At 37.8% G+C, this 57,671-nt stretch carries 54 protein-coding genes (1 of these 54 running past the window's edge); 22 read left to right on the forward strand and 32 right to left on the reverse strand.

The annotated features are described in order from the left end of the window. Window positions 1-303: 303 nt before the first annotated feature. Together BI291_RS10360 and BI291_RS10365 are read right to left on the reverse strand one after the other, a co-directional pair. Window positions 304-2,001 carry a M20/M25/M40 family metallo-hydrolase gene (locus BI291_RS10360; RefSeq protein WP_074498693.1) on the reverse strand — a complete coding sequence of 566 codons (1,698 nt, stop codon included), beginning with the start codon at window positions 1,999-2,001 and terminating at the stop codon, window positions 304-306. A gap of 570 nt (window positions 2,002-2,571) precedes the next feature. Beyond that, complete coding sequence (locus BI291_RS10365) at window positions 2,572-3,225, reverse strand: hypothetical protein (protein ID WP_074498694.1); 654 nt, start codon at window positions 3,223-3,225, stop codon at window positions 2,572-2,574. A 77-nt stretch (window positions 3,226-3,302) separates the two neighbouring features. Here BI291_RS10365 and BI291_RS10370 point away from each other — a divergent pair, with 77 nt between their 5' ends. Together BI291_RS10370 and BI291_RS10375 are read left to right on the forward strand one after the other, a co-directional pair. After that, window positions 3,303-3,617, forward strand: a complete 315-nt coding sequence (locus BI291_RS10370; RefSeq protein WP_368482968.1) for a helix-turn-helix domain-containing protein — start codon at window positions 3,303-3,305, stop codon at window positions 3,615-3,617. 359 nt (window positions 3,618-3,976) lie between these two features. Beyond that, window positions 3,977-4,513, forward strand: a complete 537-nt coding sequence (locus tag BI291_RS10375; protein ID WP_074498696.1) for a manganese efflux pump MntP family protein — start codon at window positions 3,977-3,979, stop codon at window positions 4,511-4,513. A 48-nt stretch (window positions 4,514-4,561) separates the two neighbouring features. On the opposite strand, the gene BI291_RS18565 is transcribed toward BI291_RS10375, so the two are convergent. The 4 genes from BI291_RS18565 to cadR form a co-directional block, all read right to left on the reverse strand. Then, window positions 4,562-4,777 (reverse strand): GDCCVxC domain-containing (seleno)protein, encoded by a 216-nt coding sequence (locus BI291_RS18565; protein WP_074498697.1) that lies wholly within the window; start codon window positions 4,775-4,777, stop codon window positions 4,562-4,564. Then, window positions 4,765-5,154: an organomercurial transporter MerC gene (gene merC / locus BI291_RS10385; RefSeq protein WP_074498698.1), complete on the reverse strand. Its 390-nt coding sequence runs from the start codon at window positions 5,152-5,154 to the stop codon at window positions 4,765-4,767. The genes BI291_RS18565 and merC overlap by 13 nt, the downstream gene beginning before the upstream one ends. 61 nt (window positions 5,155-5,215) lie before the next feature. After that, entirely contained in the window at window positions 5,216-5,593 is a 378-nt protein-coding gene (locus tag BI291_RS10390) for a MerR family transcriptional regulator (protein WP_074498699.1), read from the reverse strand. A gap of 42 nt (window positions 5,594-5,635) precedes the next feature. Further along, on the reverse strand, window positions 5,636-6,025 hold the full coding sequence (gene cadR, locus BI291_RS10395; protein ID WP_074498700.1) for a Cd(II)/Pb(II)-responsive transcriptional regulator: 390 nt from the start codon (window positions 6,023-6,025) through the stop codon (window positions 5,636-5,638). A gap of 77 nt (window positions 6,026-6,102) precedes the next feature. Here cadR and BI291_RS10400 point away from each other — a divergent pair, with 77 nt between their 5' ends. Next, a complete protein-coding gene (locus BI291_RS10400; RefSeq protein ID WP_074498701.1) occupies window positions 6,103-6,834 on the forward strand; it encodes a transglutaminase family protein in 732 nt (243 codons plus the stop codon). After that, on the forward strand, window positions 6,821-7,708 hold the full coding sequence (locus tag BI291_RS10405; RefSeq protein WP_074498702.1) for a cation diffusion facilitator family transporter: 888 nt from the start codon (window positions 6,821-6,823) through the stop codon (window positions 7,706-7,708). The genes BI291_RS10400 and BI291_RS10405 overlap by 14 nt, the downstream gene beginning before the upstream one ends. 71 nt (window positions 7,709-7,779) lie before the next feature. Here the strand turns inward: BI291_RS10405 and BI291_RS10410 are convergent, their stop codons facing one another. The 4 genes from BI291_RS10410 to BI291_RS10430 all read right to left on the reverse strand — a co-directional run bounded on the left by BI291_RS10410 (window position 7,780) and on the right by BI291_RS10430 (window position 14,529). Further along, window positions 7,780-10,908: an efflux RND transporter permease subunit gene (locus BI291_RS10410; RefSeq protein WP_074498703.1), complete on the reverse strand. Its 3,129-nt coding sequence runs from the start codon at window positions 10,906-10,908 to the stop codon at window positions 7,780-7,782. A 10-nt stretch (window positions 10,909-10,918) separates the two neighbouring features. After that, the gene (locus tag BI291_RS10415; protein ID WP_074498704.1) at window positions 10,919-11,815 is read right to left on the reverse strand and encodes an efflux RND transporter periplasmic adaptor subunit; all 897 of its coding nucleotides are present in this window, start codon (window positions 11,813-11,815) and stop codon (window positions 10,919-10,921) included. Between the two features lie 71 nt (window positions 11,816-11,886). Further along, entirely contained in the window at window positions 11,887-13,179 is a 1,293-nt protein-coding gene (locus tag BI291_RS10420) for a TolC family protein (protein ID WP_074498705.1), read from the reverse strand. 450 nt (window positions 13,180-13,629) lie between these two features. Continuing rightward, a complete protein-coding gene (locus tag BI291_RS10430) occupies window positions 13,630-14,529 on the reverse strand; it encodes a cation transporter (protein WP_074498707.1) in 900 nt (299 codons plus the stop codon). Between the two features lie 157 nt (window positions 14,530-14,686). Here BI291_RS10430 and BI291_RS10435 point away from each other — a divergent pair, with 157 nt between their 5' ends. The 9 genes from BI291_RS10435 to BI291_RS10475 all read left to right on the forward strand — a co-directional run bounded on the left by BI291_RS10435 (window position 14,687) and on the right by BI291_RS10475 (window position 26,308). After that, window positions 14,687-15,046, forward strand: a complete 360-nt coding sequence (locus BI291_RS10435; RefSeq protein WP_254849561.1) for a hypothetical protein — start codon at window positions 14,687-14,689, stop codon at window positions 15,044-15,046. Window positions 15,047-15,129: 83 nt separating this feature from the next. After that, the gene (locus tag BI291_RS10440) at window positions 15,130-16,347 is read left to right on the forward strand and encodes a TolC family protein (protein ID WP_074498708.1); all 1,218 of its coding nucleotides are present in this window, start codon (window positions 15,130-15,132) and stop codon (window positions 16,345-16,347) included. A 63-nt stretch (window positions 16,348-16,410) separates the two neighbouring features. Next, window positions 16,411-17,727, forward strand: a complete 1,317-nt coding sequence (locus BI291_RS10445; protein WP_074498709.1) for an efflux RND transporter periplasmic adaptor subunit — start codon at window positions 16,411-16,413, stop codon at window positions 17,725-17,727. Window positions 17,728-17,738: 11 nt separating this feature from the next. Then, window positions 17,739-20,939, forward strand: coding sequence for an efflux RND transporter permease subunit (locus BI291_RS10450; protein ID WP_074498710.1), 3,201 nt, complete (start codon window positions 17,739-17,741; stop codon window positions 20,937-20,939). 589 nt (window positions 20,940-21,528) lie between these two features. After that, window positions 21,529-21,855, forward strand: coding sequence for a peptide chain release factor-like protein (locus BI291_RS10455; protein WP_074498711.1), 327 nt, complete (start codon window positions 21,529-21,531; stop codon window positions 21,853-21,855). An 81-nt stretch (window positions 21,856-21,936) separates the two neighbouring features. Next, window positions 21,937-22,248: a hypothetical protein gene (locus BI291_RS10460; RefSeq protein WP_074498712.1), complete on the forward strand. Its 312-nt coding sequence runs from the start codon at window positions 21,937-21,939 to the stop codon at window positions 22,246-22,248. A 310-nt stretch (window positions 22,249-22,558) separates the two neighbouring features. Next, window positions 22,559-22,813 carry an antitoxin Xre/MbcA/ParS toxin-binding domain-containing protein gene (locus BI291_RS18500; protein ID WP_074498713.1) on the forward strand — a complete coding sequence of 85 codons (255 nt, stop codon included), beginning with the start codon at window positions 22,559-22,561 and terminating at the stop codon, window positions 22,811-22,813. Window positions 22,814-23,294: 481 nt separating this feature from the next. Further along, entirely contained in the window at window positions 23,295-24,467 is a 1,173-nt protein-coding gene (locus BI291_RS10470) for an SIR2 family protein (RefSeq protein ID WP_074498714.1), read from the forward strand. A gap of 2 nt (window positions 24,468-24,469) precedes the next feature. Further along, the gene (locus BI291_RS10475) at window positions 24,470-26,308 is read left to right on the forward strand and encodes an ATP-binding protein (RefSeq protein ID WP_074498715.1); all 1,839 of its coding nucleotides are present in this window, start codon (window positions 24,470-24,472) and stop codon (window positions 26,306-26,308) included. 97 nt (window positions 26,309-26,405) lie between these two features. Here the strand turns inward: BI291_RS10475 and BI291_RS10480 are convergent, their stop codons facing one another. The 7 genes from BI291_RS10480 to rplU all read right to left on the reverse strand — a co-directional run bounded on the left by BI291_RS10480 (window position 26,406) and on the right by rplU (window position 34,153). Beyond that, window positions 26,406-26,843, reverse strand: a complete 438-nt coding sequence (locus BI291_RS10480; RefSeq protein WP_074498716.1) for a hypothetical protein — start codon at window positions 26,841-26,843, stop codon at window positions 26,406-26,408. Next, the gene (locus tag BI291_RS10485; protein ID WP_074498717.1) at window positions 26,844-28,826 is read right to left on the reverse strand and encodes a hypothetical protein; all 1,983 of its coding nucleotides are present in this window, start codon (window positions 28,824-28,826) and stop codon (window positions 26,844-26,846) included. Beyond that, entirely contained in the window at window positions 28,823-30,658 is a 1,836-nt protein-coding gene (locus BI291_RS10490; protein WP_233143917.1) for a hypothetical protein, read from the reverse strand. Before BI291_RS10490 ends, BI291_RS10485 begins: the two co-directional genes overlap by 4 nt. A gap of 4 nt (window positions 30,659-30,662) precedes the next feature. Continuing rightward, complete coding sequence (locus BI291_RS10495; protein WP_233143921.1) at window positions 30,663-32,150, reverse strand: site-specific integrase; 1,488 nt, start codon at window positions 32,148-32,150, stop codon at window positions 30,663-30,665. Between the two features lie 138 nt (window positions 32,151-32,288). Next, on the reverse strand, window positions 32,289-33,443 hold the full coding sequence (gene cgtA / locus BI291_RS10500) for an Obg family GTPase CgtA (RefSeq protein WP_074498720.1): 1,155 nt from the start codon (window positions 33,441-33,443) through the stop codon (window positions 32,289-32,291). 123 nt (window positions 33,444-33,566) lie between these two features. Continuing rightward, window positions 33,567-33,824, reverse strand: a complete 258-nt coding sequence (rpmA, locus tag BI291_RS10505) for a 50S ribosomal protein L27 (RefSeq protein WP_074498721.1) — start codon at window positions 33,822-33,824, stop codon at window positions 33,567-33,569. 17 nt (window positions 33,825-33,841) lie between these two features. Beyond that, window positions 33,842-34,153 (reverse strand): 50S ribosomal protein L21, encoded by a 312-nt coding sequence (gene rplU, locus BI291_RS10510; RefSeq protein ID WP_074498722.1) that lies wholly within the window; start codon window positions 34,151-34,153, stop codon window positions 33,842-33,844. A 233-nt stretch (window positions 34,154-34,386) separates the two neighbouring features. On the opposite strand from rplU, the gene ispB reads away from it, so the two are divergent. Together ispB and BI291_RS10520 are read left to right on the forward strand one after the other, a co-directional pair. Beyond that, a complete protein-coding gene (gene ispB, locus BI291_RS10515; protein WP_074498723.1) occupies window positions 34,387-35,358 on the forward strand; it encodes an octaprenyl diphosphate synthase in 972 nt (323 codons plus the stop codon). 116 nt (window positions 35,359-35,474) lie between these two features. Next, a complete protein-coding gene (locus BI291_RS10520) occupies window positions 35,475-36,278 on the forward strand; it encodes a UDP-2,3-diacylglucosamine diphosphatase (RefSeq protein WP_074498724.1) in 804 nt (267 codons plus the stop codon). Window positions 36,279-36,323: 45 nt separating this feature from the next. Here the strand turns inward: BI291_RS10520 and mdh are convergent, their stop codons facing one another. Then, the gene (gene mdh, locus BI291_RS10525) at window positions 36,324-37,259 is read right to left on the reverse strand and encodes a malate dehydrogenase (protein WP_074498725.1); all 936 of its coding nucleotides are present in this window, start codon (window positions 37,257-37,259) and stop codon (window positions 36,324-36,326) included. Window positions 37,260-37,562: 303 nt separating this feature from the next. On the opposite strand from mdh, the gene argR reads away from it, so the two are divergent. Then, the gene (gene argR, locus BI291_RS10530; protein WP_074498726.1) at window positions 37,563-38,048 is read left to right on the forward strand and encodes a transcriptional regulator ArgR; all 486 of its coding nucleotides are present in this window, start codon (window positions 37,563-37,565) and stop codon (window positions 38,046-38,048) included. A 184-nt stretch (window positions 38,049-38,232) separates the two neighbouring features. Next, window positions 38,233-38,829: a PEP-CTERM sorting domain-containing protein gene (locus BI291_RS10535; RefSeq protein ID WP_139302600.1), complete on the forward strand. Its 597-nt coding sequence runs from the start codon at window positions 38,233-38,235 to the stop codon at window positions 38,827-38,829. 51 nt (window positions 38,830-38,880) lie between these two features. On the opposite strand, the gene BI291_RS10540 is transcribed toward BI291_RS10535, so the two are convergent. The 5 genes from BI291_RS10540 to BI291_RS10560 all read right to left on the reverse strand — a co-directional run bounded on the left by BI291_RS10540 (window position 38,881) and on the right by BI291_RS10560 (window position 43,702). Beyond that, the gene (locus BI291_RS10540; RefSeq protein WP_074498728.1) at window positions 38,881-39,804 is read right to left on the reverse strand and encodes a Dyp-type peroxidase; all 924 of its coding nucleotides are present in this window, start codon (window positions 39,802-39,804) and stop codon (window positions 38,881-38,883) included. Window positions 39,805-39,925: 121 nt separating this feature from the next. Next, window positions 39,926-41,191: an ammonium transporter gene (locus BI291_RS10545; RefSeq protein WP_074498729.1), complete on the reverse strand. Its 1,266-nt coding sequence runs from the start codon at window positions 41,189-41,191 to the stop codon at window positions 39,926-39,928. Between the two features lie 9 nt (window positions 41,192-41,200). Beyond that, complete coding sequence (gene glnK / locus BI291_RS10550) at window positions 41,201-41,539, reverse strand: P-II family nitrogen regulator (RefSeq protein ID WP_074498730.1); 339 nt, start codon at window positions 41,537-41,539, stop codon at window positions 41,201-41,203. A 360-nt stretch (window positions 41,540-41,899) separates the two neighbouring features. Continuing rightward, entirely contained in the window at window positions 41,900-42,745 is an 846-nt protein-coding gene (locus BI291_RS10555; protein WP_074498731.1) for an HDOD domain-containing protein, read from the reverse strand. Between the two features lie 126 nt (window positions 42,746-42,871). Next, on the reverse strand, window positions 42,872-43,702 hold the full coding sequence (locus tag BI291_RS10560; RefSeq protein WP_074498732.1) for a DUF2797 domain-containing protein: 831 nt from the start codon (window positions 43,700-43,702) through the stop codon (window positions 42,872-42,874). A 78-nt stretch (window positions 43,703-43,780) separates the two neighbouring features. Here BI291_RS10560 and BI291_RS10565 point away from each other — a divergent pair, with 78 nt between their 5' ends. Both BI291_RS10565 and BI291_RS10570 read left to right on the forward strand, forming a co-directional pair. Continuing rightward, window positions 43,781-44,062, forward strand: coding sequence for a GIY-YIG nuclease family protein (locus tag BI291_RS10565; RefSeq protein ID WP_074498733.1), 282 nt, complete (start codon window positions 43,781-43,783; stop codon window positions 44,060-44,062). A 119-nt stretch (window positions 44,063-44,181) separates the two neighbouring features. Further along, window positions 44,182-44,892 carry a DUF3581 family protein gene (locus BI291_RS10570; protein WP_074498734.1) on the forward strand — a complete coding sequence of 237 codons (711 nt, stop codon included), beginning with the start codon at window positions 44,182-44,184 and terminating at the stop codon, window positions 44,890-44,892. A gap of 35 nt (window positions 44,893-44,927) precedes the next feature. Here BI291_RS10570 and BI291_RS10575 read toward each other — a convergent pair whose 3' ends face one another. After that, window positions 44,928-45,161, reverse strand: a complete 234-nt coding sequence (locus tag BI291_RS10575) for a PGPGW domain-containing protein (RefSeq protein WP_139302601.1) — start codon at window positions 45,159-45,161, stop codon at window positions 44,928-44,930. Between the two features lie 159 nt (window positions 45,162-45,320). Then, a complete protein-coding gene (locus BI291_RS10580) occupies window positions 45,321-45,791 on the reverse strand; it encodes a hypothetical protein (RefSeq protein WP_074498735.1) in 471 nt (156 codons plus the stop codon). A gap of 135 nt (window positions 45,792-45,926) precedes the next feature. Here BI291_RS10580 and BI291_RS10585 point away from each other — a divergent pair, with 135 nt between their 5' ends. After that, complete coding sequence (locus BI291_RS10585; RefSeq protein WP_074498736.1) at window positions 45,927-46,775, forward strand: DNA ligase; 849 nt, start codon at window positions 45,927-45,929, stop codon at window positions 46,773-46,775. Window positions 46,776-46,784: 9 nt separating this feature from the next. After that, window positions 46,785-47,402: a LysE family translocator gene (locus BI291_RS10590; protein WP_074498737.1), complete on the forward strand. Its 618-nt coding sequence runs from the start codon at window positions 46,785-46,787 to the stop codon at window positions 47,400-47,402. On the opposite strand, the gene BI291_RS10595 is transcribed toward BI291_RS10590, so the two are convergent. From BI291_RS10595 to modA, 7 genes are all read right to left on the reverse strand, one after another. Beyond that, a complete protein-coding gene (locus tag BI291_RS10595; RefSeq protein WP_139302602.1) occupies window positions 47,399-48,304 on the reverse strand; it encodes a class I SAM-dependent methyltransferase in 906 nt (301 codons plus the stop codon). The genes BI291_RS10590 and BI291_RS10595 overlap by 4 nt on opposite strands. Before the next feature lie 70 nt (window positions 48,305-48,374). Then, entirely contained in the window at window positions 48,375-49,799 is a 1,425-nt protein-coding gene (locus BI291_RS10600; RefSeq protein WP_074498738.1) for a sodium-dependent transporter, read from the reverse strand. A 227-nt stretch (window positions 49,800-50,026) separates the two neighbouring features. Further along, a complete protein-coding gene (locus BI291_RS10605) occupies window positions 50,027-50,869 on the reverse strand; it encodes an HDOD domain-containing protein (protein ID WP_074498739.1) in 843 nt (280 codons plus the stop codon). Between the two features lie 111 nt (window positions 50,870-50,980). Then, window positions 50,981-52,657 carry a M28 family peptidase gene (locus BI291_RS10610; protein ID WP_074498740.1) on the reverse strand — a complete coding sequence of 559 codons (1,677 nt, stop codon included), beginning with the start codon at window positions 52,655-52,657 and terminating at the stop codon, window positions 50,981-50,983. Between the two features lie 244 nt (window positions 52,658-52,901). Then, a complete protein-coding gene (gene modC / locus BI291_RS10615; RefSeq protein WP_083602005.1) occupies window positions 52,902-53,996 on the reverse strand; it encodes a molybdenum ABC transporter ATP-binding protein in 1,095 nt (364 codons plus the stop codon). Next, entirely contained in the window at window positions 53,989-54,696 is a 708-nt protein-coding gene (gene modB / locus BI291_RS10620; protein WP_074498802.1) for a molybdate ABC transporter permease subunit, read from the reverse strand. Before modB ends, modC begins: the two co-directional genes overlap by 8 nt. Window positions 54,697-54,710: 14 nt before the next feature. After that, window positions 54,711-55,451: a molybdate ABC transporter substrate-binding protein gene (modA, locus tag BI291_RS10625; RefSeq protein WP_074498741.1), complete on the reverse strand. Its 741-nt coding sequence runs from the start codon at window positions 55,449-55,451 to the stop codon at window positions 54,711-54,713. A gap of 214 nt (window positions 55,452-55,665) precedes the next feature. Here modA and BI291_RS10630 point away from each other — a divergent pair, with 214 nt between their 5' ends. Continuing rightward, window positions 55,666-57,671: the 5' portion of a CHASE domain-containing protein gene (locus BI291_RS10630; RefSeq protein WP_083602006.1), read on the forward strand. The gene runs 679 nt beyond the window's last position; the window shows 2,006 of its 2,685 coding nt (coding positions 1-2,006); it begins with the start codon at window positions 55,666-55,668; the stop codon falls past the right edge of the window.

The following is a 57,671-nucleotide window of genomic DNA, read 5'->3' on the forward strand; positions in this document are numbered from 1 at the left end:
CTCTAATAAGCTACATCCTTGTAGCGTCCTTGTTAAAATCAACAACACAGGCTATGAAGCGTTTAAACTCGCCCTTTGGGAGCGTGTTAGAGGCACGATAATTGCGCAAAACCTGTTTGATGTAGAACAACTATACCTGCACACGTTTCGCTTATTCTCCCACCTCTGACATCGCTCTGAACTGAATTAATCTTTATGCGAATTGGTATTAAATATCCCCTTCTCTGTTCAGAACAACTTAACTTGGATAAACAGCACCTAAAACGGAGTTACCATCTTAGGTGCTGTATCATTCGACGATATCTATTTTTCAATCAATTTATGTGTCTCTATATCCCTTAATGCGTTTCGTTCTCTTTTTCTACGCTCTTTTTCGCTTTTCTGTTTCATTTTTTGCAACTTAAGCATAGATGGTTTAACAGGTATTGGTTTACGTGGTAGTACTTCATCACGCATTGCAGCCTTATAAATAAATGCTGCCATTATCACCGATGCTTGTTTCATATCATCTTCAATTACATGATCAAAAGAATCAATATGAGTATGATGTAGTCGCGATGAATAATCTAACGGATCTTGAATAAATTGAAAACCTGGCAACCCAACATCATCAAAAGATTCGTGATCTGTGCCACCAGTGGAGCGATTTGTTATGGTTCCTGTACTTAAATCAGAATACGGCGAAAACCAACGACTAAAAATTGGTTTTACAGCAACATTACCCTCAGTATAAATACCACGAAACCTACCACTGCCGTTATCCATGTTAAAATACACGGAAAAGTCATCATAGGCTTCTTTAGGTTGAATAGGCCAGCCTGGAGTTTTCCACAAATATGGCGGTAACTCAGCTTCAACTTTATCTTTCGGCTTAGGACGTGTTGCAAAATGTTCTTGAACATAAGCTCTTGAGCCATACAATCCTTGCTCTTCACCTGACCATAAAGCTATTCTAATCGTATGCTTTGGTTTAATATCAAGCGCTTTTAATATACGAACAGCTTCCATTGCTACAGCAACACCAGCACCATTATCAACAGCGCCATCGCTTGCATGCCATGAATCTAAATGACCACCTAACATGATAATTTTTGGATCATCAGAAGTGCCCGGAATTTCAGCAATAGTATTGTAGGCATTCGTATCATTATCATAGAATTTAGCATCTACATTTAGTGTAATTTTAGGGGTATCACCGTCATCCATTAAGCGAGTAATCAAATTATATTGCTCTGCTTCGATAACCATCGCAGGAATAGGAAACGTATTGCCAACTTTATGAGATTTCCCCCAAATACCAACTAATCCACCTTGTCGCCAGCTTCGATAAACTGCACCTACGGCACCTTCTTCTTTTAGAAAGGTATTCAACTCCTTATTGAATAAATAACGCTGTTTATAACGCTCTTGATTATGTGGTGCTCGATCAGAACGATGACTTGCAGGCCGATCTACAGGAAAGTCTTTTAGTTTACCTAAATCTGAAGACTTATGTCGCTTGAAAACCGTGTTTTTAGGTTCACCTATAGTACGACCTTCTCCCATCATCAGTATTTTACCGCGAAGTTTACCTTTAAACTTTTTAAGATCAGCAATCGAAGTGGCGTCAAACATGATAACTTCTGCGATAACTTCACCTTTTGTTCCCGGCGTCCACGCTACCGGAATACCATGAAATGAAACTTTCCGTGGAGATACTAAATCTATTGAAGCTGATGTATGCGTCCAACCTCTTCCAAATTCAAACGGGTCAAGATAAGCATTTTTTAATCCCCAACGCTCTAGCTGTTCTAACGTCCAATCGTTAGCAGCTTTCATCTGAGGAGAGCCCGACAAACGAGGGCCTATATTATCGGTCAAATACTGTAATGTATGCATTACTTCTGAGTTATAAAAACCTTCTGCACGAATTTGGTTCGCAATATCTAAGTCATCATTAGCAACAGTAGACAAGCTAAACATATTAACAGCACAAAAAGCTGACAACGCTATTTTCTTCATGTTAATCCTTTGATTATTTAATTTTTATTATCAAAGATCACATTACTCTGAATCCCTAGGTGATACAGCAGATATGCGTTTAGTTAACAATTATCTGAGATGTTCAACGTTTTCCTTTATTTTGAATACAAGGTAAACCTATCAAAAAAGTAAATAACCCGAGCTCAGGTTAGATAGGTATGCAGTGCTTGTTCAATGTCCACAAAAAATCCGTAATCAGTTACCTGATTACGGATTTTGCATGTTCGATCGATCAAGCAAACATATGTTTAACTGATCGGCATTAAGCATAAGTCCGCTTTATATTAACGCCAATAGATATATCTAACGTCGATATTCTACTTCTACATCGTAATCGTCATATAACACCGTTACACTTCCTGAACTGTGAAAATTGTGAATAACCATAAATAACGGTACATGTAGCTAATCTATCATATTCTCATTATTTTTAATTAAAAACATGAGAATTTTGAGAGGTTAGGCATGATTATTCTCACATTTAGCAAAAATACCTATCTAGATGTTCTACTAAAGTTGATAAAGAACGCTAGTTACTAATTTTAATAATTATACTCTACTTATTATTTCAGGTAACGTTAAAATTTTAGGGCGTGTGTTCTGCCCTTTTGTCCACTGAAGATAAGGTTGAACATAATTTCGTTCTAGGTGATCCGTTGCATATTCACTAAAGCCCAACATTCTCTCCTTATATAGAACGAATTTAATTCCAGATGGGGCAACCCATTCAAACTTATCTTGGCTTTGAGCAATATGATGCAAACTCATTATTGTTTCAGATAATTTGACTGAATCTACGTCCTTATGTGTGCAATTCATAAATATTCTATATCTAATGATTCTTTGATCTTCTGTATTAGGCAAACGTAATATTGCCCATGCTTCAGGGATTAAAAAATTTACTTCACTGTCCTCAACTTTAAAGTCAAATTTAAACCTGAAAAGGCGTGTTAAGTCTATTTCATCTTTATCTATTTGTTGAATGCCTGCTAAGCCAAATTTATTTAATTGATACTTTAAAAATTTATAGCACTTAGCAATATTAATATCGTTGTTATGAAACCGCGCATTATCACGGTGAAGTTGCTCTGCTAAGCCGTTCAAGGCCGGTTCTCCAATTTTAATATTAAGTAAAATACGAAGAGCCCCTGAACCTAGCATATGCTTGAACTCTTTGAACATCTCTTTTTTTTCTTGATTCATGTATACCTCAGCCGTCTGATACCTAATGACATTAGCTATTAATTTTTAATATAGTATGGCAACAAAATAGCACCAAAGTGTCATCATACCTTGGTGCTATTTTGTTGCCAAGAGGGTTCTACAATAGAGTTGATGCCATGATTAAGCATATAAACGATTCTCGTTATAAAGCCTTGATAGATTGGCTAAAAGCTGCTCGTAAAGAGCAGGGATTAACTGTACGTGATCTTGGTGAATTATTAGGTGAGCCTCACCAGTTTGTGGTAAGAATAGAAACCTGTGAAAGAAAACTAAATGTATTTGAGTACGTACAATATTGCGAAGCTCTAAAACTTGATACTTCTGTTGGGCTAAGCAAATTAAAAGAATTAAGTTTTATTTCTAGAGCTTAATCAAAACCTTAAAGTTACTCCTATTGCCAACTACGAGCATTGACACTATTCTATAAAATTGTTCGAATTAGTCAGCTAGCAACTCTTAGGGCATAGAAAAACAATATGTAAATGTCATTTCTTAGCCAATAGCAGACATTAGCTTTTGAGTTATAAACAATCACTCATAGCCAATTTATGAGATTAACATTATTCAACGAAAAGTTTATTCTAATGTACCTAAACAATTCTCAATGAAAATTGTTTAGGTACAATACTAGACAAAGAGTAACCAGAGCATTTCATTATTGGTTTGATATCGTTGTATTTAGTGGGTTAGACTTTCTGAATTTTTTTGATAAAACCTTGAGGAAAGTTGATTGTTTGAAGTGTTAATTCTTGCTATTGCCTTAAGTATGGATGCCTTTGCTGTGTCGATCGGCTTAGGCTCTAAACAGGCAACTAGTTTAAATAAACTAGCTTTTAAGGCTGCTTTCTACTTTGGCTTTTTTCAAGGAGTAATGCCGCTATTCGGTTATTTTAGTGGCAAAGGGATATCATCATGGGTAAACGATTATGCGCCTTGGATAGCATTTGCTTTGTTGATCTTCATCGGGGGAAAAATGATTTATGAATCATTTGCTGAAGGTATTGAAGAAGACATATCTCAAGTCACTCACCGCGTTTTACTGACTTTAGCTATTGCAACGAGCATTGATGCTATGGCCGCAGGTTATGCAATCACTTTAATGGACGTAAATGTACTAATAGCTTGTTTGACTATCGGTGTGACCACAGCTGCTTTTAGTTGGCTGGGTGTGAAAATAGGTGCTAAAAGCGGAACTTTACTTGAAAGTAAGGCTGAGCTATTAGGTGGCATTGTGCTAATTCTTATTGGTTTTAAAGTGTTGCTGTAATCTTAACGGTTGTAATTTAGCACTAAACATTAAGATTTTAATGATTTATTAGCCAGAGCAGCAATTTTGCCCTTCCTGAATAGGAGGACACTTAACTGTTCCGAACGAACAATAAACACAGCAGTCACCCTTTAAAGGCTTTAACAAAACTTTGCACGATTCACATTCATAATACCACTGACAAGCGTTTGTCGGCATTTCTTCTATTTTACTATGCCCACATTCAGGACATGTAATAGTCGATTTAAGCTCTATATTTTGCATGTTTGTTCCCTTACAGGTTTGACGATATCTAACACAGACATAACGACCATTAAACAAATACCAAAGTAAAAGAGGTATGTGCTCCAATCATATTGCCAAAGAGGATAAAGCGTTAATAGCACTACTACAGACCCTAAAATGCTGAAGACAGCTCTAGTATGGCTTTTATTTTTGTGCCAGTTGTATAAGTTTACCAATAGTGCCAACGATGCAAAAATAGGTAAAAGCGTATTTACAGCTAATCCCTCAAAGTGAGAAAGAAAACCTAACCCCAACGCTGATGCTAATGAACCGAGTGCAGGGAAACACCCTGTACAACTAAGTGCTGCAAGCCAAACCCCGCCTGAGCCAACTTTATCTAAAATTTTATTTATCATTTGAAAGTCTATTGGTTGATATTACCAGCACTTTAAACTCCGTATATAAGTACGGAGTCAATCATTTTAATGAATCAATTATGGGGCAATGTGTTGGATCTTCGTTTTGCATACAGGTATTTGTCATATCCACAATTACTTTCTCTAAACGTTGAAGGTCATTAATTTTGTCTCGAATGATTGCTAACTTTTGTCGGCTTAATAGCTCAACTTGAGCGCAGTTGCTGTCCATAGACATTAGCGATTTTATTTCTCTTAACGTAAAGCCGAGCGCTTTGGCTTTTGTGATAAACCTAAGTTGTCCTGCTATTGTTTCGTCATATTGTCTATAACCAGATATTGGTTTTTCAGGTTGTGTAATCAGCCCTTCTCGTTCATAAAAACGAATGGTTTCTACATTTAAATTTAATGATTGTGCTAATTTGCCAATGGTTTTCATTATTGCCTTTGTGAATACTAATAATCTAAAGTTATATTTAGTTTAACTATCCAATGTTTTAATGATCCCGCAGGCTTCAATTGTATTATCTGACCCACAAGCACTTGCCATCTGTTGTAATTCAGCTTTAAGCGCCCTTAATTCTTTCATGCGTTTATTCACTAGTGCAAGTTGCTGATCAATTAATGCGTTAACGCTAGAGCAGCTTTCTTCGGGGGTATTTTTTAGTTCGATAAGACGTTTAATATCATTGAGTGATATATCTAGGCTGCGACAATGTTTTACGAATTCCAATTGTTTTAGTGCTTTACTATCATACAGCCTGAAATTACCTTCTGAACGGTTTGGATTTAATAGCAATCCTTCTCTTTCATAATATCTAATTGTCTGTATTGAACAGCCTGATTTTTTTGAGAACTCACCTATTTTCATAAAATTCCTTAACGCTATTGACTCTATAGTTACTATAGATTCTATAGTGTTAGTATACAAGTTGAATGGAGAATAAAATGACAAAAAAATATTTAAATAATACGACAATTGTTAATTTTGAACATAAGAATATCCAATCTCTCATTAATCAACGAGGGTGGAAAAACTTGGATAACTTCAACAAAATTGGTGCAGCCTACCAATTCGTTAAAGATGAAATATTATTTGGTTACAATGAGAGTGATGATATTTCAGCAAGCAGTGTTTTATCCGATGGTTACGGACAATGTAATACCAAAGGCAACTTGCTGATGGCATTGTTGCGAGGGTTAGGCATTCAATGTCGTTTTCACGGTTTTACTATTGATCAGCAATTACAAAAAGGTGCTATTCCAACCTATGTGTTTTGGTTAGCGCCTAAATACATCATCCATAGTTGGGTGGAAGTTTATTTCGATGGACGCTGGATAAACTTAGAGGGCTTTATATTGGATGAGCAATACTTAAGCTCACTACAGCAAAAATTTGACCAAGCAAAAGGTGAGTTTTGTGGTTATGGTGTTGCAACAAAGTGCTTATCTTCACCCGGTACGGATTGGCGTGGAGAGGATACCTATATTCAAAAAGAAGGTATTCATGACGACTTTGGGCTTTATGATTCCCCTGATGAGTTTTATCTTGAAAAGGGTACTAATTTGTCGGGAGTAAAACGTTGGATATATCAACGCGTGATACGTCACTTGATTAATATGAATGTATCAAGACTAAGAAATAAAAAAGTACTAGAGGTACAAAATGCACAACCATAGTCACAGTCATCAGCATGGTAAAGGCGATCGTATTGGTTGGGCATTTTTTCTGAATGTGACATTTACTATTATCGAGTTTATTGGTGGATGGCTTACCAACAGTACCGCGATAATGGCAGATGCTGTACATGATTTAGGTGATAGCCTGTCTATCGGCTTTGCATGGATTTTAAGTCGTTTTTCAGATAAAGAAGCATCAGACAAATTCAGCTATGGTTATCGCCGTCTTACACTTTTTGGTGCATTGGTAAATAGTATTGTTTTGATTATTGGTTCTATTTGGGTTTTATTTGAAGCCATTCCAAGGTTGTCCAATCCTGAAATGCCTGTAGTTGAGGGGATGCTGGGACTTGCCATACTCGGTGTTGCCGTGAATGGATATGCAGTTTTCAAATTAAAAGCGGGTGAAACATTAAATGAAAAAGTACTGACATGGCATCTACTTGAAGATGTACTTGGCTGGGTTGCTGTTCTTATTGTTTCTGTCGTACTTCTTTTTGTTGAACTGCCAATTTTAGACCCTTTATTATCAATTGGCTTCACGCTATTTATCTTATTTAACGTTTTTAGAAACTTGAAATCAACGTTGGTGCTTTTTCTTCAAGCGGCACCAGATAGAGAGACCCAAGAACGAATTAAACAATCATTACTGGAATTTCCAGAAGTTAATGGTATCCACCACATGCACTTTTGGTCACTAGATGGTGAAAGTCACGTTTTAACAGCGCATCTTGAGCTTAGAGACAACTTTGAAGTTGAAGACCTAATTAGACTTAAACAAGAAGTTGCAACTAAATTAGCTTCCTATCATTTATCGCATACGACGATAGAGTTTGAGTTTCTAAATGAAAGTTGCCGAGATGATACGAATTAAACTTTAAAAATTAAAATAAAAAGATTAAATATAAAAGCAGCTTAAACATAAATTAAGCTGCTTTATTGTTTTTAAATTTCGTCGGACTGCTGTTTGCTACTCTCAGAGCCATGCGCCCATTGATATAAAATAGGCAATACAAACAAAGTTAAAATTGTAGAAGATACAATACCGCCAATAACAACTGTTGCTAGTGGTCTTTGTACTTCTGCACCAATTCCAGTGTTTAACGCCATTGGAATAAAACCTAAACTAGCAACCAGTGCCGTCATTAAAATAGGTCTTAAACGAATGATGGCACCTTCAATGATTGCTACGTAAAGGTCGCCTTTTTCATGCCAAAGATCTCGAATAAAAGCCAACATAACCAAGCCATTTAATACGGCGACACCTGACAATGCTATGAAGCCGACACCTGCCGAAATTGATAAGGGCATGTCTCTTAAATAAAGTGAAAATACGCCCCCAGTTAATGCTAACGGTACGCCACTGAAAATGATTAATGCATCTTTTAATGAACCAAATGCTATAATCAAAATACCTAAGATAACAACCAATGTTATCGGTACAACTAGGCTTAATCGCTTACTTGCTGACTCTAGTTGTTCAAACGTTCCACCATAATCAAGCCAGTATCCTGCTGGGACTTCTCCTTCCTGATTAATTTTAGCTTTCACTTCTTTTACAAAGCCGCCTAAATCTCTGCCACGAACATTGACGGTAACCACAACTCTTCTTTTTCCGTTCTCACGGCTAATTTGAGCAGGTAAAGACTCTGATTTAAGCTCTGCAACTTCTTCAAGTGGCACATAGTTACCGCCCTCAAGTGGAAGCGGCAGGTGCTTCAAGCCATCGATATCTGTTCTTGTTTGCTCTGGTAGGCGAACAACTAACTCAAATCGTCTGTCACCTTCATAAATGATCCCCGCTGATTCACCGCCAATCGCAGTAGCAACCCAGTCTTGCAATTCGGTAACGTTCAATCCATACCTACCAAGCGCTTCTCGTTTAGGAATTACTGATAAAGATGGAACACCTGTGACCTGTTCCATTCGGGCATCAGCAGCACCGTCCACGGTTTTCACAATATTTAGAATATCTTTTGCGGTAAGTAATAACCGATCCAAATCATCACCAAATACTTTGATACCCACGTCAGCTCTAACACCAGAAATCAATTCGTTGAAACGCATTTGAATAGGCTGAGTGAATTCATAGTTGTTGCCCGGAATGTTTTTCAGTACCTCTTCCATTTCTTCAACTAATTCACTCTTTGGCTTTGAAGGTTCGGCCCAATCTTTACGTGGTTTTAAAATAACAAAGATATCAGCAATACTCGGTGGCATTGGATCAGTTGCTACTTCTGGTGTGCCGATGCGCGAGAATACTTTATCAACTTCAGGAAACGCTTTAATACGTTGCTCAAGTACTTCTTGCATTTCTACTGATTGCTCTAGGCCAGTCGATGGAATTCTTAATGCCTGTAGTGCAATATCACCTTCATTTAATTGTGGAACAAATTCTGTCCCAAGCGTAGTTGCTAACCAAAGGCTATACCCCATTAACAGCGTTGAAAATGAAACAATAATCCAACGAAATTTCATCGCCATTTTTAACAATGGTTCATAAATAGACTTGGTTGAACGAATAACTACACTTTCTTTTTCGCTGATTTTACCTTTCATAAATATCGCAACAGCAGCAGGAACCAGTGTAACTGAAAGGATCATGGCCGATATTAACGCCATAACGACTGTTGCCGCCATAGGGTGGAACATTTTCCCTTCAACACCAGTTAAAGTAAAAATAGGTATGTAAACAACTGTGATAATAGCTACACCAAACAGGCTTGGGCGTATGACTTCTGAAGTGGCTTCAAAAACAGTATTTAGTCGCTCCCTTAAGTCTTGCCTATGGCCGTTGTGTTGCGCCTCTGCTAACCGACGAACAGAGTTTTCAACGATGATGACAGCCCCGTCCACTATCAAACCAAAGTCCAATGCGCCGAGACTCATTAAGTTGGCAGATACTCCCGCTTGTACCATACCTGTGATTGTCATTAACATTGATAGTGGTATTACAGCGGCGGTTATTAATGCAGCGCGTAAATTTCCAAGCAATAAGAAAAGTACAACGATAACTAATAGCGCACCTTCAACGAGGTTTTTGGTAACGGTTGTAATCGCTTTATCTACTAACGTTGTTCTGTCGTAAACAGGCTCTGCGGTAATGCCCTTTGGCAGAGATTTTTGTATTTCGCTGAGCTTCTGTTCCACTGCTAAGGCAACAGTACGAGAATTCTCACCAATCAGCATCATGGTTGTACCAAGCACTGTCTCAATGCCATTACGAGTAGCAGCCCCTGTTCTAAGTTCTTTGCCAATAGCAACATTGGCAACATCACTTATTTTTACAGGAATACCATCGTTCTTTTTGATGATGACATTGAGGATCTCATCTATTGTCGCAAGTTGCCCAATGGAGCGCACTAACACTTGCTGTCCGTTTTGTTCGATATAACCTGCGCCACGGTTGTCATTGTTTTTACGTAATGCATCAGATATTTCTTCAAAGCTTACCTGATGAAAAAGTAATTTTTCAGGTTTCGGTGTTATATGATATTGCTTGTTGTAGCCGCCGATACTGTTGACCTCAATGACGCCTTTAACTTGAGCCAATTGCGGTTTAATGATCCAGTCTTGAATTTCCCTCAGGGCAATAGCGGTGTAAGGCTCTCCATTAGGCATTTTAGCGTCAGGAGAAGCTTGTACGGTATACATAAATATTTCGCCAAGCCCTGTGGAAATAGGACCCATTTCTGGCTCTAAGCCAGAGGGAATAACGCCTTTTATCGCAGCTAATCTTGCATTGATTAAGTTGCGAGCAAAATAAATATCGGTTCCCTCTTCAAAGATAACGGTTACTTGAGATAATCCATATCTTGACAGGGAGCGGGTGTGAGACAGCCTTGGCAATCCAGCTAAGGCGGTTTCTACAGGAAAGGTTACCCTTTGCTCTGCTTCTAAAGGTGAATAACCGGGGGCAGAGGTATTTATTTGTACCTGCACGTTTGTTATATCTGGAACAGCATCAATAGGAAGTTTTTGATAACTCCACATGCCAATGCCGATGATTACCATCAGCAGACTTAGTATTAAATAGCGTCTATTTATTGCTAGACGCAAAATTGATTCAATCATATTGCGTCTCCTAATCGTCGTCTTCTACTTCAGATTTCAAAATATCTGCTTTGATCAGATAACTGTTTTTGCTCACATATTCAGCGCCTTTACTGAGGCCATCAATGACCTCTATATAGTTCTTATCTGAACGCCCTAATACAAGCGGCGCAAATTCGTACTCTTCACCTTCTTTAACAAATACACCTAATTGTCCACCTAGTTCTTGTATAGCAACTTTCTCAACGGCTAAATCCACCTCAAATTGATTTATTTTAACGTTGCCTTTTAATAATTGACCTGACGTTAGGCTTAACTCAGCATTGTTTAAACGTACCCGCGCTAATACATAAGGTTGATCTTTAGCTGGAATAATATTAGTGATAACGGAGTTGAATGCGTGTTCACCATGCTCAATATCAACATGCTGACCGACTTTGATTTGATTATATTGGCTGGTAAACACCTTAAATTCAGCCCACAAGGTGTCAAAATTTACGATTTCAAACAAGCTGGTGTTTTGCGTGATACCGCCAATATTTCCATTTCGCTGTAAAACAGTCCCAGAAACAGGCGATGTTATTTTATAAGTATTTAAGCTCTCATTAGATTCAATAACGGCTAATAGATCGCCTTTTTTTACCTTATCACCAACAGTGGAGTTTATTGTCTTTATAACGCCGTTATATCTAGCGCCAACTTGAAATAATTGTTCAGCGCCTATCGTCGTAGCGCCGTATACAGGGATAGTTTGGTTCAACGTTTTTGAAGCTAAATAGGCTGTTTCAACACCAACCTTTTTTGCCATGTTATTGTCGATTTTGCTTATGCCTTCTTCGCCTTCATGTTCATCTTCACTAGCGAAACCACTTTGAATGGGTGACAAATACCCAATAAAAATCAATAGTGCGAGTAAATAGTTTTTCATTTTGAATTCCTAAACGATTCAGTTAATAACTGAATCAATAAATTGTTATTAAGCTTAAAGTGATGCTTTTTTTAGAGTGACAGCGCTTCGTTTGTTAGTTTTTCTATCTCTGCGCCATAAATTAGGGCAGCAGATGCCGCATCAATGAGGGTTCGCCGAGCATTTAACAGCTCTTGTCTAGCCGATACATAATCAAGATATCCATATCGACCTTTTTGATAGGCGTCTTGAGTATCTTCCAGTGCATCTTCAAGCATTGGGATAACCGACTGCTTTAATGAATTAACTGTTAATATGGCTTGTTTTCTATTGGAGTATGCTCGTAGTAAGTGATTTCTAAACCTCAACTTAGTCGCCTCTTTCTCTATGGCAACTTGGTCACGCTCTGCTAGCGCACTAGCGATTGCACCAGAATTTCGCTTTTCAGCAAACAAAGGTAAGCTAAAGCCAGCGACCAGTGCAGTATCATTGGCTTCTTGAGAACGCCTAACACCAACAGACCATTTTATATTGGCATTGACCTCTGTTTTCGCTAAACGTATTTCAGCCTCTTTTAGTCGCTGTTCGCTTGCATAGATTTGAATTGCTGGATTTTTTTCTAACTTCGCAAAGAGAGTGTTAAAGTCACTATCATTGCCAAACTGAAAAAGATCACCTTGTACTTCAGAGAAAGTTACAGAGTTTTCTCCCCAGAAAGCTGCTAAAGAAAGTTTTAAATATTCCAAACGCTTTCGTTCAGATTGAACGGTTAAATTTGCCTGAGCAATAACTGCTTTTGAACGTTTCACTTCAGCCTCAGGGGTAGCACCTGCGCGGTTACGCTGAGATACAATCTCTAACGTTTCTTGTGCTAACTTCAATGCATTATCTGCCAATATCACTCTTTGTTGGGCAGCAAGTACTTCTACGTACTTCTCAGTGACTTGAGCCATCAAGTTTAGCGCTATTACCTCTTTTTCAGCAGTGAGTAGTGCTCTTGAATTTGAAACAAGCCCAATTCGCGCTGAGCGTTTATCCCCCATTTCAATAACCGAAGATAGAGCGATGGTTAATTCTGCGCTGTCGAATGCAGAGAATTCACCTGAGCCTGCAAAGTTCTCGGCTTCAAGTTCTAGTTCATAAGAGGGATTTAAACTTGCTGTTTGTTCTCGTCCTGTTAATGCGGTTTGTTTGAAATTAAATATTTTGAGTTCAGGGTTGTGTTTAAGCGTCTGCTGAATTGCCTCTTGAAGATTTAACTGCTTTTCAAAGGCATAAACATTAAATGTAAAAAGTGACAAAGCGAGAAACGCGATATATTTAAGCCGAGGTGTTACACACCTCAAAATTACTATCTTGCGATGCGCACAGGTATTAAGTGCCATGTATACTTTCCTATAAATTTATATTGTTATTTAGGCCAATAATGTTGACCTCTTTAAATTTGATATAAAATTAGGCGTGTTTAGGGGGACGAAATGGCACCGACATATAGCCTTTTAGCTCAGGAGAAACTAAGGCGTAGGTGGGAAATTGATCTATTGCTTGTAAAACATTACAAGAAGAATCTGCATTTAAAAATAGGTGACAACAGCAACAAAAATTACAATCATCAATTGAAGTGTAGCTATTATTTACTTCAAATACATTGGAGGTTTCTGAAGCTTTTAATGGGGTAATTGACTCAGTTAGTGATGTGTTAAAAGAACTCTCGTTTAAGTTTATTTCAAGTTCTTCTAGCGAAAAAAATACAGACTGCACCGCGATTAAAATCATTATCACGTATGATATATTTGATTTTATATACGAGGAGTGCACTATTTTCATTTCTCTGCTTAATACTTTAGCTGTAAGATGCGGCGAGCACCGTTTAAAACGACAAGGGCAATTATCAAACCAATCACTAAATCTGGATAACGGCTGCTTGTTACTGTAACTAATAAACCAGCTAAGATTACGCCAACGTTTGCGATAACGTCATTTGCGGAAAAAATCCAGCTCGCTTTCATATGAGCGCCGTCTTCTTTGTTGCCAAATATTAAAAACAGACAAGCAATGTTAGCGATTAGTGCTATTCCACCAAATATCATCATTAAAGATGACATAGGCTCACTACCATAAATAAAGCGTCTTACGACTTCACTCAAAGCACCTAGCGCTAGAATAATTTGAAGTACACCAGATATATGTGCCGCTCTAAGTTTCATGCTGATACTTTTACCTACGGCATAAATAGCTAAACCATACACCGCAGCATCAGCAAACATATCTAATGAGTCGGCAATAAGGCCAGCAGACTGCGCAATAATCCCGGCAATTATCTCTACAAAAAACATGACTCCGTTAATAGCCAACAACCATTTTAGTGTTGATGCTTCTTTCATCTCATTTTTTTGGGCTAGATCTTTTGCTTTTGCAGCTTCTGTGCTGCAACTTTCTTTAGTTGATGCTAACTCTGCACCGAGTTTAAGTTGTTGTAACTTTTTTGTTATTTCATCTAAATTTTCATCATGAAAAACTTTCACTAAGCGATTAGGAATATCAAATTGCAAGCCAACAGAAGGTTCCACACCATCTAGTGCTAACCTGATCAACCTTTCTTCTGAAGGACAGTCCATTTGAGGCACTTTATATGTACTGACAAACCCGCCACTATAGTTATCTAATTGCGCATCAATTTTTACATCTTCATTGGTAGAAGATGATTGACACTGACCACTACATTTTTCTGACATATTTAACATTCCGTAATAATATTAAAATAAGTATAAAATCTATAGTGGCTATAGAGTCAAATATAAAAATTATTTAATGTAAAAGCGTGGAAACTGAATTGAAAAGCTAGTTTAAGAAAATAGTTTCTGCTAGTATTTTAAATACTATATTTAACTGGTGATAACTTTGAACCTTAATGTTGTACTAAAAATGCTCTTAGTCTTTTCGATTGTTTTACAATCGTTAACTGCTGTTGCATCTTCAACATCTGAGAATCACCAAATAGATATAGAGCACCTTCAAACTCAACATGATCATGCAGATGATCGAAATGCCTTAAATGATAATACAGATGATGAACAGCACGATGTAAAGGATTGTCATCACTGTGGTCATTGCAGTGGCAGCCACTTATCTTGGATTTTAGTCAGTAATTCCAATGTCGATGGTAAGCTAAATATTATCAATAAAACGCCTTATCAAATTGATCAAACAAGTACCTTTCTTGAAGCTATACTTCGTCCGCCTATTTCTTAATTAGATTAATTTTTAATGACCTATTTATCCTTTAATAATGGATAAAGGGTTCGTGTTTATTAATTTTAAAATTAAGATTTTTTATGTATATATATTTAAAAAATACAGGTTTAGTCCTGTCTTTATGCATGGTTGTGAGTTTTTCAGCTGCCAGTTATGGCAAAGAGAAAAATATTTCATGGCTTGATAGTCAAATAAATAAAGATCCCGAAGTTATAGCAGCGAAAGAGTTACTCAATGCAAGTAGTCATAGAGCCAATGGTTTAACTCAAGCCGTTTATAACCCAGAGCTAGAAGCTAGTTATGAAAAAGAAGGTGATTTTGATAATTACTCCATTGGTATCAGCCAAACAATTGATTTCTGGGATAAGCAATCAGCAAATAAAAGCATTGGTGAAATTGATGTCTATGTAAACCAGCAACAATTGTTATCTTTACTCGATTCTAAAAAGGCTAACGCTTTAACTGCATTAGTTAATTGGCAAGCAGCAAAAGAAGCTGCTCAGTTACTTTCAGAAAGAGAAGAGCAATTGCAAACGCTCGTTGGCATTGTTGAAGATAAGCGAAAAGCCGGACTTTTAGAGCCACTTGACGCTGAATTGGTCTATTTAAACTTGTCCCAAATTTTCAGTGAAATATCTGAGTCGCAAATAGCATTGAAAAATGCAGAGGTAAAGGTTCAGGAGTTATTGCCTGATTGGACGCCTAATACTACAAATTTGTTTTCATTTACTTTTGGGGCAACAAGCTATTCATTTAACTCCCAGTGGGTTGAGGATCATCCAAAAGTTAAACTCGCTAGAGCGCAATGGAAGGGACAACAATCTAAGGCTCAGCTAACCACTATGGAATCTAAAGCTAATCCAACCATTGGCGTTAGCGCAGGGAAAAGTGGAGATGAAGACTTGGTTGGTGTGACTTTATCAATTCCTTTAAACATCAGAAATAACTATTCAGATACGGTTAAAGCCGCTTATTCAGAAGCCATTGCAGCAGAAGCTAACTTTCGATCGGTATATCGAAAGCAGTCTTTTGAAGCAAAAGCTAAATATGAATCGCTTAATATCAGTAAAAAATACTATGAGCAATGGCGAAAACTCACACAAGGCAGATTAGATAGCAGTGCAAATTTATTAAATAAGCGCTGGGAAGCTGGTGACATTAATACGTCTGACTACCTACTTGCATTAAATCAACGCGCGGAAGGGCTTCATGCAGGAATACGTTTGGAAAATCAATTCAAGCTTGCAGAAATATCCTTCGTTTTAAGTATGGGTCAGTTATCAAAATTTGAGATTTGAACGCTTTATTTTTTCAGTAGCGAAAAACGAAATCTTAAATTTATCAAAATATAGGTTAAAAAAATGAATACAATATTTAGTAAAAAATTATTAGCCGTAGTAATTAGCAGCCTGTTAGTTGGGTTTACTACAAATCATGACGCTTTTGCACAGTCGTCAGATGGTACTGGCTCTGTCACAAAAGTTTCGAAGCAAGATGTAAAAGAACATAAAGATGATCATGGCGAACATGGTCACGATAAAGGACATAAAGAAGAAAAAGATGACCATGACGAGCATGATCACGAAAAGGAAAATAGGGAAGAAAAAGATGACCATGACGAACATGATCACGAAAAAGTAAATAAGGAAGGAAAAGATGAAGAGCATGAAGAAGGTATCACTATTGATCCAAAGAAGATGTCGCTTGCTAACATTAAAGTGGAAAGTGTTAAGCCTGAATATCAATTTAGCACCGTATATGCACCAGGCGAAATAAAAGCTAATGGCTATAAAAGTTATGTGGTATCGCCACGTACAGAGTCAGTCATTATTAGTCGCCATGCAGCGCTTGGAGAGCATGTAGAAATAGGTCAGAAGTTAGTTACATTATTTAGTGAAGCAATGGCACAAGCACAGGCTGACTATTTAATCGCTTCAACCGAATGGCAACGTGTGAAAAAGCTGGGTAACAAGACGGTGAGTGAAAGTAGATTATTACAAGCAGAGACTACATACAATGCGAGTTACGGGAAGCTTATTGCTTTAGGGTTAACTGAAAAAGCAATAGATGGCATTTCTAACAAAGACATAAAAGCGTTTGGGCAATATACATTAATTGCTCAGCGTGAAGGGGTTGTACTTCAAGACGATTTTATCCAAGGGCAACGTGTTGATGCTGGTGATTCAGTAATGTTGTTAGCAGATGAAAAACAACTATGGGTTGAAGCAAAAGTTTCTCCAAATAAAAAGCTGAATTTATCAATTGATTCTCCTGCGGTACTTAAATTAGAAGGCCAGAGTTACAATGCCAAAGTTATCCAAGAAGCCCATACAATTGACCCTATTACTCGTACTCGAATTATTAGGTTAGGAGTAGATAATTCGGATGATAATCTTCATTCAGGCATGTTTGTAAAAGTTTACTTTCAGTTTGCCACAAAGCAGAAAGTGATGGCTGTGCCAGAAGAAGCATTGATCCGCAGCGCAGATGGTGATTGGACAGTATTTGTCGAAGACCACCCTGGAGAATTTAAAGCTGTAGAAATAGAACTAGGCCGAGCCTTAGGTGGTTTTAGAGAAATCATTGGCCTTGATAGTGGAACGCGAATTGTAACTAAAGGCGCATTTTTTGTTGCGTCTGAAATCGCTAAAGGCGGATTTGATCCGCACAACCACTAGGGAGCAAGACTATGTTTAATAAAATAATAGATTGGTCTGTTAATAATAGACTCCTGATTTTGATTGCGCTGTTTGCCACTATGGTTGGTGCAGTTATGGTGATTCCAAAATTAAATTTGGATGCCTTTCCTGATGTTACTAATGTTCAAGTTGCTGTAAATACTGAAGCGCCAGGACTGGCTGCTGAAGAAGTTGAACAACTCATTACGTACCCCATTGAAGCGGTAATGTATGCCCTACCTGATGTAGAACAAGTGCGCTCAATTTCTAAAACAGGCTTGTCTGGCGTTACGGTTGTTTTCAAAGAAGGCACCGACATTTACTTTGCAAGACAACTCGTATTTGAGCGTCTTCAAGCCGCAAAAGAACTGATACCAGAAGGTGTTGGGACACCCGAAATGGGACCAAACACCTCTGGGCTGGGCCAAGTATTTCAGTATCTTCTTATTTCAGATAAAGGTGCAGGTTATGATGCTATGGCGCTTCGAAGCCTTAACGATTGGATTGTTAAGTTACTCGTTATGCCTGTCGATGGAGTCACTGATGTATTATCTTTTGGTGGTAATGTTAGGCAATACCAAGTCAATGTCGATCCATCTAAGCTCTTAGCATATGAACTAACGCAAGAAGACGTTGTTGGTGCCCTAGATAACAACAATGCGAATGTTGGCGGATGGTACATGAACCGTGGGCAAGAGCAGCTTGTGATTAGAGGCACAGGCTGGTTTGAGAGTGGTGAGGCTGGCATCAGTAATATCAAACAAGTTCCCGTTAAAACAGTCGATGGTACGGTTGTTACGGTTTCAGATATTGCTAAAGTTGAAATGGGCAGTGAAATTCGTCAAGGTGCTGTCACCATGACGCGCAAAACCGAAGACGGTAAAGTCGAAAATTTAGGCGAAGTTGTCTCTGGCATTGTCTTAAAACGCATGGGTTCAAATACTAAAGCCACCATTGATGGTATCAATGCAAGAATTCCATTAATTAGTCAAGCATTGCCAAAAGGTGTTCGCTTTGAGCCTTTTTATGATCAGGCTGATTTGATTGAAAAAGCGGTAAATACAGTGGTTGATGCACTATTACTAGCATTTATTTTCATCTGTATTGTATTGGCTCTATTTTTAATGAATTTACGTGCAACCTTCTTGGTATTAATATCTATTCCAATTTCTATTGGTATCGCGTTAATGATCATGGCTTGGTGGGGCATTTCTGCAAACCTTATGTCACTGGGTGGCATAGCGGTCGCTATTGGTATGCTTGTAGATGGCTCAGTGGTTATGGTTGAAAATATGTTTAAACATTTAAATAGACCTGACGCGACACATTCGAAATCGGTAAAGGAACGTGTTCCAACTTCTGACGCAGATCCGCACGATGTAGAACACGATGAGCACGGCATTAAATTACGTCTGCAAAATGCAGGTAAAGAAGTGGCTCGTCCCGTCTTTTTTGCTGCCTCGATTATTTTAGTCGTATTTGCGCCATTGTTCAGCTTTGAAGGGGTTGAAGCAAAGTTATTCCAACCTATGGCAATAAGCATCATCTTAGCCGTTGTATCTGCGATTGTGGTTGCGTTGTTTATCGTACCTGCACTGGCAACTTATTTATTTAAGTCAGGTGTAAAAGAGAGGGAAAGCTTTGTTCTTAGGCCATTAGACAAACTCTACAGAAAAGGGCTTACATTCGCACTAAAACGCACCAAGTTAGTCATTTCAGCCGCACTTATATTAGTTTTCTCTGCCTTTGCATTAGTTCCATTAATTGGTACTGAATTTGTACCTGAGTTAGAAGAAGGGACGATAAACTTAAGAGCAACGCTGGCACCTTCTTCCAGTTTAGATACCGCGCTCACTGTGGCACCAATTCTAGAAGAAAAACTAATGGCTTTTCCTGAAGTAACCTATGCATTAAGCCGAATTGGTCGAGCCGAAATAGGTGGAGATCCAGAGCCTGTGAATAACATAGAAATTTACATAGGGTTGAAGCCTGTTTCTGAGTGGACCAGTGCATCTAATCGATATGAACTTCAAGGGAAAATGGAGAGATCTTTAGAGGAGTTTCCTGGCTTACTACTAAACTTTTCTCAACCTATTGCGACTCGTGTTGATGAGTTACTATCTGGCGTAAAAGCTCAGTTGGCGATAAAGTTATTTGGCCCTGAGTTAGACGTTTTAGCAGCTAAAGGACAAGAGATCGAAGCGGCTATAAAGAGTGTTGATGGTGCAAGAGATGTTGCTCTTGAGCAAATTGCAGGTGAAGCGCAACTTGTCGTAAAACCTAATAGGCAAGAGCTATCGCGCTTTGGACTTTCAGTTGTTGATATAATGGAAGTTGTGCGAGATGGTATTGGAGGGGTTGAAGCTGGACAAATCATCAAAGGCAATGAACGTTATGATATTTACGTGCGTATTGAAGAAGAGTACCGACAAAATAAGGAAGCTATTTCAGATATTCGAATTCAGTCACCAACAGGCGCCTGGGTACGCTTAGGTGATGTTGCAACTGTTTCATTTGAATCAGGTCCTCCTCAAGTAAGGCGCGATGATGTTCAAAGGCGTGTCGTTATTCAAGCAAACGTTCAGAATAGAGATATGGGTAGTGTAGTAGCCGACATCAGAAAAGTTATTGCTGAGAAAGTTGACCTACCTTCAGGCTACTCGGTAGCAATAGGTGGACAATTCGAAAGCCAACAGCGTGCTCAAAAAAGACTAGCTATCGTTGTACCTTTATCTTTAGCGCTAATTGCATTGTTACTTTACTTTGCTTTTAGCTCTGTTGGTCAAGCTATGCTGATTTTAGTTAATGTGCCACTTGCCGTTATTGGTGGCGTATTTTCTTTGTACATATCAGGACAATATCTATCCGTACCAAGCTCCGTTGGCTTTATTACCTTATTTGGTGTAGCGGTATTGAATGGGGTCGTTATGGTAGAAAGTATCAACCAACGTATTAAAGACGGACTTGACGCATCTAAAGCCGTTTTTGAAGGTGCTACTTCAAGATTAAGACCTGTACTAATGACTGCTATAACATCTGCATTAGGCTTAATCCCAATGCTAATGTCGAATGGTGTAGGTGCAGAAATACAACGTCCACTTGCCAGTGTTATTGTAGGTGGCTTGGTAACGGCCACGCTGTTAACACTGTTCGTATTACCTGTTTTATATGGCTGGTTTTCAAGGAAAAAAATAGAAGAGCTATCCAGATAAAATAACTGAGACCTCTAACCCCACGCTAAAGTCACGTTTAGCGTGGGATTAGTCGTGTGCATATGCGCTAGAACAAAGATTATATTTAACAATATAACTAATAGTCATGACTGCTTTGTCGCAACATTTGTCCTTAGACAGGCCAAAGCTAACTTCCGCTTTCGTATCTAAGCAGCCCAATCTGAGGTTTTTTATTTCACTAAAAAATGATTGGTTTGGTGTATAAGTGATCATATGAGGGATTTATTTCAAAGATTAAGGACGATCTTAAAACGTAACTAATTAAGATAAATTTTCTTATCTGGTGTCGTATGTATCATTCTTTGTGGCGATCCACATGTTGTAAGCACAATACCTTTGTTCTGAGCTTGTTTTTTAACAAAATAGAGCCTTTAAGAGCGTCCCCCCATAATTTATCGAAACCCTCCAAAGGGTTATTGCTGTTACTTAAACTTGCTCGTTTAATCATTTTATATTCACTAATTATGTATGTTACTTAATACCAACATAGTATTAATTTACTGCTTTTGACTATAATAAATACTACAAACAATAAATTTATCCATATAAAAAATTTAAAAGAAGAGCCATGATTGATTTAAAGGAAAATGAAATTGAAATAATGATTTGCCCGGCCAATGAATCAAAAACTGGAAGTGCTGAAGTGGGTTTAAAAATCAAACACATACCAACGAATATCAGAGTCGAGTCATTAACTGAAAAAACACAACATAGAAACAAAATCATTACTATTGATAAACTAGAAAGAGAAATATGCAAACAAGTAAATAATACATTAGAAAAAAATCAAAATTTGCATGATGAGCTTCTTAATGTATTTAAAATAGAGGCAAAGGCTATCAGCTGGTTAACTAACCCAAAAAACCTTTGGAAAGTTCAACCCCTTTATCTTTAATCGCTAAAGTCGATGGTAAAAAGAAAGTTCTAGATATACTTTATATATTTAAAACTGGGGATTTTAATAAGCGGGTTCATAATGATTAAAATTAAAGTAAACACAACAAACACACCTCACTATATTTTAAGCTCAGATATTAAATCAGCAATAGATAATGAATTTTCTGCTGAAAATGCAATAAAAATTGGCAAGAAATATTCTAACCTTATTTATGGTTCATCTGCCCATGTGATTAGTCAAAATCCAAAGAAAATCGGGCTATATCCACACGACATTGCGGCAATATTTAAAGCCATCAATATAGATGTTGAATTTTCTAATGAAAAGGGTTCAATTTTAAGTATCGACCACACCATATCAGGAATTTTTCAAAGAAATATAGGCAATTAAATCGTATTGATATTTAGGTGTGACATGGTCACATCAACAACACACAAAAAGCTGTATGCCGTTAATATTAACAATCAATCGCTACGAACTATTTAAAGGTGAAATTGTTTAAAATGTGTATTCTTGAGGGGTTAAGCTAATTAGTGAGGTCAGCTATCATATCAGAGCAGACGTTTTATAAGTTAATTACCAATACTAGGCCGACTATAAACTAAACTGAAAAAATAGTAAGTTCAAGTATGGGTTAGACAGCAAATAGATTTTATGCTTTAGTGTTGATTAAGGTCATCATTACTTAAATCTCAAATTTATGCCTAATCAAAACTCCAAATTTTCTGTAGAAAAACTTACTTATTCACCTGAGCTAGAATTTTTAAAAACTGAGCATTTTGGAATTTATCAGGAATTGATGAAACAATTTAAATTTGATGATCGGATATGCCAGGAATGGCTGACTAAACCTAAACCTTTTTTACAAGGAAAGTCACCGTTTGAGATGCTAACTATTGATGTTGATGCAGTGAAGGCCATGCTGGTTCGCATGAGGACAGGGGATTTTTCATAAAAGGTAAATGCAAATGAATATCCTCTTTCTATGTACTGCTAATATACAACGCAGCAAAACAGCCGAAGTGTTGTTTCATGCTGCAAATAATAACTATCAGTACTTCCAGCGAGAGCTTGCTTAATCATTTGGCTTTAAGGCTGTCCAAAAAATAAAGTCTATTTCGAACCGCTGTCGCTCTGCAAACATTGCGGTAAACAAAACTGTTTACTCTATATGAATGGTTTAAAACTCTATATTCGAGGCATACCTGATTACTATTAATATTTGACTCTCGAAAAAACCAAACAAGATCAAAGTATCACTATTAATTCATTGAATATGTTTTTGTCGGCTGATAACTTACTAAAATAATTAAATAAAGTTAGCGATGAAACCGAAGTTAATTATGGGTCATTTGGTTAAGCGTGAACTACCTATAAAAACTATTATTACGCGTTATTTGCCATCTTTCTTACAGCTCTATTAAAGGAAAAAAGAAATGGATGATTTGATTGATAATGAGTTGTTCCTGCAAATTGAGGAGCACCTAAAGTGTAGTGAACAAAGCTGGCTTCTAGGTGCAGGGATTAGCTTCGATGCTAAATTACCTTTAATGTACCCTTTGACCAATAAGGTTAAAAAAGATGTCGAAAGTAGTCACAAGAAATTATTTGACGAAGTAATCACTCCGCTCTTTCAAGAGTTGCCTAACAACTGCCATATAGAACACGTCCTTAGCCACCTTGGTGACTATGCTGCACTAGCTGAAAGAAACAAAGATAATAAAACGGTAATTAATGGCAGCGAAGTTGAGTTATTAACCCTAGAAGAAGCACATAATACAATTCTTGAATCTATCTCAAATGTGATCCGGTGTGGGTATGTTGAGGACAAGGATGGAAATACAGTTGAAGAAGGTTCTTTATCTAAGCCAATCGTTGACATCAATGCACATATAGAATTTATTGATACTCTATTTAACCACGCCTCCGCTGGTGTTTTTGAACGAAGAAAAGCAGTAAACATATTCACAACTAACTACGACACTCTTTTGGAAGATTCACTAGCACTTAATAGGGTTCCATATTGGGATGGTTTTGCAGGAGGAGCTGTAGCGCATCGTATACAAAAATATGGAGAACCCACACCAGCAAATGGACAGCGTGCGAACTTAATTAAAATGCATGGTTCGATAGATTGGTTTCTTTGTGACAAAGGGTATGTATGGCGAGTGAGAGATAACGACCTCTATCCAAAGGCAGAACGGCGAGTTTTAATTTACCCACAAGCTACAAAATATATTGCGACTCAACAAGATCCCTTTTCTACGCAATTTGATTTATTCAGAAAATCGCTAAATTCCTCCAATAGTAATATTTTAGCTGTGTGCGGCTATAGTTTTGGCGATGATCACATCAACAACGAAATAGAGTTTGCTTTATCAAAAGAAGAGAATAAAACTGTATTGCTTGCTTTCTTGGAGTGTAAGGATGCAATTCCTCCATGTCTAGAAAAGTGGCGTAATGGTAGTTTTGGCTCAAGCGTAATTATTGCCTCCATACATGGCCTGTATATTGGAAAAGAAGGCCCATTTAAAAGGAAAGGCGAAGATGATTATTGGTGGACATTCAACGGTGTAACATCAGTATTAAAGAATGGATGCGAGGTTTAATTATGTTTACACCATCTGAAGAACTAAAAATAGGTCAAGTTGTCGAGGTATCTGGAACCAACATAAAAGTTGAGATTTCCGATAAAATATCAGAATTAACAAGAACTTTTAATGGCCGTGTTTACCCGATTGGTCAAATAGGTAGCATGGTTAAAATTCACTATGGTCGTAAAATAATTTTTGGCTTGGTGACAATGCTAAGAATGCGTTCAGAAGAGTTAATTGAAGCTGGAATGCCTGTAACTCCTGATTCTGATCAACGTGTAATGGAAGTCCAACTGCTGGCTGAAGGAAGCTGGAATAATACAAAATCAACTTTGGCTTTTAAACGCGGAATTAAAACTTACCCTTTACCTCAACAAGGCGTATTCCTTCTAACCAACGAAGAAATTTCTTTTGTCTATCGCTCAGCTGAAGGTACAAGAAATGATGAAGTAGATCCATTAGTTCCTTTTGCTGTTTATAGTGCTTCTGAATCTACAGCCTGTCGAACTAACATTAATAAAATGTTTGGTATGCACTGTGCTGTTCTTGGTTCAACTGGATCAGGTAAATCTGGTACAGTTGCTGCAATTATTCATAGTGTACTTTCCCATAAAAATAACGATAAAGAGTTGTCACCTCAGATAGTGGTCATTGATCCTCACGGAGAGTACGGCTCAGCCTTTAAGACTAGAGCGGTCCAATATCGTGCATATGACATAGCAACAGGTGATGATGGACAAGATGAAATCAAGCTTCCATATTGGTTAATGTCTAGCGATGAGTTTACTAATCTGATTATCGGTAAGACAGAAAGAAGTGCTACTAGCCAGAATAACGCAGTCCAGAAAGCACTTGCACATGCAAGAATGGTTGCAGCTAATATTGTAAAGCCTTGTCCAAGAGAGTTTGGGACAAATGAATTAGATCATTTAGAAAGTTTTGATGAACCAAACCTTTGTGATGGCAAAGATACGTCAGATATTCTGGAATTCGACCGTGATAAACCTAGACCATTCTGTTTGGAAGAATTTGAAAGTCATATTAAATATATACAGGGTGGGAGAAAAACTAATGCTGGTCATGTGAGCTTGTCAAATACTGATCTAGCAAAATCTCCCGTACCATCCATACTCGATAAGCTCAAGGTTCTTCGAAGAGATACTCGGCTTTCATTTATGATGAAGTGTTGGCTCGATAATGAAGATGAAATCAAGCTACATCAAGTCCTGAATCAATTTATAGGGGCTCCTAGTCAGGAAGGTAAAGATATCAGAATTATTGATATTTCAGGCCTGCCAAACGAAGTCGCAGGTCCACTGACAGCTCTAATCGCCAGACTGCTCTTTCAGTATAAAATATTCCAGACTCAAGAAGAAAAAGAAAAAGATCCAATTCTCTTAGTTTGTGAAGAAGCCCATAGATATGTTCCAGATCATGGAGAAGCTCAATACGCTGCTGCACAGGGCGCAATTAGACGCATTGCAAGGGAAGGTCGTAAATACGGAATAGGCCTGATGCTTGTTAGTCAACGACCAGCAGATGTAGATAGTACGGTCATATCTCAATGTGGTACATGGGTTGTATTAAGACTTACAAACTCAGCTGATCAACAACATGTCGCTCGCTTTTTGCCTGATGGTCTATCTGGCATGGTTGGGGCCTTACCTATTTTATCTCAACAAGAAGCTATTTTTGTCGGTGAAGGAGCTGCATTACCTTCTCGAATTAGAATAAGAGACTTGAAAAGTGATCAATTGCCTAAATCTAATACAATCCCATTTGCTCAAGGTTGGGCGAGTGAACGTTTAAACTTGGAAAAACTCGAAACTATATCTCAGCGAATGTGTGTCGACTAACTCTAGCTAATTCACAAGGCTTTAAAAATTGCTGACCTAATCAACTGTATGCTTAGGTCACAACCTAGATAAAAGATATGACCTACTAAAATTTAACCTATTTATTATGAGATAACTCAATAATGTTATTAGAGCGCAATTTTTCTTGAAGTTCATAAACCCTAAACATTAAAGTACTATTGAGCATTTCCAATTCTTTTTGGATCATCACTGCTTCATCTTTTTCCTTTCTATACTTTTTTTTAAGCGCAATTTCTTTCTTTAATTTTTTTTTGAGTTTTTCAACATCATTTGACGGATCATCATTTTCACTTGTGTTAGGATCATACTCCTTATTGAATTTTTCAATCGCAGGGATCGCTATATCATCCACAAAATCTTTAAATTTATGAATATAACTATGTCCTAATCCTGCTTCATTATTAATCCTATTTAATGATAGTTTTCCATGCTTTTTAACACGCTCAGGCTCTCCTTTTAACAATCGAACAAGCGCATTATTTAACCTAGCTTCAGTTATATCTTTTGTTCCCACTTAAACCTCCGATGTGGCTATGACGCCCTTTATCGCATCATTAAATTCTTCAAAATTTAAATCATGCTTTTTAATTGTTATTTCATTACGTTTTATCTTATGTTTCATACCAATTAAAATGCTGTTCATCATTGTGTCACCTGTATTAAGTTCTCTAAAGCTTGATATTAAACGTTTATTCTGACGTAAAACTTTCTTAGCCTCTTTATCTGTAACTAGTTGATGGTCACAAGGCTTTATCTCGCCAGGAAATTCACCTATACCGCATACTCTGCTGCAAGATGCATTCAGGCAGTAACCTCCTGTAGGGAGCTTAACAACCGATAGAGTACCATTTCGAACTAAACGTTCTATTTCATCTCGATTCATATATACAAGATGACCATTTTCAAGCTTTTCAAATTTATCTTGTGCAATACGCTCACCACCTGCGCCACTTAAATTTTCAGATTCATTATAAATTTCATCAAAAATATCCACCCCCATACGGATACCTTCTTCTTCCATCAATTCTAATAACTCGGTATCCATTAAAATGTCTTCCATGGCTTGTAATTGAGCATTATTGGCGTAGTAGTTAGACATATTTATATTCTGATGCTTATATTGAAACTTAATGGTTGCAGAAGAACCAAAACCATAGCGTTTGAAGAAAACAGCAAAAGTACGACGAAGATCATGAGGTGTGAGTTTAGGTAATTTCCCACCAACTTTCAGTTCACCTTCGCGGGTAGGGTTCAATCGATTAAATTCCTCAACGTCATTTTGAGAGGCGACAATTCCTGATTCAGCAAACGAGTCGTTAAAACGCCTTTCCATACCAGAGATAATAAAGCGAGTGTCGATCTTATCAGGCAAAGTACTAATAAATGCGCTATTAATCTCCCTAAGTGCATGTTGATAGTCATCATTCGATAATTCTCCAGCAATCACCATTTGTTCAACTTTACTAACGTACTCATTTCTTAAATGCTCAGTTATGCCATAAGCTAACTCTAAAGCGTCTTTTACAACAGGATGAGTTTGCCAAGTAGCAACCCTTGGAACCCCGTCATTCCCTTTAGAAGTTTCTCCTTTAATAACTGATATATCATTATCTTTACCTGATATTACTGTTTTATAGCTATTAATTGACATGCTCAGCATCTCACCAAGCCTCATACCAGAGAATGCTATAGCCACAATGCTACAATTGGTCAGTATTCTATTTAATACAGTACCATCCAAGAGGATTTTAAAGTCAGGAATATCATGAAGAATTTGTTTTGTTTTAATTAATGTTCTTTGTGATATTGAACCAGGTTTTTGACTTAATTCTTTTCTATTTTTTTCACCTTCCCTTATTAATCTAGCTTCCTTCATAACTCGATCAATTTCATGAATGAAAGGTTGATATAATTCAACAAGTTGAATTGCGCTAGCTAGAATAGGTTGATACATACCTATAGGAATTGCAATATGCTGCTTAGTTGGCCTTAACTCAACAAACTTTCTTAGGCTATTTCGATTTATTAATCTCATACATAGCCCGTACTCGTGAAGTTTTTTAATTGCAGTAACGACTTCATCAATGGTAGTTTCTGACTTTTTATTAAGACCTTTAACCACTTGTTTTGTAAATGAAGAGAATACATTATCATCTGACAAAGATGCCCAATTACAGCTATTTAATGCTGTTGCAATTTTAATAAGGCCATTCTTCCAGCGCTGTATTTGACTGCATGTGGTTTTTTGGTGGTGTTTTACTTCATACCTATCAGAAATAACCCCTAAAGCTCTTTGTATTCCTTCTCGATATGCTAAATCAATATTTTTAAAAGAAACTTTAAAAGGTTGCCCCACTGCACGTGCTTCTTGCCCCGAGTAAATCCATGTTTCATCATAAATTCGACTACGAGGCAAACCATCAGAACGAGTTGTTATTATAGTATCTGCACTAAATTCAGGTATATCTCTGAGTTTAACTTTTGCGTTTATTTTCATGAGAAGACCTCAAATAAGTCATTTAAACTGTAAACATTATTATAAAGCGGGTGTGCAGCTTCTTTTATCTTCTCTTCTGCTAACAAGAAGTTACTGCTGGATTTTTCCTTAAAGCGCTTGAGAATACTCTCAATAATATTGAAGAGCCATGTATATCGCTTTTCAGGCATAGAGTTAACAGCTGGTAACTGTTGAAGCTGCTGTAAAGTTTCTTTAAATGAAAGCATTAACCAAATATCCATAACATCAGCAACTAGAGCATGATGTTCACATTCAAAACATGATAGAAAATCTGTACAGAAACTTTCTTCTACGGTTGTATCAACTCCTTCTTTTTTAAGTAATTTTCTTATTATACTTGCAGAACCTTTTTTATTATCGTTACAACGAACACCAAGTGGTGTTCGTGATTCGTTATTTCTATCTTTTCCTGCTCTAAGATGCTCATACTCATAGTTATCAAGGATATCGGCAAATTTATATTTCGCAGCTTCCGTTGCTGCTTTTATTTCTTTTCCATTAGCGATGGCATATTTAGCATCCATCGCAGCCCCTAGATTATTCTGATGCTCTGTTTTCGTTCCATGAACATAGTTTCTCGCCACGACATTTATACTGTTATTTCCAGACATTGCGACTAAATAGACACTCTGTGTAACACGAAATAATGTATCCAACTTGGACTTTCTAAATCGTGACGGATTTATTGTAGGAAGCCCTAGTTTTTCAAGCAATTTGTTGATAGAAGTTTGCGGGGAATTGATCACTGCATCGTATGTAGTTACGCTTCCGTCTTGTTTGAAGTAGGGAAATACTGGAGCTGAAATGTCTCCTTCTGCCATAGTTTTAGCAACAGAAAGCCAGCTTTCTATAAACTCCTTAGCATGTTTATTAAAGCCGAGAGAATTATCTTGCTCTTGATTTCTAGCCCTACCTTTTGATGAATCAAAAATATACTTGCCACCTTGCACCTCTTTAAAATATATATCAGATATTTTAAGCTTTGCTAATGGATTAGTATTTATTCCTGTAAACATGTAAGTAATCATCATTGCGATTCTTACAATATGATTCCGTGCATCTGATTTTTGAAGTGCTTTTTTAAACGCTGCTTTTTGTCCTACAAGTTTGTTTCCTTTTAGACCTCTCTCAATGGCAACCTTATTTAATAACTCTTCATCGTATAAAGGATGTCGCTCCGGTAATGTACTTTCTTTAAAATGCTTTAATAGAGACTTATATGCCTTAAACAACGATTTAGCTAAAGGTTTTAGCTCAGTTTCAAGATCATGAGCCTGATAAGAATTATTGCCTACTGTAGCGCCTTTAACTGATGGAAGGCTTTTAGCGTCTAAACTTCTATTTAACTGTTTAAGTACCCACGAGAGTGCTTTTTTATCTGCTGACCAACTAGTTTTTTGTTTCCGATTTAACGCACATTCTTCGCTAAACCATTTCATATATTCATTTATTAAATCCATATGAAACCAGTCACCTTTGATAGCCTTAAGTCCAAAACCATCTAACCAGCGTATATAATTTATAACACCACAAAAATGAGAGTAAGTTGTTTGATTAGTATCTTTACTCATTAATTGATAAAGGTTACGAATTAAATCATTGCGCTTCATATCAACAAGTAAAGCACCTTTTTTAAAGTCAGCAGTTTGATTGTCTAAAACTGGACAGCCTTTATACTTAAATCGCTTAAAGTACATCTTTCCCCGTCCAGGTACAGCGATATTCATGTCTATTATATGAATTGGGTTAACTGTAGCTCTTGGTGCAACATTATCACGAATTGGGGCTAATTCTTTGCGTTTACCTTTCAATACTTTAAACCTCACTTGAGATATCATGAGTTAAGGCATCATCGATATCGCCTAGACCATCAAATATACCCAGGTAGTCTAAAACATCTTCATAGATCTCATCACCTGCCGGCTCATCTTGTGCAATTTTAAGGTACAATAATGTGGTTGCCGCATCTTCATGACCTAGGCATTCAGATACTAGTGCAAGAGCTGTATCAGGATCAGTTTTACGCAATAAAACTCTGAATAATGAGACTGCAAATGTTGGCCGTAGATTATGTATAACCCCATTTATATTAATGCCATTATCATTTTCAACTGTGGCTCTAATTTCATTCCAACGAGTATTAGCTTCTGTCAATTTAGTGAAAAAAGGTATACCTGTTTGACTGATAAAAATGTAGTCTTTTTCTTCATCAATACCGTCTTCAACTTCAAAGAGTGCATTATCACCCAAAGCTCTTCTTTCTCTACAAAAGGCTTTAAACTTAGCAAGTCTCGCTTGATACCTATCACTACGAGTATACTCATAGAGCATTTGCATCGTACTTGTTGGAATGATTGTGCGTCTGGGTTTATTATCATGACCATTTGACTTGGTGAGTGAGCCGTAAGTACTACCGACACCAAAGCGCATCATTTTCTTTTCAAGATTTGGTTTTACTACTTGCCCTTTATGTAAACTTGCAACTTCTTCTTTTCTTAGCCCTGTGAACCTACCCACAAGGAAAAATAAACAATACTCAATTGGAAATGAAGCCCTCTTTAGTTCCCCTCCAACATTTTTTATAACCTTTCTTGAGCCTAGTAGTATCTTCTCTACTGATGTCCACTCAACATTTGCTAATGGCTTTAGATCGCGTCTTGACGAGGGGAGCCCACCTCCTTCGTTTTTCTTCGATTTTCCAAAGTTTAAACGTAAGTCAGTTGTATGAACTTGCTTAGACATATAAGCCTTCATGCTAGTACCACTTGCTTGAAAACTTATCGTAACAACTTCATACTTAAAGGGCGGATTATTAAATTGGTAACCATTTCTAAGATAATAGGAGTAAAATTTAACGACACCATTCATATACGCTGACGCTGTTGTTCTAGCAATTTTCAATTGAGGGTTTTGTTCTTCAAGAACAGCATGCTTTAACGCAGCTCGATATTGATAAGTAATTCGTTGATTTTTACGTAAGGGAAAGGTATTCCAGGTAGGTCGAGGTAAATCAATTAATTCATCAAATAAATCTTCATCATACTCTGCATCCCATAGGCTTTGTGATTTAAGCAGAAATGAAAAGAAGTGTACTAAAGCTTTGCTATATTGATCAGATTCTTGTTTTGATTCATCGACATGATGAGCTAACAAGAACCGGTTCACCTGCTCTAATGGTTCATAAGAGACTATAGTTCCAGACTCATCTCTACCTACTAAATTCAATAAAGTAAGCTTTTTAATATGAACAGGATCTTGTTTGGAGTATTTAACTGAGAGTTCACCATTGTCATCTACAATCACTAAAGGGGTGCGATATGTATATGGTTTAATTTCAGTTGTTTTTATTTCGTAAAAGATTTCTATGAGAATACCTACCTTGATAATACTTATTAGCTATTATCAACATAGTAGATATTCTCACATCGTCAAGGTGTATAGTTACTCTTTGGGGTAAAAGGTGTTTGGGTGTTCGTCCCAATCTTCATCGTCAAGATCGTCTTCAACATCATCAAGTGCTTCTTGATGATAAGTATCCCATTTAAACTCAACGGCTTTATCTTCTGGCGCTTCTTCTTCGATTTCGCCAGGTAAAGTCTCAATAAAGCTCATTAATGCTTGGCATAACTCTTCAGTACCCTGCTTATTAAAGGCCGATATTTCAAACACTTTATCTTGCCAATCTAAGCCATTAACAATACGCTCAGTGACTTCTTTTGCTTCTTCTTCAAGCATCAGATCTAGCTTATTCAATACTAACCAGCGCGGCTTGCCAGCCAATTTATCAGAATGCTTTTCAAGCTCTTGAATAATTGTGTTAGCATTTTCAAGTGGATCAGATCCATCAACGGGCATTACATCAACAACGTGCAGTAAAACACGACAACGTTCTAAATGTTTTAAAAATTGAGTACCTAAACCTGCTCCATCGGCCGCACCTTCGATTAAGCCAGGAATATCTGCAATAACGAAACTACGTTGGGCATTTAACCGCACCACACCTAAATTAGGGACAAGTGTTGTAAACGGATAGTCTGCTACTTTAGGTTTTGCGGCTGAAACACTACGAATTAACGTAGATTTACCAGCATTCGGTAACCCTAATAAACCAACGTCCGCTAACAGTAATAACTCTAGCTTTAAGTTACGTATTTCACCTGCGGTACCATCCGTTTTCTGGCGAGGCGCGCGGTTAGTGCTGCTTTTGAAGCGTGAATTACCTAACCCATGCCAACCACCTTTGGCAACCATAAGCTTTTGTTTATGTTTTGTTAAATCACCTAGTTGTTCCTCGGTATCAACATCAACAGCACGCGTGCCAACGGGTACTTTCAATACTAAGTCTTCCCCCCGCTTTCCGGTCATATCGCGGCTTTTACCATTTTCTCCACGTTGCGCACGGTGAAAACGTTCAAATTGGTAATCAATGAGTGTGTTCAAATTTTCATCTGCGATCAAATAAACATCGCCGCCATCGCCGCCATCGCCGCCATTCGGGCCACCAAATTCTACATACTTTTCTCTGCGGAAGCTGACACAACCATTACCACCATCACCTGCTTCTACACGGATTTCTGATTCGTCGACAAATTTCATGAGGGTTTTCGTTACTCCAATGCTAATTGCATGTACTCAGTATAATACCAAATAATGATTTTACTCGTTGCATAAAAAAAGCCCCGCTAATTCAGCAGGGCTTTTTCAAATAAGTAAACCTGATTATTCAGCGATAATGCTTACAAATTTGCGGTTTTTAGGACCTTTTACTTCAAACTGCACTTTACCGTCTGATAAAGCAAATAAAGTGTGATCTTTACCGATACCCATGTTGTCACCAGCGTGGAATCGAGTACCACGTTGACGAACAATAATGTTACCTGCTAAAACAGTTTCGCCACCAAAACGTTTAACACCTAAGCGTTTACTTTCTGAATCGCGACCATTTTTGGTACTACCTGCTGCCTTCTTATGTGCCATGTTAGAATGCTCCTAAATTAGCCGTTAATACCAGTAATTTTCACTTCAGTGAACCATTGGCGATGGCCCTGCTGCTTGCGTGAATGCTTACGACGTTTAAATTTAACAATTTTAACTTTATCACCACGACCTTGCGAAACAACCTCAGCTGTTACCTTGCCGCCTGAAATGTAAGGTGCACCTACATTAACATTTTCGCCATCAGCGATCATTAAAACGTTATCGAATTCTACTGAAGCACCTACTTCAAGTTCTAGCTTTTCTAAGCGAACTGTTTGTCCTTCAGAAACACGGTGCTGCTTACCACCGCTTTGGAATACCGCGTACATTTGCTACTCCGAACTGCGCCTATCAAGGGTATGACGCATAAATTTAAAAATATAGGGCGCGAATTCTACGCCAAGACAAAAATTATCGCAAGTATATTTATACGCTATTTTACACTTTTTTGACTAATTAGTGATGATACTAATATCCCCCTTCTTTATTGCCTATTTTAGTGTAAACTTGGCGTCATTAAATAACGTAACGCTTTTATAAGACATACCAGTCATTTTTTCTTATGGATCTTCAACAAATTCAAGCACTCGCACAACAAGACATGGACGCGGTAAATAATTTAATTTATCAGCAACTACAATCAGATGTCGTGTTAATTAATCAACTTGGTGTGTATATCGTTAATGCTGGCGGAAAACGCATGCGCCCAATGTTAACCGTGTTAGCCGCAAGAGCATTAGCTAACCAATCGAGCCAACATATCGATATTGCCGCCATTATTGAATTTATCCACACTGCCACATTATTACATGACGATGTAGTAGATGAATCAGCATTACGTCGCGGTAGAGAAACAGCCAATGCCTTGTTTGGTAATAGTGCCAGCGTTCTAGTTGGCGACTTTTTATACACCCGCTCTTTTCAAATGATGACCAAACTCAATAATATGCATATTATGGACGTATTGTCAGATGCAACGAATATTGTTGCCGAAGGGGAAGTATTACAATTAATGAATTGCAATGACCCTGATACTTCCGAAGAAAGTTATATGCAGGTCATTTATTGTAAAACAGCAAAACTTTTTGAGGCAGCAACACGTTTAGCTGCGGTTGTTTCTGAGCAACCAAAACATATAGAAAAAGCGATGCAAGAGTACGGTAAATATTTAGGTACTGCATTTCAACTCGTGGATGACATTATGGACTACACAGCTGATGCTAAAGAAATGGGTAAAAATGTTGGTGACGATCTCGCCGAAGGAAAGCCCACCTTACCCCTTATTTATGCCATGAATAATGGCACAGCAGAACAAAGACAACTCATTAGAGATGCCATTGAACATTGTAACGGAATGGATAACCTTGATGCCATATTACAGGCAATGGAAGACACTGGTTCGCTTAGATATACACAGAAAATCGCTGAACTAGAAGCTGATAAAGCCATTAATGCATTATCTGTATTGCCTGAATCTCAATATAAACAAGCATTAATAGCATTAACACATATTGCAGCCAATAGACGCCACTAAATTATACCAATCAGTGTGGTGTAATACCCACACTGTAAAATTTCCTTCATTTTTCTGTCGCTTAACTGAAACCTTCGCTTTTTATGCTGTATTAACACTTATAAAAGGTGATCACTATGACTTCTCAATTGCCAGAAAAAATTGTCACTCGTACGGTTTGGATTTCAGACATTCATTTAGGCTACAAAGACTGTAAAGCAGAATATTTATTGCAATTTTTAGATCGACTTGAGTGTGAAACACTCTTTTTAGTCGGAGATATCATTGACGTATGGTCACTTTCTCGTCGATTCTATTGGCCAGAACAGCATAATAAGGTCATCAGTAAGCTAATGACGATGGCAAAGCACCAATGCCGCGTTATTTATGTTCCCGGCAATCATGACATTAACTTTAGAGAATTCTCTGGACATATTTTTGGCAATATAGAAGTTCATCGTTCGTATATTCATGAAACTGTCGATAAACGAAAATTATTGATCATTCATGGCGATGAGCTCGATAGTGTTGTTCGCTTTAGCCGCATCAATAAATACATTGGTGATAGTGCTTATGATTTTTTATTGTTTTTAAATCGTTGGACCAACATTATTCGAAAAAAATTCGGTTATGGCTACTGGTCTTTTGCTAAGTATCTAAAAGTTCGTATTAAAAAAGCTAAAAAGGCGATAGAAACCTTTGAAGATGCCGCCATTGATCTCGCGAAAAAGCAGCAGCTCGATGGGGTAATTTGCGGCCATATTCATCATGCCAATATCAAAGAAAAAGACGGAATTTTATATTGCAATGATGGTGACTGGATTGAAAGCTGCACTTTTATTGCCGAGGATTATCATGGTACCTTAGCCGTCACTCATTGGTCGGAAACAGTACAAACCGCGCAAATGATTGATCTTGCGAAAATAAAACGTGTGGCATAAAAAAGCCTGAGCATTACTCAGGCTTTTATGATCAAAAACGCAATATTAGCCGTTGATGAAGTCGATACCTTCTTGAATATCTTTGTTCAATGTTGCTAGCATATCTTCTTTAGCTTGTTGTTCAAAGGCACTTAGCTCACCGTAAGGTAAAATTTCTTCAACGCCATTTTTACCTAAGCGAACAGGGTGCGCAAAGTAAGCTGCATCACCATTTTCAACAGATACATACGCATAATCTACAACACTTTCGCCTTTTAAACCTTTCACAAGCGATAACGTAAAACGTGCAGCTGCTGCGCCCATAGATAACGTTGCAGAGCCACCACCCGCTTTAGCATTTACCACTTCTGTACCTGCATTTTGAATGCGAGGTGTTAGTGATGCTACTTCATCATCAGAGAAAGTTACGCCTTCAACTTGCGAAAGAAGCGGTAAAATTGTCGTACCAGAGTGCCCACCGATAACAGGCACTTTCACATCGCTAACATTTAAGCCTTTTAATTCAGCAATAAAAGCTTCTGAACGAATTACATCTAGCGTTGTTACACCAAATACGCGGTTAGCTTCATAAGTACCTGCTTTTTTAAAGACTTCAGCCACAATAGGTACAGTGCCATTAACAGGGTTAGTAATTACACCTACTAGCGCTTTAGGGCAATTTGCAACAATACCTTCAGCTAATGTTTTAATAATGCCAGCATTTACGTTAAATAAATCAGCGCGATCCATACCTGGCTTACGAGGCATACCTGCTGGAATAATAACAATATCAGCGCCTGTTAATGCTGCTGATAAATCATCTGCACCATAACCTTTAACCGTTACAGCTGTTGGGATGTGACTTAAATCAACAGCCACACCAGGAACAACAGGTGCAACATCGTATAATGCTAAGTCAGAGCCGGCTGGTAATTGAGTTTTTAATAATAAAGATAACGCTTGGCCGATACCGCCAGCTGCGCCTAGAACAGCTACTTTCATTGGAATTCTCCGAAATTTGAGTATTTACGTAAAATTTGGTTGCCAAAAGATAAAGCATTAGCTCCCAAAAAACAATGTTTAATAATTAGCCCTGGTGCTATCAGACTGTTTATACTTTATACAAAGTAAATGTCGTCGATAATATTCGATAAAACGCCATTAACAATTTGTCAGCCATCAAACACATGTAAACTTACTTGCTCATCTGTAATGACCTACAAGGATAGCGTATAATCCGGATAACGGTATAATACGTAAGTATTAACTCAACTTACTTTAGTGGTAATTAAGAAGAATATTTTTATGACAACGGTACAACAAAAACAAGAAGCCCTGGTTTCAGCCTTTAAAGATTTACTTAAACAAGAACAATTTGGCTCGCAAAGCGACATTGTTGAAGCTTTAAAAGCACAAGGGTTTGATAATATTAGTCAATCGAAAGTCTCTAGAATGTTGAGTAAATTTGGTGCTGTTCGCACCCGCAATGCACGTCAAGACATGGTATATTGTTTGCCAGCTGAACTAGGTGTCCCTACTGCAAAAAGTCCACTTCGTCAGTTAGTTATTGATATTGAACATAATGAAATGATGATCATCATTCGTACTAGCCCCGGTGCTGCACAATTAATCGCGCGTTTATTAGATAGCTTAAGTAAAGCTGACGGTGTTTTGGGTACTATCGCAGGTGATGATACTATTTTTATTGCCCCAACAAGCGTTAAACAAATTAAACAAACGTTGGTGCGTTTGGAAGAGTTATTTTCAAAGAGCTCCACATTAGCTAGTTAATCAATAATACTATTAGTATTAGTATTAGTATTTGTGTTGTGTTTCGTAAAAACTGTCAGTTTTTTTTACAACAAACCCAGTTTTTATAATAGTTATTACTATAAACAACTGAAATATAATTATTTTTATATTTTGGACTCATAATTGCTTTGAAACTGTACTTCCACTAAGAGATATAACTTCCGTGATAAAACTAATAAAAGCACTTTCGATTTCAGCATTTCTTTGCACAATGTCAGCTAATGCTACTATCATTTACAGTGAAAATAACGATGGTGATTTAGATGCCATTGGTAGTACAAACGTAGCACTTGTTGCAGGTGTAAACACAATTACCGGCTCAATCACTCAAACACCCACTGGTGATACAGATCGTGTTAAGTTTACACAGTTAGATGGCATGACCGTTGATAGCATAATTTTATCATTTTCTGGTATCTGGGATGATGCTAACATTGGTCAATCAATGAGTGCAGCTCTATTTAATAACGTTGCAAATTTATTTGATGATAATTTCAATCAAATAAATTCTGGTGTAGACATTTCTGCATCATTTTTCGATAGCTTCGGACCAGAAACGGGACCAATTAGTCAAACGACGAGTGGTGCTATATGGGATTTCCAATTAAGTTCAGGTATTGTATGGCCTAATCAAGCTTGGACTCTAACTATCAACACTAGCATGGATCAAACTCAACCACCTGTTGATATTCCTGAGCCAAGTTCTATAGCAGTATTACTGTTAGCTTTAGTTGGTTATAGGTTAACTAAACGTAGCTAATTTATCATTCAATGACAGTCAAACATTGGCTGTCATTGTGATTTCGTTTACCTATTTAACGAGTCCTGCAAGAAAGTTTAAACTCGGGGCGAAAAACGAAGCCCCTGTTTCTGCTTGTGTATATTTAAGCATATGGTCAAAGTTTCCTTGCCCATCGCCTTCTATCATGCTTTTTAGCATTAATTCAAAGTGTACTGGTGTATGACAATAAGATACGAACATTAATCCTTTTAATTTCATATCTCCATAAGGCATGCTTTGTCGTAGTATTTCTAAGCTTTTACCTTCACTGTCTTTTAAATTAGTGCGCTTTATATGAGAAGTCGGTAGTTTATTTTCAGTAGTGTACTCTTCATTATCAATTTTAGTGCGGGCAATAACATCTTCTTGTTCTTTCACTTTGAGCGTATTCCATAAATTTAAATTATGGCGATAACGTTGAATATGTAAATAACTACCAGCTGCAAACTCGCTGTCTTGTTCATTTTTAATCAAAGCAACGTCACGTCTAAACCTTCCTTGGGGATTTTCAGTACCATCAACAAAGCCAGTAAGATCTCGTCCATCCAGAAAACGAAAACCTCTTACTTGTTCTGCTAATTCAACACCACCAGCAAGTAATGAACATACCTTTTCAGCAACAATATGATTTACATCTGCACGATCACTGCGTAATTCTACATATAGGTCATAATTTATCGCTGGTGCAATACGGTCATCACACTTCAACTCTTCAAATGAACGTAGCATAGTCGGCCTTGCCTGTGGCCATAATTCGTCCCAATAATTCGCACCAATAGCAATAACTCCTGTTAAATTCGCTTCTGAGAATCTATCTGCGTAATTATCAAAGAGTGCCGGTAATCTAGCAAGCGCTTGCTTAATGTGCTCATTTTTATCATCCAGTACATTAAACAATAAATAATAGCCATGAAGGCTAGGCTCTGCACATATACCGAATTGTTCTCTTGCCATTGGTTATTTCTCAAAAAAGCTAATGTCTTAATAGTACACAATTTTAACTACTTTTAAGTAAGAGTTACACATAAAAAAGCCAACGTCGTAACGTTGGCTTCTCACTCTTGTAAACAGTCGCTTAACCGCGAGTAAATTCAGGGTATGCTTCTAAACCACAATCTGATTTATCAACACCTTCATATTCTTCTTCTTCAGTGACACGAATACCAATAGTCGCTTTTAATGCAAACCATACGATAAAGCTTGTTGCAAATACCCAAATAAAAATAGTTGCTGCACCTATTAATTGACCAGAAAAACTTGCGCCATCATTTGTTATCGGTACTAATAATAAACCAAGTAAACCAACAACACCATGTACTGAAATCGCACCCACTGGATCATCTATTTTTAACTTATCTAAACTAACAATCGATAATACAACAAGAATACCACCTAATGCGCCAAACAATGTTGCTTGTAGCGCTGTTGGGGTAGAAGGTTCAGCAGTAATAGCAACCAAACCAGCTAATGCACCATTTAACGCCATGGTTAAATCAGCTTTCTTAAATAAGATTCTTGCTAACACTAGCGCAGCAATCGCACCACCAGCCGCTGCCGCATTGGTGTTTAAAAAGACCATCGCCACTGAATGAGAATTACCGATATCACCAAGCTTTAACACCGAACCACCGTTAAAACCAAACCACCCCATCCATAAAATAAAGGTACCTAATGTTGCCAATGGTAAGTTAGCGCCTGGTATGGCATTTACACGGCCATTGCTGCCATATTTTCCTTTACGCGCACCAAGTAATAATACACCTGCTAACGCAGCAGCAGCACCAGCCATATGAACAATGCCAGAACCAGCGAAGTCAGAAAAACCTAAGTCACCCAAGTTATATAAGCCAAATACAGCGTTTCCGCCCCATGTCCAGCTTCCTTCCATCGGATAAATTATCGCGGTTAACACAACAGTAAACAACAAGAAAGACCATAGTTTCATACGCTCAGCAACAGCGCCTGATACAATAGACATTGCTGTAGCAACAAACACGACTTGGAAGAAAAAGTCAGACGCAGTAGAGTAAATTGCACCACCAGTAAAACCATCTTCTCGGCCTGCAAAGTCTTTTAATACAGCATCAGCATCTACGGTTTCAATACCCGATAATAAAAAGCCACCACCATACATAATTTCATAGCCACAGACTAAGTACATAATGCAAGAAATAGAGTACAAAGCGACATTTTTTGTGAGAATTTCAGTCGTATTCTTAGCGCGTACCAGGCCAGCTTCCAGCATAGTAAAACCAGCAGCCATCCACATAACCAAAGCTCCACAAACGAGAAAATAGAATGTGTCCATGGCATATTGAAGGTGAAAAATATTTTGTTCCATCATTAACCCCTAAAGTGCTTCTACATCAGTTTCACCCGTACGAATTCGCACGGCTTGCTCAAGGTTGTAAACAAATATCTTGCCGTCACCTATTTTACCTGTGTAAGCTGATTTGCTAATCGCCTCCACTAAGCGTTCTACTTGATCGTCATTTACCGCAACTTCAAGTTTTACTTTTGGCAGAAAATCGACCTGATACTCTGCTCCACGATAGAGTTCTGTATGACCTTTTTGACGACCAAAACCCTTTACTTCACTTACGGTTAAACCTTCAACGCCGATTTCAGAAATCGCCTCACGAACATCATCGAGCTTGAAGGGTTTAACTATTGCGCTTATTAATTTCATTGACTACCCCTAGTTATTGTTTGTAAGTGAATATTCAATCGTTATGCCAATAAAAATAACAACTAAATTACAACAACTTATAATGAAATAAACGGTAGAACCACCATTTGATGCACTACATTAGTGCGCTAAACAAAGCGTACGTTTTCTTTTGGTGCATCAAATAAATGAAAGAAATAACGATAAGTAAAGTGTTTTAAGAATTTAGACTGAATTGAAATAGTTAGGGTTTGGGGTAATTATCGCGTTGTACTTATAATTAAACGATAACAGTCAACGTACTGATTACCCATCTAAAACCAACCCTATGAAGGCTTTAGAAAGGCATCTTTGAAAGTTGTTCTGTACTCGAAAAATGATTTAATAAATCATGGCTGCGCTAGGTTTTAAAATAGCGAGAATGGCTAATCTCTCCATATCGCAAAAGTTATTCGCCGCGTTTACGTTATCAACTTTTAACATCATCTCTTGCATTTTTTCTTCCGTGAGTATCATGGTTTGTTCATGTTGTTGGCACTGATGGTTCATCAACATGATTCGCTTAGCGATAAATAGCAGTTTAGTTTCCATGGTACAATGTTCGAAGTTTTCCTCGTCTTGAAAGCGTATTGGCTCAATTAAGCTATACGGAAGCTGCCATAATTTTAATAATTCGCCTGTACAGTCTGCAAAGGTAAAACCAAATATATCACGCTGTTTTTGCCACGGTAGTTCATTTGAGGCTACCTGCCTTGCTTTTTTTACCTGTTCGGGTGCAAATTGCTGCATCACTAATTCACCTAAATTATGCATTAGCCCTAAAATGAATAGCCGCTCAGCATTAGGCACTTTTAATTGGAAGCCTAAGTATTTAATAATTAACGCGCAATCAACGCTATTTTCCCAAAACGCCTCTAGAAATTCAGGTTCAGCTTTAACCTCTTTAAATGCCTTAGTGGTAAAATACGCAATGACAAGATTATACACTTCGGTAATACCAAGCACTAAAACCGCTTTGGAAATTGTATCAATTTTACCGGGGTAATTAAAAAAAGAACTATTGGCTAACTTTAAAATTGTGCCTGCTAAAGCAGGATCCAATAAAATGACATCCGCTATATCATCTATAGTAGAGGCTTCATCATCAATAAGTTGTTTTATCCTGATAAATGAATCAGATAAAACGAATACTTCATTGGCTTTTTCAGCGTAATCTAATGCTTCCATATTGCTACCTTACGTGGTTAGACCAAATATACGTTGAACACTTTATACTCACAACACATACTCCAGTTGATGTTATATATGGTTACTTTCTTTGATTATAGACGGATTTTTCGTTACTGCAGATTATTATCCTACTTTAGCTTCAACATGGTACGAGGTAAATTTACGAATATTAATCACCCCAGCATCAAAGATAAGGTACTGTCCTTTTATCCCTTGTAAAATACCACTAACTTCTTGATGTTTATCAAAATTGAAAGAAGACACTTTAGTTGGATATTGTGTGACAGGAAATGATAAATCTACCACTGAATGTTCCAACTCTTCAATGGCTTCTTCCCCATAATTCAATTGTAATTCGGCTAATTTATCCCGAATTAACGGTTTTAGCTCTTGCGCGACCTGTTGTAAATCAACATTCTTTGTTTCGCCCTTGAGCATTGCTCGCCAATTTGTTTTATCAGCGATATGCTGAGCTAGCGCTATCTCAACTAAACCTGACTGAAGACGAGAACTGACCTTAAAAATAGGCAATGCCTGTGTAGCACCTTGATCAATCCAACGTGTCGGAATTTGTGTTTCACGGGTAATACCCACCTTAACACCAGAAGTATTTGCTAAGTAAACATAATGAGGCATAAAACAATTTCTTTCTCCCCATTCAGGCTCTCTGCAAGTACCTAAATGAAAATGACAAGTTTCTGGTTTCATAATACACATATCGCATTGTGCTAATTTCTGCATACAAGGAAAACAAAAACCTTGAGAGTAGCTTTTTTTCGTTTTTCGGCCACAGTGTTGGCAACTAATATGCTGCTGAAAAGTAAGAGTAAGATGATGACCAATCACATCATTTAACGGTAAGGCATTATCACCAATGGGTAACTGATAGTTAACATTGCCTTGTTCAGAGAGCTGTGCCGTCATTTTTTTTAACGGGCCTGCGGGTATTTGCATATCAAACTTCAAAATATGTTATTTTGCAGACATGTTAAGTAAAACAACCACGCAATAGCAAGCGAAGATTCATTGATTATGCCCTCAGCAACATGGTTCGTTTATTTTTTACGCTGCGCAGATAATAGCTTGTATGCCGGAGTCACAACTGATCTAGCACGGCGAGTACACGAACATAACCAAACAGCGAAAGGCGCAAAATATACACGTGTACGCCGCCCAGTAAGTTTAGCTTATGCAGAGCCTGCAGCACATCGAAAGGAAGCTTGTCAGCGGGAGTACTACCTTCGTAAACTATCAAAAAAACAAAAAGAGCAGTTAGTGGCACAATTTACACTTGAAAAAGAGGTACAAGTGTAAGCTGAAAGCCTTGTTTTTACTGGTCTGCTTAGTTAGTAGATGCTATTAATCTTTCGATTTTTTAGCAAACTACTGGTAGAATGCGTCGGTTTTTACTTGAAGTACCAGAAGAATAACTTATGTATTTAGAAAATTATTGCCATATTGATAACGGCAAAATCAGTTTTAGCCGAGAGCAGGCAAGCAACTTTGCCAAAAATATTGCCGATGATTTTAATCCTTTGCATGACATAGAAGCCAAAAGATTCTGTGTGCCTGGCGATCTATTATTTGCCTTAAACTTAGAAACTTCAGGTTTATCTCAAGAAATGAAATTTACCTTTTCAGGGATGGTTTCAGACGGTATATCTCTAACCTTTCCTAGTGACATCAATGAAAAAGCAGCAATCGTTGATGATAATGGCAAAGAGTATTTAACCATTGAAGCCAGCGGTGAATGCACTAAAGATGCTAAAACAATTGCAGCGTTAACCTCAGCTTATGTTGAATTTTCAGGGCATACTTTTCCGCACATTCTGGTTGAGTTAATGAAGCAAAACCAAGTGATGATCAATCCTACTCGTCCAATGGTTATGTATGAAAGTATGACAATACACCTAAACTCATTGTCGTTTAAAAACGTAAAATTGTCTTTAGCAGACTCAAAGCTTTCATTAGAAGGTAAGCGTGGTGTTGCTGATTTAATTTTTAATTTATACGATGGCGACACTATTATTGGTCATGGCAAAAAACACATGCTTCTTAGCGGTTTACGCCCTTATGAACAAGACGTGATTGATAACATTGTGCAGTTATATATTGACAAAAAGCAACAGCATATCAAATCTTAACACACCAAATTAACGCAGAAAATCGCTGCGTTAATTTAACCGCGATACTTACGTTTTAGTAACCAACGATCTATTTCAACGGCGCGTTTACGAAGCCAACGCTGACTTCGTTTCAACCATTGCTGTGCCCACACATACTTTGTACTTAACATTGCTAAACCAAGTGGAATAAAAATGACAGCTGGGCCCGGCAATAAAATAAACACAAGACCAATAAGAAGAAATATAAATCCACCAATGATCATCAAAGATGATTGTAATCTTTTCACACAAACCTCATCGAAAAAAATTATAGAGACCTGTTTTAATAGCAAAATTCAAACCAAAACCTAAAACGTTGTATTAAAAGTAAAAAATAGAATAACCTCTGTTTTTTATAGCGAGGTTCACGACTATTGTACTCATTTGACCAATCATTAACGATTCAATCATTGCTGCTCAAAAAGCAACTGCTGACGTTGCTCATCCTTTAAACACTTTGCAAAGGTAGACAATTTTTTTGGTGATTTACATATCGCTAACGGTTGATAAAAGTCAAGCCAGGCTTGTTGTTTAGCTCCTTGATATTTTGCTTTTATTCTAACGTTATTAGTCAGTGGTTTGACGGCAGTTAACGTGATAGGGCTTTTTTGTTTGAACTGACGTTTCAGCCCTTTGTTATCGCCTTTTGCTTTCTTAGTTGCTTTCTTTAAGTTGCCTCGTTTGCAATCCCACCATCTGCTATATGCAGCCCGTTCCTGCTTAGCAAGCTTGACTCCCTGCGAAGCACTGTAACCTTGACGCTGTTTTGACTGAATATTATTTAATTTAGTTTCATATGAGGAGCAATTTTTCTTCGCCTGTAAACCATAGCTAACCATCAAAAGCGTTAATGCCACCACAATACGTATATTGTTCATATGCAATTCCCTTTGCGTATTTAATTAGCAACGAGTCTAGTACATAAAAACGGCTTTGCTCGCATTTTTATCGTTAGCTTCTATACTTGCCAACAATTTTATTCATCCTCCCATTACTGAACAAGGACGTTCCACATGGCCAATCATCTTATAACTTCCTGCTTAGCATTGTTATTATTGTCAGGATTAATAACATTAAAAGCCGCTGAAATTGATAAGTTACAACACAGCATTACTTACCAAAAACCAGATGATCTTAGCCAGTATTGGGTCAGTGAAAAACTCGACGGTATTCGCGGTAGATGGACAGGTAAGTCATTAAAAACACGCAACGGTAACCATATTAATGTGCCTTCATGGTTTGTTAAACAATGGCCAAACACCCCACTAGATGGCGAGATTTGGTTAAACCATGGAGAGTTTCAAGCGACAATGTCTTGTATCGCGAAACAAGGTACTCAGCATTATTCGTGTTGGCGTCAATTAACTTTTATGCTCTTCGATTTACCTGAACACTCAGGCACGTTTACCGCACGAATTTCAGCCTTAAAAGCACTTATTCAAGAGGCTAATTCACCTTACCTTCAAATGATCCCTCAAGTAAAAGTCGCCACTTTTTCAGCATTAGAAAACAAACTTTCTACTGTGATTAACAACCAAGGTGAAGGATTAATGCTGCATCATAAAGATGCCTATTACCAAGTAGGCAGAACACAGGCACTGATGAAATTAAAACGAAAGCAGGATGCCGAAGCACAAGTGATCGCGCATATAGCTGGCAAAGGTAAGTATACTGGTAAGCTAGGTTCATTACAGGTAAAAATGCCCAACGGCTTAACCTTTCGGATTGGATCTGGTTTTAGTGATAAAGAACGACAACAACCACCAGCAATTGGCAGTACAATAACCTATCAATATATTGGTAAAACCAAGCGAGGTATGCCAAAATTTGCGAGCTTTTTACGCATTCGCCCAGCAGAGTAGGATTTTTCAATGGAATTACATTTGTGGCTATCATTAGTTGCTATTTGCATTATGGGGGCATTATCGCCTGGTCCTAGCTTGGCTGTGGTGGTAAAAAACACCTTGCACGGTAATGCAATACAAGGATATGCCACCGCAATAAGTCACGGTGTAGGCGTTGCGTTATATGCCGCACTTACCACTTTAGGTATTGCAGTACTTATTGTTCAATCACCCATTCTCTTTCAGATAATACAGTACGCTGGTGCTGCTTTCTTATGTTACTTAGGAATTAAAGCCTTGATGAGTAAGCCTATAAAAGCCAGCGATAATAACGACACAAGTCAAAGCGCTGACAAAAAAGTAAATGGTTGGCGAGACGGCTTTTTAATTGCATTTTTAAACCCTAAACTTGCGATCTTTTTTCTCGCATTGTTTAGTCAGTTTGTAAGCCCAGAGGCAACGTTCAATGAAAAAGCTATCATGGTGGCAACAGTAGGCTGTATCGATGCCCTATGGTATATCCTTGTCGCTTTTTTATTTTCCAGAGGCCCTGTTATCGAAAAACTTAAAAATAACAGCCATATCATTGATAGGATCACCGGCAGTTTTTTAATTTTACTTGCCGCGCGCGTTGTTATTAATTAAAGCGGTAAATACTTAAACTTGAGTGCTTTTAACCCCTTACCAGCAGTCGCTTCTTTGAACACTGCTGGGTTCAATACTTTTTCGATAAATTGACAATCAGGGCACTCTCTTTTCATTTCTTCAAGTAAAAACTGCTCATCAAGATCTGGCGAGTTTAAACATAGCAATAATTCTGCTTCAGGGCTGAGTAGCTGCGGAATACGTGACAGAATTTTTTTATAATCACGCGCGATATTTACACTGCCTTTTTGAAAGGAGGGTGGATCGCAAATCATGAGCTGATAAGGTCCATATTTTTTTAATCGATTGTATGATTTAAAAATATCAACACCTTCAAAAATCACCTTTGATAAATCATGCTGATTAAGCCGATGATTATCACGCCCTTTAGCCAATGCTCCTTTCGCCATATCAATGTTTACTACTTTGCTCGCGCCACCTGCTACTGCTGCAACGGAAAAAGCACAGGTATATGCAAACAAATTAAGTACTTTTTTACCCTCAGCGTGAGCTTGTACCCATTGACGACCATTCGCCATATCTAGAAACAAGCCAATATTTTGCGATTTACCTAATTGAATGTGATAGTGCAAATCATGTTCGGTAACCTCAGTTTCAGAAATGGTTTCACCTAACAAAACTTCAGTGGGTGCTTTTGCAAGGTAGCGCCTTTGTACTTGCACAGAACGGCATAAAGGCACACGGTTTAATAACATATCTGCCGTTTCGTGTAACCACACATCATCAACAGTTTGATACAAAGTGATCAACACAACAGGCGCTAACCAATCAACGTTCACATGCTCAAAATTTTCAAAAGCATGTCCTCGACCATGAAATAAACGTTGGCACTGGCTAAAATCAGCAGCAGTGATATTTTGCTCAACTTCGGTTAAAAACAAAGTAACTTCCTTAAAAAACAAAGGCCGTATCAAATTGATACAGCCTTTTCTATTAGACGTTCAAATACGATCACACACCAAACAGGTTAATTCCCCAAAACTTTGTGATAACCGTATTGATAAAGATGAAAAACACAATAACTGGCACAAAAGTACCTAGCGAAAAGTTAACGTATTTTTCTACCCACGAGCCTGCATAGTTGTCATTACCTACAGATAACTCTTTTGTCAGCTGTTGCTTCTTCCAGCGGTAACTAACAAACACACACAATAAGAAACCATTCAGCGGCAATATCGTGTCGTAGAAAATGTCGTACACCACATCAAAGAACGATCTGTTACCGCCCGCGTACGAAGTAAATTCAGTGAAGAATGCAACCATACCAAATGATAACGTAGCAAACACAGCGAGTACGCCAGCAGTCATTAATAAAACGGTTAAGGCTTTTTTACGGCTATGACATTTTTCTGTCACCAAATATGATACAGGTACTTCTAGTATCGAAACTAAAGAAGTAATCGCGGCAAAAAATACCAGTGTAAAAAAGAACGTAGCAACAACACTCGCACCAAGGTAACCAATAGAGGTTTGTAACGCTAAAAATATTTTAGGTAAGAAAGTAAAAATTAGCGATACAGAGCTATCGCTTAACTCTTGAGGGTTAACCTCTGGATTAAATGAAAACACCGCTGGTAGTATCATTAAGCCAGCCGTAAAGGCTACCCCAGTATCCGTTATCGCCACTAATTTAGCTGAGTTTGTGATATCGGTTTTTCGGTTAATGTATGAACCGTAGGTAATTAAAATACCCATACCTAACGATAATGAGAAAAACGCTTGCGAAAGCGCGCCGTTAATGACTGAAGGGGTAATTTTTGAAAAGTCAGGAATAATAAAAAACTTGACCCCTGCAAACGCATTATCTAGTGATAACACAAACACCACCATGATGATTAACATCACAAGTAATGCAGGCATCAGTACTTTTGCAGCTCGCTCTATACCGTCTTTAACTCCAGCAACCAATATGTAATTAATAATGCCAGCAACAACTGCCATAGCAACAAATAAATAAGGACTATTGATGAACATACCAAACCCTTCGCTACTGGCTAGAAAATCAAGTTGCCCTGAAACCGTTAACGCAATATAGCCAAATAGCCAAACCGTTAGCACCATATAGAACACGGCTATCATAAATGGCGTTAACACGCCTAGAAAGCCGGCAGCTCCCCAAAACTTGCTACCACCGCTTAAGTCTTTATAAGCACCTACCGGTTCTTTTTGCGTTTTTCTTCCTACCGCCATTTCTGCGATCATCACAGGCAAGCAAATAAAAAAGACGAATAAGGCATACATTAATAAAAAAGCGCCACCACCGTTTTTGGCGGCATTTACCGGAAAACCAACTAAGTTACCAATACCCACTGCTGAACCAGCAGCGGCTAAGATAAAACCGAGTCGTGAGCTAAAGTGTTCTCTAGATGCGGTCATAAATGTCCTTCATTATAATATTTTTTTAGGCACGTAATCACAGGATTAAAGTTGCTAAATTTGGCTGTAGCGCCGTGCTAGACTCGCGCTGACAAATTTTAGTTGCCAGATGCTATCAAGCTTTTAAGAGAATGTCTTGTCTTACTCGTCGATCATTTACCTGCAAATGTATAATAAACAGTGCACTTAATCATACCAATTAAAATAAAACATTACTTAACAATAAGTTACCGAGTAAAGTGTTTAGCATCCATAATCGATAATATATGTTCAGCTTCTTGGCTGGCAAAGTCAGCAGCTAAGTTTAAATCGTCGGTTGAAATGCCCAAGCTTTGGCATAGTGATTCATCAATCGTGTCATCATAACTAAAGCGGTCAGGATGAGCATCAACAAGTGCCAAGCGTGTTGCTAAATAAAGCACTTTAACATCTTTATTAATTTGAATATCTTGTGCTTCATTGTAGTGTCGAATAGGTAGAATAATCTTTTCCGGTATTTGCCAAATCTTTAATAACTCTGCAGATATTTCAGTATAGGTAAACCCCAAAGTTTGTTGTTGAACCATCCACGGTAAGTGTTCAGCATCATAATTTTCACACGTTTTAGCAAGTTCCGGTGATACTTTCGCAACAATTAATTCACCAAAGTTTTGCAATAAGCCTGCGACAAATAAACGTTCTATATCGCGAATTCCCGCTTTAATCGATAAATTTTTTGTCGCTAATCCACAAAAAACACTCATCCGCCAAAAGCGTTTTAAATCTATCGCTTGGTTTGAAAAGTGCTTAAAGGCAGAGGCGGCAACATCAACGAGCATCATGTTATAAATAGCTTGTGTGCCTATTATCGTAATAGCTCTTGAAATAGTGCTAACTTCACCTGGAAAGCTGTAAATTGCGCTGTTCGCTATTTGCAATAACCTTGAAGTCATCGACGGATCAACACTGATCACATTAGCAAAGTCTTCAATACATGAAGATTCATCTTCCATTAATGCTTTAACCTTGAAACATGCGTCAGGTAAAGCGAACGAACCGTTCGCTTGTATTGCATAATCATGAGCGTTCATACACAGCCTTTATTTATTATTGTCACATATGAGTGTAACGCGTTTATTTAAGGGTTGAAAATAAAAAACGTGGCAATAGCCACGTTTTTAGCACCTTATAATTTGTACTAATTATTGTGCAAATGTTTTACCGAAGAAATCACCTTGGTTCCATGCTGGACGTTTATCACCATTGGCAATTTCTAAACCAATCATCATGTTTACTTCGGCAAAATCAGCCGCAGCATCCCAACGAATCGGTAAATCAATTTGATCACTGTGTTGGTGATAATGGTTTTTTAAGAAATCTTTAAACATTTTGCCACCATCAATATTTGGATCTTTTGATTTAAAGCCTGTCATCAAGAACACCGATGGAATGCCTGCTTTTACAAAACTGTAATGGTCGCTGCGTGTAAATAACGCTTGTTCTGGCATTGGATCCGGGCTTAAGCTAACATCAACTTTACCAGCCGCTGACTCAACAATTGGCCCTAGACTAGAGTGGGTTGAACCAAAGGCAATCACATCAGCAAAAGGGTATAAAATTAATGGCATATCTAAGTTTACATTCGCCACCATTTGCGTACCTGGAACGGTAGGGTTATTGGCAAAATAAGAAGAACCTAATAAGCCTTTTTCTTCACCGGTTACTACCACAAACAATACTGAACGTTTAGGCGCTGGTTGTGACGCTAACAAACGCGCCGTTTCTAATAAAATAGAGACACCTGACGCATTATCTAATGCACCATTATTGATGCTATCAACCTCTTCGCCTTCTTCATGATCAACATGATGTTTACTCACACCGATATGATCTAAATGCGCAGAAAAAACCACATACTCATTCTTTAATTTTGGATCGCTACCTTCCAAAGTCGCAACAACATTCGGACTAGTAATTTCTTCATGACGAGATTTTTTCGCCATCGTTACCTTGCTGTTTAACGCAAAGCCTTTTACAGCTTCATTATTGGTATCTTTTTCAAACACCGACTCTAGTGATTCTGCAGCACCTTCAAACAATACAGCTGCTGCTTCATGATTAATGTAAGCCCCGCCTTTAATCGATTCATATACGCCATTTGGTTTACCATCTTTACCAACCCAGCTTAATCGAGGTGCACTCGCATACTTTGCTGAAACAGAAAAGTCGCGGACTTTATTACGTTTTGGTGTGTGTACTGTAATAAACCCTACTGCGCCACGTTCAGCTGCGTGACGAATTTTTTCACGTCCTGAACCAATATGAGCACCTTCTTCTGACGGTAAGTCATGTGGGCGACCGGTTAAGGCAACAACCACTTTCCCTTCAACATCAATGTTTTCATAATCATTGTAGCCAAAGTCAGATGCGATAATACCGTAGCCGACAAACACAGTGTCAGCTTGCACAAATGATTCTTTTTCAATTGAAGAACCAGAAGCTAGAAACTCATCCTTAAACACTAACTCTTTCGTACCTGATGCAGTTTCAACGGCTAAGGTTGCAGAGCCTTCTTCTAGAAACGTTTTACGAAACGTTACTTGTTGTTCAAACGTATCGTGATCACCTTGTGGTTGTAACCCTATTTGCTTGAAATTTGAGATAACGTAATTTGCCGCAATTTGATAACCAGTGCTGCCAGTGTCACGCCCTAACAGCGTATCATCAGCTAAAAATTCAACGTGGGCTTTAATACGTTCTGCATCGACTTGTTCAGGTTGTACTGAAACAGTTGTTTCTTGTTTTGCCTCTTGTTGACCGCATGCTGACAACATCGCAAGTGATAATAGACTTGCTGAGGTAAGGTGTGTAAGTTTCATAAAATACTCTTTGGGCTTTTTAATTATATAATTTATTCACGACCGCAGGTTGCGATTAGCTAATCACTATAAAGGGCATTGCAAAAAAAAACCAGACCAAGCCGACGTATGTTTTTGTTGATTGGTCGATTGCTATACAGTCTTAATACCGATCCAATCAATTAAATGGTCATGATGTAATTACGCTAAATATATTTCATCAAATGATTGTTGGGTCGAGCATCACTATTGATGAAACGGTTATTTAACGCACAATCGCGGTCGACTTTACTTGTAACCACACATGATTACCCGGAGATAATGCTAAGTTTGCAATGGATTTTCGTGTCAGTTGCGCAATGAACATACTATCGCCAACACATAATTGCACTAAGGCCATTGCTTGTTCTGCTTGTTCGTTGATAGCGACAACATTCGCAGCTAAACGATTTAAAACACTCGAGTCATCAAGACATGTATTAGTAACACTAATATCGGAAGCCTTCACCTGAACACGAACTGTTTGATTAAGGTTAAAATCGTTATCAGGAAGCCATAAATCGCCACCAGAAAACTCAAACTTTGCCAACCGCCACTGAGGCTCAAACGCAACAATTTTCCCTGATAAAACTACCCCTTTATCTTGCCCTAACGTTACGTCTAAACGTGAAAACACTTCAAAAACGCTACCCTGTGCACTAATTTTCCCTGCATCTAATACTAAGACATGGTCAGCAAGACGCATGATTTCATCTACCGAATGGCTGACATAAATAATGGGAATTTTCACGACTTTCGTTAATGTTTCTAAATAGCTCAGAATTTCTGCTTTTCGTTTTCCATCCAATGAGGCAAGAGGCTCATCCATTAATAATACCGTTGGTTGAATAAAAATAGCGCGAGCAATAGCAACACGTTGCTTCTCACCACCTGAAAGCTGCGCTGGGTACCGTGTTAATAAAGGTTCAAGTGCAAGTAATTGAATCACCTCGTTATAGTGTGTTTTTGAAACGGGTGAGTCAGCACGTTTAAGTGCGTATTGTAAATTCTTGATAATAGTTAAATGATCAAACAAGCTCGGTTCTTGAAACACATACCCTATGGTGCGTTGATGGGCAGGCAAAAAAATATCCCCTTGCTGCCAAACATGTTGATCAACCACTATCTGTCCTTGTTGGCACTTTTCCAACCCTGCAATTAAACGCAGTAACGTTGTTTTACCGGAGCCTGAATGACCAAATATAGCCGTTACGCCGCGAAAAGGGATTGAAAAATCAACGTCTAATACAAAGCTGTCATGCTGTGTTTTCTGCGTTCTGAACAATGAAAATTTTGCTGATATCTGTGGACAGTTAGTCATTAGACGATTGTCCTTTCGCTAAAAACACATTCGAGTTCGAACGACGTTGCACTGTATGTAACAGCAACAACACCGCAAAAGAGAAGAGTACCATGGTTAATGATAACGTGTGCGCTTGGGTGTATTGCAAAGCTTCAACGTGATCATAAATTTGCACTGAGATCACTTTTGTTTCATCTGGAATGTTACCACCAATCATCAAAACAACACCAAATTCACCAACGGTATGTGCAAAACCTAATACTGCAGCACTGATAAAGCCTGGTTTTGCTAAAGGTAAAACGACCGTAAAAAATTGTTCCATTGGCCCAGCCCTCAATGTTGCTGCAACCTCTACAGGTCGTTTACCAACCGCCTGCATTGCATTGTGAATTGGCTGCACCACAAATGGTAACGAATACACCATAGACGCGATCACCAATCCCCAAAAGGTAAAAGGTAATATACCAAGGCCAAGCATTTGAGTGAATTGGCCAATAACGCCATCAGGCCCCATTGTGATCAGTAAGTAAAAACCAATAACTGTGGGCGGCAACACTAAGGGCAAGGTAACTAATGCATTTACAACGGCTTTAAGCCGACTGCTTGTATGCGTTAACCACCACGCAATAGGAGTGCCGACAAGTAATAATAATACAGTAACTGTAGTTGCCAGTTTTATCGTTAGCCAAATAGCACCAAAATCTTCAGCTGAAAGCATTGTGTTTGTTAACCTCAAAAAGTCTCGTAGCCATAAGCCTGAATTATCTTTTTGGCTTCATCTGTGTGCAAAAATGTCCAAAAAGCCATTGCTGCTTTATTCGTTTTGCGTTTCATTAATAATACTGCATCTTGATTAATAGGTTCGTAAAGCGAAGGAGGAATTTGCCATACTTGTCCACTCACGTTACTCGTTATCAATTGAGATTGTGCCACAAACCCTATATCAACACTGCCATACGCAACAAAACTATATACTTGACTAATGTTTTCTCCCATCACCCATTTTTTTCTCGTTGCATTTGCCAATGACAACTCCACTAGCACTGATTTTGCAGCTGCGCCATAAGGGGCCAATTTAGGGTTTGCAAGTGCAATTTTATTATATTGACCACCCATTAATACTTCAGATACTGTTTTAACTGAATAACGTTTATTCGACCATAACAGCAACTTACCTTGAGCATAGGTAAAGCGGTGCTCTGCTGTTGCTAATCCTGAAGAAATAAGAGCGTCTGGTTTTGCTTGATCAGCAGAAAAAAAGATATCAAAAGGTGCGCCATGAGATATTTGCGCGAAGAGCTTTCCCGAAGAACCATAAGACGCTTTTATGAAATAAGGAGAGTTAGCTTCAAACGCTTCAATAAGCGACTTCATCGGTAAAATAAAATTAGATGCAACGGCAACTCTTGCTTGTTCAGCCAATGCCGAGGCAGTGAAAAACAAGGTAAGGAGTAAGGTAAGAAATAATTTCATCAGGGCATTTAACTTGAAAAGAAAGATGGTGGCAGAATATCAACATAAATTCAATTGGCATCAGCTTATCAAATTGGTAAAACAATATTGCTAACTCAAGCCGACAATATATACTTGAAGAAGCATGAGTGCGCAATAATGCACGTATGTTTTACCTATTTATTATTTACAACGTGCAAAGAATTTTCCGTACACACTTAACATTTACCTAAAATTGAAAATATTTGAGGGTTTAATTCTGTCATTATTTAAATTAAGTTTTACTAAACAGCAATATCTATTTAGTTGTTTTATTATTATTTTTGGACTTGTATTTTCCACTTACCAACAATTTAGTCATGAAGAGAAGATTGAAAGCCAAATTCAACAAGCATTAAAAACACGATTAAACTTTATTACTAATGGCATTATAGAAAGGCTCGATCATTATGCCTTAGGTGTAGCTAGTTTACATTCAACAATTCTTTCGCACGACCCTAGCTACATTACTCATAAAACAATTCATACCTTTAGTAACGCCCAAACCTATCCAGAGAGATATAAAGGTGCCCGTGGTTTTGGCCTTATCAAACCTGTAACGATACAACAAGAATCACAGTTTACTGAGCAAGCTAACCAAGACAGACCTGATAATAAGTTTTCTATCAAGTCGTTAACTCCCCATGATAAAACGCGTTATATTATTCAATATATTTTTCCTGAATCTGTTAATAATAAAGCGATTGGATTAGACGTTGGTTCGGAAAAAAATCGCAGAGTTACTTTAGAAAATGCAGCGCTAAATAATCAAACGACTTTAACGGCTCCTATCACACTAGTGCAAGCCACTGGAAAAGTAGAACATGGTTTTTTATTAGTCAAACCAGTGTATCACAACAATAGCATACCCAAGTCAGTCAAGGAAATTGAAGATACGATTTATGGTTGGACCTACGCCCCTCTGCTGATCGGTGAAATTTTAGCCACAGTGACACAAGTTGGTGATGATCTCCTAGCCATTAGCGACACTACAGATAAAGTGCCTTTTTACCAAGCCCAGGCTGAAAATTTAACTAGTATGCAATACATGGCTAAAACAGTGCCCATTTATGGTCGCACATGGGAAATTAAGTTATTTTCGACCGAAAAGTTTTTGCAGAACTTAAATTTACCCCATCAGTATTTAGGGTTAATGACCGGTACCATATTCACTTTGGTAACACTATTATCGTACTTTTTATTACACTTAGCTTTGCAACGAAAAGCACAACTTGCCCAATATCAAATTGATCTTGCCAAAGCAAGAGAAGAAAAATTAACACTGACCAACTCACAATTATCTACAGCTGTAGCAAATAAAACCGATGAACTGATACAAGCTAACTTGCTTAACGATAGTATTTTAAAAAATGCAGCGTACGCGGTCATTGCAACGGACAAAACAGGGATAATTCAAGTATTTAATCCTGCTGCAGAAAAGTTGTTAGGGTACCGTGCTGATGAGCTAATCAATACACATTCACCTGCTATTTTTCACCTTGAACGTGAAGTTATTGCCAAATCTATTGAGCTCTCAAAAGAACTAAATGAAGATATTACACCAGGGTTCGAAGTATTTGTCGTGAAAACTAAATACGTCGAAATAGATACCAACCAATGGACATATGTCAGTAAGTCAGGCCAGCATATTCAAGTACGACTCAGTGTAACCTCTTTAGCGAATTCAACCTCAGAATCGTTAGGTTACTTAGGAATAGCGTACGATTTAACGGAAACGTTACAACATGAGCACGAGCTAAAAGAAGCAAAAATAAAAGCTGAACAAGCATCCATCGCAAAATCAGAATTTCTTGCTAACATGAGTCATGAATTACGCACCCCTTTAAACGGTGTTTACGGTACGATTCAATTATTAAAAGAACAAGACTTTGACGCTAATAATAAAAAGCTCATCTCAACCGCTTATCATTCAACTAAATCTCTCATTACGATTATCAATGATATTCTCGACTTTTCGAAAATTGAAGCGGGTAAGCTTGAATTAGAAAATGAAGTATTTAAGCTACCTGTTTTGATGGAACAATTAAATTCTGAATTGTCACTGTTACTTCAAGGTAAAAATATTAACTTAAGCTTTAATAACCAAGTTCAAGACGAATGTTGGTTGGGCGACATCGTTCGTATTCGGCAAATATTGATTAACCTAATTTCTAATGCGATTAAATTCACCGAGCAAGGTTC

The sequence above is a fragment of the Thalassotalea sp. PP2-459 genome (assembly GCF_001913705.1).
Taxonomy (GTDB): domain Bacteria; phylum Pseudomonadota; class Gammaproteobacteria; order Enterobacterales; family Alteromonadaceae; genus Thalassotalea_C; species Thalassotalea_C hakodatensis.

Excerpts from the sequence above, each read along its gene's own strand:
- BI291_RS10360 (WP_074498693.1), bottom strand. The coding sequence starts at position 2,001 with ATGAAGAAAATAGCGTTGTCAGCTTTTTGTGCTGTTAATATGTTTAGC.
- BI291_RS10365 (WP_074498694.1), bottom strand. The coding sequence starts at position 3,225 with ATGAATCAAGAAAAAAAAGAGATGTTCAAAGAGTTCAAGCATATGCTA.
- BI291_RS18565 (WP_074498697.1), bottom strand. The coding sequence starts at position 4,777 with ATGCAAAATATAGAGCTTAAATCGACTATTACATGTCCTGAATGTGGG.
- merC (WP_074498698.1), bottom strand. The coding sequence starts at position 5,154 with ATGATAAATAAAATTTTAGATAAAGTTGGCTCAGGCGGGGTTTGGCTT.
- BI291_RS10390 (WP_074498699.1), bottom strand. The coding sequence starts at position 5,593 with ATGAAAACCATTGGCAAATTAGCACAATCATTAAATTTAAATGTAGAA.
- cadR (WP_074498700.1), bottom strand. The coding sequence starts at position 6,025 with ATGAAAATAGGTGAGTTCTCAAAAAAATCAGGCTGTTCAATACAGACA.
- BI291_RS10400 (WP_074498701.1), top strand. The coding sequence starts at position 6,103 with ATGACAAAAAAATATTTAAATAATACGACAATTGTTAATTTTGAACAT.
- BI291_RS10405 (WP_074498702.1), top strand. The coding sequence starts at position 6,821 with ATGCACAACCATAGTCACAGTCATCAGCATGGTAAAGGCGATCGTATT.
- BI291_RS10410 (WP_074498703.1), bottom strand. The coding sequence starts at position 10,908 with ATGATTGAATCAATTTTGCGTCTAGCAATAAATAGACGCTATTTAATA.
- BI291_RS10415 (WP_074498704.1), bottom strand. The coding sequence starts at position 11,815 with ATGAAAAACTATTTACTCGCACTATTGATTTTTATTGGGTATTTGTCA.
- BI291_RS10420 (WP_074498705.1), bottom strand. The coding sequence starts at position 13,179 with ATGGCACTTAATACCTGTGCGCATCGCAAGATAGTAATTTTGAGGTGT.
- BI291_RS10430 (WP_074498707.1), bottom strand. The coding sequence starts at position 14,529 with ATGTCAGAAAAATGTAGTGGTCAGTGTCAATCATCTTCTACCAATGAA.
- BI291_RS10440 (WP_074498708.1), top strand. The coding sequence starts at position 15,130 with ATGTATATATATTTAAAAAATACAGGTTTAGTCCTGTCTTTATGCATG.
- BI291_RS10445 (WP_074498709.1), top strand. The coding sequence starts at position 16,411 with ATGAATACAATATTTAGTAAAAAATTATTAGCCGTAGTAATTAGCAGC.
- BI291_RS10450 (WP_074498710.1), top strand. The coding sequence starts at position 17,739 with ATGTTTAATAAAATAATAGATTGGTCTGTTAATAATAGACTCCTGATT.
- BI291_RS10455 (WP_074498711.1), top strand. The coding sequence starts at position 21,529 with ATGATTGATTTAAAGGAAAATGAAATTGAAATAATGATTTGCCCGGCC.
- BI291_RS10460 (WP_074498712.1), top strand. The coding sequence starts at position 21,937 with ATGATTAAAATTAAAGTAAACACAACAAACACACCTCACTATATTTTA.
- BI291_RS18500 (WP_074498713.1), top strand. The coding sequence starts at position 22,559 with ATGCCTAATCAAAACTCCAAATTTTCTGTAGAAAAACTTACTTATTCA.
- BI291_RS10470 (WP_074498714.1), top strand. The coding sequence starts at position 23,295 with ATGGATGATTTGATTGATAATGAGTTGTTCCTGCAAATTGAGGAGCAC.
- BI291_RS10475 (WP_074498715.1), top strand. The coding sequence starts at position 24,470 with ATGTTTACACCATCTGAAGAACTAAAAATAGGTCAAGTTGTCGAGGTA.
- BI291_RS10485 (WP_074498717.1), bottom strand. The coding sequence starts at position 28,826 with ATGAAAATAAACGCAAAAGTTAAACTCAGAGATATACCTGAATTTAGT.
- cgtA (WP_074498720.1), bottom strand. The coding sequence starts at position 33,443 with ATGAAATTTGTCGACGAATCAGAAATCCGTGTAGAAGCAGGTGATGGT.
- rpmA (WP_074498721.1), bottom strand. The coding sequence starts at position 33,824 with ATGGCACATAAGAAGGCAGCAGGTAGTACCAAAAATGGTCGCGATTCA.
- rplU (WP_074498722.1), bottom strand. The coding sequence starts at position 34,153 with ATGTACGCGGTATTCCAAAGCGGTGGTAAGCAGCACCGTGTTTCTGAA.
- ispB (WP_074498723.1), top strand. The coding sequence starts at position 34,387 with ATGGATCTTCAACAAATTCAAGCACTCGCACAACAAGACATGGACGCG.
- BI291_RS10520 (WP_074498724.1), top strand. The coding sequence starts at position 35,475 with ATGACTTCTCAATTGCCAGAAAAAATTGTCACTCGTACGGTTTGGATT.
- mdh (WP_074498725.1), bottom strand. The coding sequence starts at position 37,259 with ATGAAAGTAGCTGTTCTAGGCGCAGCTGGCGGTATCGGCCAAGCGTTA.
- argR (WP_074498726.1), top strand. The coding sequence starts at position 37,563 with ATGACAACGGTACAACAAAAACAAGAAGCCCTGGTTTCAGCCTTTAAA.
- BI291_RS10540 (WP_074498728.1), bottom strand. The coding sequence starts at position 39,804 with ATGGCAAGAGAACAATTCGGTATATGTGCAGAGCCTAGCCTTCATGGC.
- BI291_RS10545 (WP_074498729.1), bottom strand. The coding sequence starts at position 41,191 with ATGGAACAAAATATTTTTCACCTTCAATATGCCATGGACACATTCTAT.
- glnK (WP_074498730.1), bottom strand. The coding sequence starts at position 41,539 with ATGAAATTAATAAGCGCAATAGTTAAACCCTTCAAGCTCGATGATGTT.
- BI291_RS10555 (WP_074498731.1), bottom strand. The coding sequence starts at position 42,745 with ATGGAAGCATTAGATTACGCTGAAAAAGCCAATGAAGTATTCGTTTTA.
- BI291_RS10560 (WP_074498732.1), bottom strand. The coding sequence starts at position 43,702 with ATGCAAATACCCGCAGGCCCGTTAAAAAAAATGACGGCACAGCTCTCT.
- BI291_RS10565 (WP_074498733.1), top strand. The coding sequence starts at position 43,781 with ATGCCCTCAGCAACATGGTTCGTTTATTTTTTACGCTGCGCAGATAAT.
- BI291_RS10570 (WP_074498734.1), top strand. The coding sequence starts at position 44,182 with ATGTATTTAGAAAATTATTGCCATATTGATAACGGCAAAATCAGTTTT.
- BI291_RS10580 (WP_074498735.1), bottom strand. The coding sequence starts at position 45,791 with ATGAACAATATACGTATTGTGGTGGCATTAACGCTTTTGATGGTTAGC.
- BI291_RS10585 (WP_074498736.1), top strand. The coding sequence starts at position 45,927 with ATGGCCAATCATCTTATAACTTCCTGCTTAGCATTGTTATTATTGTCA.
- BI291_RS10590 (WP_074498737.1), top strand. The coding sequence starts at position 46,785 with ATGGAATTACATTTGTGGCTATCATTAGTTGCTATTTGCATTATGGGG.
- BI291_RS10600 (WP_074498738.1), bottom strand. The coding sequence starts at position 49,799 with ATGACCGCATCTAGAGAACACTTTAGCTCACGACTCGGTTTTATCTTA.
- BI291_RS10605 (WP_074498739.1), bottom strand. The coding sequence starts at position 50,869 with ATGAACGCTCATGATTATGCAATACAAGCGAACGGTTCGTTCGCTTTA.
- BI291_RS10610 (WP_074498740.1), bottom strand. The coding sequence starts at position 52,657 with ATGAAACTTACACACCTTACCTCAGCAAGTCTATTATCACTTGCGATG.
- modC (WP_083602005.1), bottom strand. The coding sequence starts at position 53,996 with ATGACTAACTGTCCACAGATATCAGCAAAATTTTCATTGTTCAGAACG.
- modB (WP_074498802.1), bottom strand. The coding sequence starts at position 54,696 with ATGCTTTCAGCTGAAGATTTTGGTGCTATTTGGCTAACGATAAAACTG.
- modA (WP_074498741.1), bottom strand. The coding sequence starts at position 55,451 with ATGAAATTATTTCTTACCTTACTCCTTACCTTGTTTTTCACTGCCTCG.